52 protein-coding genes (1 of these 52 running past the window's edge) are annotated in these 57,671 nt (G+C 47.8%); 14 read left to right on the forward strand and 38 right to left on the reverse strand.

Going from position 1 to position 57,671, the window contains the following annotated elements; translation table 11 throughout:
- The 6 genes from SB724_RS06735 to fabD form a co-directional block, all read right to left on the reverse strand.
- On the reverse strand, positions 1-8,828 hold an 8,828-nt coding region (locus tag SB724_RS06735; protein ID WP_410570559.1), incomplete at its 3' end, for an SDR family NAD(P)-dependent oxidoreductase.
- A 39-nt stretch (positions 8,829-8,867) separates the two neighbouring features.
- Positions 8,868-9,605, reverse strand: a complete 738-nt coding sequence (locus SB724_RS06740) for an SDR family oxidoreductase (RefSeq protein ID WP_007408405.1) — start codon at positions 9,603-9,605, stop codon at positions 8,868-8,870.
- A gap of 14 nt (positions 9,606-9,619) precedes the next feature.
- A complete protein-coding gene (locus SB724_RS06745; protein ID WP_410570561.1) occupies positions 9,620-10,984 on the reverse strand; it encodes a long-chain fatty acid--CoA ligase in 1,365 nt (454 codons plus the stop codon).
- Positions 10,981-11,253 (reverse strand): acyl carrier protein, encoded by a 273-nt coding sequence (locus tag SB724_RS06750; protein ID WP_003153264.1) that lies wholly within the window; start codon positions 11,251-11,253, stop codon positions 10,981-10,983. Before SB724_RS06750 ends, SB724_RS06745 begins: the two co-directional genes overlap by 4 nt.
- A gap of 24 nt (positions 11,254-11,277) precedes the next feature.
- Positions 11,278-12,258: an LnmK family bifunctional acyltransferase/decarboxylase gene (locus SB724_RS06755; RefSeq protein ID WP_265971354.1), complete on the reverse strand. Its 981-nt coding sequence runs from the start codon at positions 12,256-12,258 to the stop codon at positions 11,278-11,280.
- 40 nt (positions 12,259-12,298) lie between these two features.
- The gene (gene fabD / locus SB724_RS06760; protein WP_410561567.1) at positions 12,299-14,557 is read right to left on the reverse strand and encodes an ACP S-malonyltransferase; all 2,259 of its coding nucleotides are present in this window, start codon (positions 14,555-14,557) and stop codon (positions 12,299-12,301) included.
- 734 nt (positions 14,558-15,291) lie between these two features.
- Here fabD and loaP point away from each other — a divergent pair.
- Both loaP and SB724_RS06770 read left to right on the forward strand, forming a co-directional pair.
- Positions 15,292-15,822 (forward strand): antiterminator LoaP, encoded by a 531-nt coding sequence (gene loaP / locus SB724_RS06765; protein WP_007612427.1) that lies wholly within the window; start codon positions 15,292-15,294, stop codon positions 15,820-15,822.
- Positions 15,823-16,005: 183 nt separating this feature from the next.
- Entirely contained in the window at positions 16,006-16,092 is an 87-nt protein-coding gene (locus tag SB724_RS06770) for a hypothetical protein (protein ID WP_410570937.1), read from the forward strand.
- Positions 16,093-16,167: 75 nt separating this feature from the next.
- On the opposite strand, the gene SB724_RS06775 is transcribed toward SB724_RS06770, so the two are convergent.
- Positions 16,168-17,046 (reverse strand): LysR family transcriptional regulator, encoded by an 879-nt coding sequence (locus SB724_RS06775; protein WP_410570564.1) that lies wholly within the window; start codon positions 17,044-17,046, stop codon positions 16,168-16,170.
- Positions 17,047-17,184: 138 nt separating this feature from the next.
- Here SB724_RS06775 and SB724_RS06780 point away from each other — a divergent pair, with 138 nt between their 5' ends.
- The 3 genes from SB724_RS06780 to SB724_RS06790 all read left to right on the forward strand — a co-directional run bounded on the left by SB724_RS06780 (position 17,185) and on the right by SB724_RS06790 (position 19,476).
- The gene (locus SB724_RS06780; RefSeq protein ID WP_410570566.1) at positions 17,185-17,514 is read left to right on the forward strand and encodes a GlpM family protein; all 330 of its coding nucleotides are present in this window, start codon (positions 17,185-17,187) and stop codon (positions 17,512-17,514) included.
- A 58-nt stretch (positions 17,515-17,572) separates the two neighbouring features.
- The gene (gene namA / locus SB724_RS06785) at positions 17,573-18,589 is read left to right on the forward strand and encodes an NADPH dehydrogenase NamA (RefSeq protein WP_410570568.1); all 1,017 of its coding nucleotides are present in this window, start codon (positions 17,573-17,575) and stop codon (positions 18,587-18,589) included.
- Positions 18,590-18,702: 113 nt separating this feature from the next.
- The gene (locus tag SB724_RS06790; RefSeq protein WP_038459097.1) at positions 18,703-19,476 is read left to right on the forward strand and encodes an alpha/beta fold hydrolase; all 774 of its coding nucleotides are present in this window, start codon (positions 18,703-18,705) and stop codon (positions 19,474-19,476) included.
- Positions 19,477-19,525: 49 nt separating this feature from the next.
- On the opposite strand, the gene rpmG is transcribed toward SB724_RS06790, so the two are convergent.
- Both rpmG and rnz read right to left on the reverse strand, forming a co-directional pair.
- Positions 19,526-19,675, reverse strand: a complete 150-nt coding sequence (gene rpmG, locus SB724_RS06795) for a 50S ribosomal protein L33 (protein WP_003153246.1) — start codon at positions 19,673-19,675, stop codon at positions 19,526-19,528.
- 78 nt (positions 19,676-19,753) lie between these two features.
- The gene (gene rnz, locus SB724_RS06800; RefSeq protein ID WP_410570570.1) at positions 19,754-20,680 is read right to left on the reverse strand and encodes a ribonuclease Z; all 927 of its coding nucleotides are present in this window, start codon (positions 20,678-20,680) and stop codon (positions 19,754-19,756) included.
- A 208-nt stretch (positions 20,681-20,888) separates the two neighbouring features.
- Here rnz and zwf point away from each other — a divergent pair, with 208 nt between their 5' ends.
- The gene (zwf, locus tag SB724_RS06805; RefSeq protein ID WP_045208191.1) at positions 20,889-22,358 is read left to right on the forward strand and encodes a glucose-6-phosphate dehydrogenase; all 1,470 of its coding nucleotides are present in this window, start codon (positions 20,889-20,891) and stop codon (positions 22,356-22,358) included.
- Positions 22,359-22,449: 91 nt separating this feature from the next.
- Here zwf and gndA read toward each other — a convergent pair whose 3' ends face one another.
- Complete coding sequence (gene gndA / locus SB724_RS06810) at positions 22,450-23,859, reverse strand: NADP-dependent phosphogluconate dehydrogenase (protein WP_410570573.1); 1,410 nt, start codon at positions 23,857-23,859, stop codon at positions 22,450-22,452.
- A 108-nt stretch (positions 23,860-23,967) separates the two neighbouring features.
- Entirely contained in the window at positions 23,968-25,212 is a 1,245-nt protein-coding gene (locus SB724_RS06815; protein ID WP_410570575.1) for a DNA polymerase IV, read from the reverse strand.
- Positions 25,213-25,287: 75 nt separating this feature from the next.
- On the opposite strand from SB724_RS06815, the gene SB724_RS06820 reads away from it, so the two are divergent.
- Positions 25,288-25,569: a hypothetical protein gene (locus SB724_RS06820; RefSeq protein WP_003153239.1), complete on the forward strand. Its 282-nt coding sequence runs from the start codon at positions 25,288-25,290 to the stop codon at positions 25,567-25,569.
- A 32-nt stretch (positions 25,570-25,601) separates the two neighbouring features.
- The gene (locus SB724_RS06825) at positions 25,602-26,438 is read left to right on the forward strand and encodes a membrane protein insertase YidC (RefSeq protein WP_038459107.1); all 837 of its coding nucleotides are present in this window, start codon (positions 25,602-25,604) and stop codon (positions 26,436-26,438) included.
- Positions 26,439-26,552: 114 nt separating this feature from the next.
- Here the strand turns inward: SB724_RS06825 and SB724_RS06830 are convergent, their stop codons facing one another.
- The 3 genes from SB724_RS06830 to mce are packed head-to-tail and all read right to left on the reverse strand — an operon-like array spanning position 26,553 to position 29,623.
- The gene (locus SB724_RS06830; RefSeq protein ID WP_003153237.1) at positions 26,553-27,668 is read right to left on the reverse strand and encodes a tripeptidase T; all 1,116 of its coding nucleotides are present in this window, start codon (positions 27,666-27,668) and stop codon (positions 26,553-26,555) included.
- A 16-nt stretch (positions 27,669-27,684) separates the two neighbouring features.
- Positions 27,685-29,208, reverse strand: a complete 1,524-nt coding sequence (locus SB724_RS06835) for an acyl-CoA carboxylase subunit beta (RefSeq protein ID WP_410570578.1) — start codon at positions 29,206-29,208, stop codon at positions 27,685-27,687.
- Positions 29,195-29,623, reverse strand: coding sequence for a methylmalonyl-CoA epimerase (gene mce / locus SB724_RS06840; RefSeq protein WP_015240172.1), 429 nt, complete (start codon positions 29,621-29,623; stop codon positions 29,195-29,197). Before mce ends, SB724_RS06835 begins: the two co-directional genes overlap by 14 nt.
- Positions 29,624-29,716: 93 nt before the next feature.
- Between mce and prli42 the strand changes: the two genes are divergently transcribed.
- Complete coding sequence (gene prli42, locus SB724_RS06845; RefSeq protein WP_007408390.1) at positions 29,717-29,812, forward strand: stressosome-associated protein Prli42; 96 nt, start codon at positions 29,717-29,719, stop codon at positions 29,810-29,812.
- A 13-nt stretch (positions 29,813-29,825) separates the two neighbouring features.
- Here the strand turns inward: prli42 and SB724_RS06850 are convergent, their stop codons facing one another.
- From SB724_RS06850 to brxB, 6 genes are all read right to left on the reverse strand, one after another.
- Positions 29,826-30,356: a L,D-transpeptidase gene (locus SB724_RS06850; RefSeq protein ID WP_014418329.1), complete on the reverse strand. Its 531-nt coding sequence runs from the start codon at positions 30,354-30,356 to the stop codon at positions 29,826-29,828.
- A 69-nt stretch (positions 30,357-30,425) separates the two neighbouring features.
- Positions 30,426-31,379, reverse strand: a complete 954-nt coding sequence (locus tag SB724_RS06855) for an aromatic acid exporter family protein (RefSeq protein WP_007408388.1) — start codon at positions 31,377-31,379, stop codon at positions 30,426-30,428.
- Between the two features lie 76 nt (positions 31,380-31,455).
- Positions 31,456-32,178 (reverse strand): arginine ABC transporter ATP-binding protein ArtM, encoded by a 723-nt coding sequence (artM, locus tag SB724_RS06860; RefSeq protein ID WP_003153229.1) that lies wholly within the window; start codon positions 32,176-32,178, stop codon positions 31,456-31,458.
- Positions 32,171-32,830, reverse strand: a complete 660-nt coding sequence (gene artQ / locus SB724_RS06865; RefSeq protein WP_265971338.1) for an arginine ABC transporter permease ArtQ — start codon at positions 32,828-32,830, stop codon at positions 32,171-32,173. Before artQ ends, artM begins: the two co-directional genes overlap by 8 nt.
- 61 nt (positions 32,831-32,891) lie before the next feature.
- Positions 32,892-33,659, reverse strand: coding sequence for an arginine ABC transporter substrate-binding protein ArtP (artP, locus tag SB724_RS06870; protein WP_308825926.1), 768 nt, complete (start codon positions 33,657-33,659; stop codon positions 32,892-32,894).
- A 246-nt stretch (positions 33,660-33,905) separates the two neighbouring features.
- Complete coding sequence (gene brxB / locus SB724_RS06875) at positions 33,906-34,343, reverse strand: bacilliredoxin BrxB (protein WP_003153223.1); 438 nt, start codon at positions 34,341-34,343, stop codon at positions 33,906-33,908.
- A 178-nt stretch (positions 34,344-34,521) separates the two neighbouring features.
- On the opposite strand from brxB, the gene SB724_RS06880 reads away from it, so the two are divergent.
- Positions 34,522-35,418 carry a YegS/Rv2252/BmrU family lipid kinase gene (locus SB724_RS06880; RefSeq protein ID WP_410570582.1) on the forward strand — a complete coding sequence of 299 codons (897 nt, stop codon included), beginning with the start codon at positions 34,522-34,524 and terminating at the stop codon, positions 35,416-35,418.
- 45 nt (positions 35,419-35,463) lie between these two features.
- On the opposite strand, the gene SB724_RS06885 is transcribed toward SB724_RS06880, so the two are convergent.
- The 8 genes from SB724_RS06885 to SB724_RS06920 form a co-directional block, all read right to left on the reverse strand.
- Positions 35,464-36,726 (reverse strand): dihydrolipoamide acetyltransferase family protein, encoded by a 1,263-nt coding sequence (locus tag SB724_RS06885; protein ID WP_032874090.1) that lies wholly within the window; start codon positions 36,724-36,726, stop codon positions 35,464-35,466.
- A 21-nt stretch (positions 36,727-36,747) separates the two neighbouring features.
- Entirely contained in the window at positions 36,748-37,731 is a 984-nt protein-coding gene (bfmBAB, locus tag SB724_RS06890) for a 3-methyl-2-oxobutanoate dehydrogenase subunit beta (protein WP_032874088.1), read from the reverse strand.
- Positions 37,732-37,743: 12 nt separating this feature from the next.
- On the reverse strand, positions 37,744-38,736 hold the full coding sequence (locus tag SB724_RS06895) for a thiamine pyrophosphate-dependent dehydrogenase E1 component subunit alpha (protein WP_007408383.1): 993 nt from the start codon (positions 38,734-38,736) through the stop codon (positions 37,744-37,746).
- 22 nt (positions 38,737-38,758) lie between these two features.
- Positions 38,759-40,180 carry a dihydrolipoyl dehydrogenase gene (gene lpdA, locus SB724_RS06900; RefSeq protein ID WP_265971331.1) on the reverse strand — a complete coding sequence of 474 codons (1,422 nt, stop codon included), beginning with the start codon at positions 40,178-40,180 and terminating at the stop codon, positions 38,759-38,761.
- Complete coding sequence (buk, locus tag SB724_RS06905) at positions 40,170-41,285, reverse strand: butyrate kinase (RefSeq protein ID WP_265971329.1); 1,116 nt, start codon at positions 41,283-41,285, stop codon at positions 40,170-40,172. Before buk ends, lpdA begins: the two co-directional genes overlap by 11 nt.
- A 17-nt stretch (positions 41,286-41,302) precedes the next feature.
- Positions 41,303-42,397 carry a branched-chain amino acid dehydrogenase gene (gene bcd / locus SB724_RS06910; protein WP_003153209.1) on the reverse strand — a complete coding sequence of 365 codons (1,095 nt, stop codon included), beginning with the start codon at positions 42,395-42,397 and terminating at the stop codon, positions 41,303-41,305.
- A gap of 13 nt (positions 42,398-42,410) precedes the next feature.
- Complete coding sequence (gene yqiS, locus SB724_RS06915) at positions 42,411-43,304, reverse strand: phosphate butyryltransferase (RefSeq protein ID WP_265971326.1); 894 nt, start codon at positions 43,302-43,304, stop codon at positions 42,411-42,413.
- 122 nt (positions 43,305-43,426) lie between these two features.
- Positions 43,427-45,496, reverse strand: a complete 2,070-nt coding sequence (locus SB724_RS06920) for a sigma 54-interacting transcriptional regulator (protein WP_410570587.1) — start codon at positions 45,494-45,496, stop codon at positions 43,427-43,429.
- Positions 45,497-45,649: 153 nt separating this feature from the next.
- Between SB724_RS06920 and SB724_RS06925 the strand changes: the two genes are divergently transcribed.
- Positions 45,650-45,892: a DUF2627 domain-containing protein gene (locus tag SB724_RS06925; protein ID WP_007408378.1), complete on the forward strand. Its 243-nt coding sequence runs from the start codon at positions 45,650-45,652 to the stop codon at positions 45,890-45,892.
- 29 nt (positions 45,893-45,921) lie between these two features.
- On the opposite strand, the gene prpB is transcribed toward SB724_RS06925, so the two are convergent.
- From prpB to ytaF, 10 genes are all read right to left on the reverse strand, one after another.
- The gene (gene prpB / locus SB724_RS06930) at positions 45,922-46,827 is read right to left on the reverse strand and encodes a methylisocitrate lyase (RefSeq protein WP_410570589.1); all 906 of its coding nucleotides are present in this window, start codon (positions 46,825-46,827) and stop codon (positions 45,922-45,924) included.
- 18 nt (positions 46,828-46,845) lie between these two features.
- On the reverse strand, positions 46,846-48,273 hold the full coding sequence (locus SB724_RS06935; protein ID WP_038459132.1) for a bifunctional 2-methylcitrate dehydratase/aconitate hydratase: 1,428 nt from the start codon (positions 48,271-48,273) through the stop codon (positions 46,846-46,848).
- Positions 48,274-48,298: 25 nt separating this feature from the next.
- A complete protein-coding gene (gene mmgD / locus SB724_RS06940) occupies positions 48,299-49,396 on the reverse strand; it encodes a citrate synthase (RefSeq protein WP_410570592.1) in 1,098 nt (365 codons plus the stop codon).
- A 23-nt stretch (positions 49,397-49,419) separates the two neighbouring features.
- The gene (locus tag SB724_RS06945) at positions 49,420-50,553 is read right to left on the reverse strand and encodes an acyl-CoA dehydrogenase (protein ID WP_410570594.1); all 1,134 of its coding nucleotides are present in this window, start codon (positions 50,551-50,553) and stop codon (positions 49,420-49,422) included.
- 29 nt (positions 50,554-50,582) lie between these two features.
- Positions 50,583-51,434 (reverse strand): 3-hydroxybutyryl-CoA dehydrogenase, encoded by an 852-nt coding sequence (locus SB724_RS06950; RefSeq protein ID WP_410570596.1) that lies wholly within the window; start codon positions 51,432-51,434, stop codon positions 50,583-50,585.
- A gap of 19 nt (positions 51,435-51,453) precedes the next feature.
- A complete protein-coding gene (locus SB724_RS06955) occupies positions 51,454-52,635 on the reverse strand; it encodes an acetyl-CoA C-acetyltransferase (protein WP_410570598.1) in 1,182 nt (393 codons plus the stop codon).
- A gap of 140 nt (positions 52,636-52,775) precedes the next feature.
- The gene (locus SB724_RS06960; protein WP_410570600.1) at positions 52,776-53,513 is read right to left on the reverse strand and encodes a glycerophosphodiester phosphodiesterase; all 738 of its coding nucleotides are present in this window, start codon (positions 53,511-53,513) and stop codon (positions 52,776-52,778) included.
- Positions 53,514-53,600: 87 nt separating this feature from the next.
- On the reverse strand, positions 53,601-54,227 hold the full coding sequence (locus tag SB724_RS06965) for an N-acetylmuramoyl-L-alanine amidase family protein (protein ID WP_007612483.1): 627 nt from the start codon (positions 54,225-54,227) through the stop codon (positions 53,601-53,603).
- Between the two features lie 18 nt (positions 54,228-54,245).
- Positions 54,246-54,563 carry a hypothetical protein gene (locus SB724_RS06970; RefSeq protein ID WP_014721488.1) on the reverse strand — a complete coding sequence of 106 codons (318 nt, stop codon included), beginning with the start codon at positions 54,561-54,563 and terminating at the stop codon, positions 54,246-54,248.
- 308 nt (positions 54,564-54,871) lie between these two features.
- Entirely contained in the window at positions 54,872-55,495 is a 624-nt protein-coding gene (ytaF, locus tag SB724_RS06975) for a sporulation membrane protein YtaF (protein ID WP_410570603.1), read from the reverse strand.
- 146 nt (positions 55,496-55,641) lie between these two features.
- Between ytaF and SB724_RS06980 the strand changes: the two genes are divergently transcribed.
- The 3 genes from SB724_RS06980 to SB724_RS06990 all read left to right on the forward strand — a co-directional run.
- A complete protein-coding gene (locus tag SB724_RS06980; RefSeq protein ID WP_319466067.1) occupies positions 55,642-56,274 on the forward strand; it encodes a helix-turn-helix domain-containing protein in 633 nt (210 codons plus the stop codon).
- Between the two features lie 296 nt (positions 56,275-56,570).
- Positions 56,571-56,708: a hypothetical protein gene (locus tag SB724_RS06985; RefSeq protein ID WP_014470646.1), complete on the forward strand. Its 138-nt coding sequence runs from the start codon at positions 56,571-56,573 to the stop codon at positions 56,706-56,708.
- A 93-nt stretch (positions 56,709-56,801) separates the two neighbouring features.
- Positions 56,802-57,671 carry the 5' portion of an NADH-dependent flavin oxidoreductase gene (locus SB724_RS06990; RefSeq protein ID WP_032863662.1) on the forward strand. Its footprint extends 249 nt past the window's final position, so 870 of the gene's 1,119 nt are visible here — the first part of the coding sequence; its start codon is at positions 56,802-56,804; its stop codon lies off the right edge, out of view.

Genomic DNA, 57,671 nt, shown 5'->3' on the forward strand with positions numbered 1-57,671 from the left:
GCAGAAAACACCTGCATATCCTGGAGGGCAAACGGCAGAAACGGCCGGCCGGACGCGGAACCGTCTGAGAGCACGAGGCCGATAGAAGCCTGAAGAGCGGCGTCCAGCATGCTTGGATGCAGGATGAACGGCTCCTTTTCCTCGCGGGCGGACGGCGGAAGAGTGAGCTTTGCGAGCACTTCTCCGCTTCCGGCATAGACGGCGTCAAGCGCCTGATGAGACGGTCCGTAGGTGATGCCGAGGCTGTCGAATGCTTCATAGCACTCAGCCTTTGACAAGTGACGACCGCCGCAGCGCGCCTGAACCGCTTCCACATCGAGTACAGGAGCACGCTCCGTCTCTTCGAGCACGGCCTTTCCCTGGAAAAAGACAAGCGGCTCTTCTCCTTCGGCATACGCTTCAAAAGCGATGTCTCCGTTTTCTTCCGGCTGAAGCTTTACATGAAGCGTCACTCCTTCAGAAAGCGCCGTCACCGGCCGGAGCCAAACGATCTGTTTGAGCCGGAGACCCGCTTTCCCGCCCGGCAAGTCTTCAGCGGCAAGTGTAACGGCGGCCCGGGCCATTTCTAAAGCAGCCGCGCCCGGAAGCACCGGTTTTCCATTGACGATATGATCCGCAAAAAACGGTTCATGCCCTGAAAAAACAGAAGTAAAGCGCTGGGCGGTAAAAGTCGATGTATTCGCGTGGAGCAGCGGGTGAAGTCTGGCTGCTTTCTCACTTTCCGCTGAGCCTGTTTTGTCAAGTGACACATCAGCTTTTGTGACCCAATATCGGTCTTTGGCAAAAGGGTAGGCCGGGAGACTGATGCGGCCCGGGTTGCGCTGATAAAGAGCTGACCAATCGACGTCAAGTCCTTTAACCCAAAGGTCAAGCAGCTTTCCGTATTTCCCTTTTTTCAGCCAGGCATTTATAGTAAGCGCCATATCTTCATCAGAAGTGAGCGAAGCCGCCAATGAATGATGTTTGGCTGTCCTGCCCCGCCAGATATGAGCATGGTCGATATTATGATCGTTTGAGAAACTCATAAGCTTCATTTTCAGTTCTTCTATCGACTCGGCCGTAAATGCAAGCCGCTCAGCCATCGGTTCTCTTCCCGTCTGAAGCGTGTAGGCGATCTTGGCCAAATCCCCGTCAGAACGTTTTTTTCTTATGACATCATCCAGAAGCTGGCGGGCGCGCTCTGACAATTGCTGCTCATTTCGCGCTGATAAAATAATAACAGCCGGTTTTTGCGGAGAAACGAGCACGTTTTCCATTGGTTTCAGGCTCTCAGACGGCACATATTCCTGAATGATGACATGTGCGTTTGAACCTCCTGCTCCAAACGAAGAAATGCCGGCAATTCTCGGATATTCCTTCATTTCACCCGTGATATTCAAGACAGGTCGTTTCCATTCCGTTTCTTTTTGCTGTACGAAAAACGGAGTGTGCTCAAACTCAATATTCGGATTCAATTCCGCCGCATGCAATGAAGGGGCAATCCTCTTATGTTTCAATTGCAGAAGCAGTTTGGTGATTCCCGCAATCCCGGCAGCGCTTTCTAAATGTCCGATATTTGATTTAATGGAACCGATGGAACAAAACTGCCTGTCTTCTGTTGTCAGGCGAAAAGCTTTCGTTAAACCGTCGATTTCAATCGGATCACCGAGCGCAGTGCCCGTTCCGTGGGCTTCCAAGTAACTGACCGTTCTCGGGTGAATGTCTGTCCGTTTCAACGTCTCTGCGATCAGATCAAACTGCGCTTTCGGATTCGGCACCATATAAGCGTTTGTCCTGCCTGCTGCGTTCAGCATGCTTCCTTTAATAACGCCGTAAATATGATCGCCGTCTTTCTCCGCTTGAGCAAGCGGCTTTAACACAATCGCCCCTACTCCTTCACCGTCAACAAAACCGTCCGCACTGTCTCCGAAAGATTTGCATTTATCACCGGGAGACAGCATTGAAAAAGCGGACAGCCGCTCATAGTGGGCCGGATCAACGATAAGATTGACTCCGCCGGCAATCGCTGTTTCACTCATTCCGCTCCGCAGGCTTTCTGCGGCGAGATGGACAGCTGTTAAAGAAGAAGAGCATGCTGTATCCACAGCCATACTCGGCCCTTGGAAATTGAACAAAAACGATACTCTGTTTGCGATAGACCAGTCGCTGGGAACTGTCGGGTAATTGCTGTTCATCACACCGACAAAGACTCCGATTTTCCGGCTGTCACAAAGCGTGGCCGGGGTGTACCCCGCATCTTCAATGCTTGAATAAGCAGTCTGCAGAAACAACCTTTCCTGCGGATCCATCCTTTCAGCTTCCGCGGGAGATATACGGAAAAACAGCGGATCAAATTTATCAATGTCATCGAGAAAACCGCCCCATTTTGAATAAATGGACCCCCATTTTCCGCGTTCCTCGTTATAAAACGTTTTCCAGTCCCAGCGATCTTTCGGCACTTCAGTAATAGAATGCCTGCCGGCTTTTACATTTTCCCACAGCTCATCAACGTGATCGGCGCCCGGATATCGGCCTGACAGACCGATGACAGCGATATCCTGGATAGAGGGATCTCCGTTCGTCCTGCTGCCTTCCTCGTTTTGAGGAATCTTGTTTTGTTTTACATTCAGGTTATCTGTGTGATCAGACAGCTGCTCCTCACGCACGCCCATCGCTTTCATAAATGCTCCCCGCTGAGAAAGAAGCAGGTAATCCGCGATTTCTTCTATCGTCTGATATTCAAAAAAGAGGGTGCTGGTCATTTGGTCAAACACGTTACGAAAAGCATTTGTGAGCCTGACGACCAGAATAGAATCCAAACCGTATGCGGTTAAGGAAACCGACGGATCCATTCTCCCGCTCGGAATCTTCAGCGTTTTTCCTATTAATTCCGTCAGATATGTGATGCCCCGTTCTCTTACGTTTGGAATCGGCGCGGCGCTTTCTGCGGGAGCCTGCACCCGTCCGGCGTTTTCGGGATGAGCCCGTCCATTCCCGAATTGCCGCTCGAGCGCTTCTTTACGGGAAGACAGAAAGTAATCAGCAAGCTCATCAATGGTTTGATATTCAAAAAACAAAGTGCTGCTGACAGAACCGAAGACGTCTTTTAACGCGTTGGTCAGTCTGACGACCAGTATGGAATCCAATCCGTATGCGGTTAAAGGTTCATGGGATAAAAGACGATGCGCCGGCACTTTAAGCGCTTCACCGATTACCTTCTTCATCAGTTCAACGCTTTTTTCTCTCAGGCTGAAATGCAAAGTATCATCCGAAAGACCATCTGCGTCATACGGACGGCGCTCCGGCTTCTCTTCTGACGCCTGCGGGAGGGCAAGCCTGACCGTTCCGTCACTTTCAGCCGCTATAATCTGCTGGCCTAAGTCGTGTGCGGCTTCAGCCGGAAACAGAGGATGGACGAAGCCTTCAAGCGAAAGCGCTTCCGCCCAGCCGGACGGCTCAACCCCCGGACAGCCCGGAATCCGTAAATCATGATCCTCATACAGCCACCAGCCTTCAAGAAGGCCGAACGTCACATGGTTGAATATGGTGCGGCTGTTGATCTCATTTATAAACAGCTGGCCGTTTTTTTGCAGCATTGCTTTCGCATGGCGCAGCGCAGAGCGGATATTTTTTGTCGCATGAAGCACATTGGTCGCAATCACTGCGTCATACGTGCCGATGTCCGGCGCTTCTGTTGATACCGGCTGCTCAGCGTTGAATATTTTATAAGTGACATAAGGATATTCCGGACCGAATATGTCTTCCGCATGTAAAAGAAATGCTTTAGAAATATCCGTGAAACAATATTCGGCAATATGCGCTTCATACGGTTTCAATTTTCTCATGACCGCGGCGCTCGTTCCGCCCGTTCCGGCTCCGATTTCTAAAATGCGGATTTTCACCTGCGGGTCTTTTTCCAGACGTTCCTTCAAAACTTCAATCAATGTGTCAGCAAGCTTGTCATTGAAAAAATCAGAAATGATATTATTGCGGTAAATGCCTTCCACAAGACGGAAGGAGGAGTCAGGGAACATCACTTCCGTTGCCGGAAGCTTACCGGTTAAAATGTCTGGAAGCACACGCAATGTCTCTTCTGCCAATCTGACATGCGCCCTCATGTCTTTCTGGCGCAGCCAAGTCTCTTTTTTCCGCTCCCATTCCTCCCACACCTGCCCTAGATCCGTTTTTTCCGGAGCAAGCGCTAATTCAGTCAGGAGGACAAAGCTCTCTTTCAGCCATCTGCTGTATTGTTCCGTTATGCCGGCAGCCGATTGAAATAACGGCAAAGCCTGATCAAGCCCGGCTCCCATCTCATAAAGGGTTGATACAAGCATTTTTTCAATAAGGGATTCCATCTCTCTCATGCAGCTCATGACACTTGATGCTTTTAACCGCTCAGCTTCGTCATTGTGCGTGATGTTAACCGCTAATTGTCCGAGTGCGGAAGGAATCTTTTCCGGATAAACCGTTACTTGTTCTTTCAGATCGTCTTTCATAAAAACCGGATCTGTCGTTTTGATCAGCGCCAGCTGGTCATGAGGTCCGGAAAGCAGGGTTTCCAGCGTTTTCATCGCTTCGGGCGCCTCAATAGAAGCGATTCCGTCCCGCTCCATCCGTTTCCGGTATTGTTCTGAGGCCACGACGCCGACACTTCCCCAAAAGCCCCAATTGACAACTTTTACAGCATACGGCGCTTTCTGTGAGATCCGCTTAGCAAAAGCGTCTTTAAACGTGCACCCGGCGGCATAATTGCTCTGTCCCGGCGCTTTTTGAAACGACATCATCGAAGAGAAAAACAGCAAGAAATCCAGTGGTTCCCCTTCAGCTACCCGGGCAATCTGCAAGCTGACATCAGTTTTTGCAGAAAGTGAAGCGCGGAATTGATCCTCTTCCATATTGGCAAAACTTCGGTCTGATAACACGATGGCGGAATGAATGATTCCGCGGACCTTTCCATTTTCCTTCACAATGGTGTCATACGCCCGTTTGAGAGAGTCATAATCCGCAGCATCCGCGCTGAAATATTGCGGTGCTGGACCTAAAGCTGCGAGTCTTTTCAGCTTTCTTTCAATCTGTATATCTTTTTTCCTTCTCCCGATCCAGACAATTTTCGCCTGATAGGTCTGAATCATATATTCAGTCCATACTTCTCCTATTCCGCCTGCCCCGCCGATAATCACATAAACCCCGCCGTGCCGGTATAATGAAGGCTCATCTGTATGAGGCCGGCAGACGGCCAATTGCTGGCGGTGCCACTGACCTGCACGAAAGACCCACGGATTTCCCTCGGAGTCCGCCGGTAAAGAGAAGACATCGGGAAGATGCCGGTATCCCCTTTGAGATTCCAAATCAAGAAGCCGGATGCTCCAATTGCTGTATTCTTTTGCGAGCGACCCCGCTAATCCGTGTATGCTTGCATGACTCGGATTGACCTCATCATGTTCATGAATCGGCTGTGCTTGAAACGTGCAGATTGTCAATGATAGTTGTTCCGTGTCAAAATTCAGAAGCAGAAGCGCTTTTATCAGCCGGAAAAGCTGCATGACCCCGTGCTCCTGTCCGTCGGCCGTATCCGCATCATAAACGGATGGAACGGGATGATCCGGCGCCGCCCATATCATGTGTTGAAAAGAGCCTTGCGTTTTCAGTGTTTCAGCCATTTGTTCCGCGCTGTCCAAAGAAGTGATGTCCGGAAAACGGACATCGGAATACATCTCTTTCAAAGCCTGCTGAAAATCCGGCCCGGCCCCGATGACGATTATTTTTTCTTCACGCATGAAAGGCATGCCGGTTTCCGGAATGGTGACGGTGTTCCAAACCGGTGTCATAAGCAATTCCGTTTCACGGCTTTTCTTCGGCGTGACGCCGGCTTTTTGGTTAAACCCGGCGCTTTCCTGCACCTCTTTTATGATAAAATCTTTCACTGCCGCCAACAGCACGCCGCGCTCATCACAAATATGCAGATCAAATTGGTGAACGGAGGCCGCTTTTACCTCCGCATGCACAAATACGGTTTTCGCTAACGGTTCAAGCAGCAGTATTTCTCCGAAGGAAAACGGTACGATAAGCGCAGGCTCTTTTTGAAATTGCAGCACATGCGCCATTGCGGTTTGAACAGCGCCATCCATTAAGGACGGATGTAGGATGTACTGTTTAAAATCGGCTTCCAAGTGTGACGGGAGCGTTAATTTGGCCAGTGCTTTCCTTTCTGTATAAGAGAATTCGCGGATGACCTGAAAACTGTGCTTTTGCACGATTCCCGCCTCAGAGAACGAGTGATAGATGTCTTTCGGCTCCGTTCTCTGCGCAAATGGCGCCGGGAGCTGAAAAGCCGGGGCCTCAAAAGACGCTCCTTTTTCTTTACAAATCACTTCTCCTTGCGAAAAGAGGATGCCGTCCGCTCCTTTTTCTTTAATGACATAGCTTATACGCTCTTTTTCCGCTTCAAACTCTATCATGACGGATCTTGGGTCTGTACCTGTCACAATCGGCTCCATGTACCACACACTTTGAAGAGAGACGGCCGGGCGTTCTCCCCACAATCCCGCGCCGTATGCCGCCATTTCCAGATGACAGACTCCGGGAAGCACATATTTTTCGTTCACTAAATGATCTTTAAAGAAATATTCATCCTTGGAAAATATCTTTTGAAACGTTCCTTTCCGGGCGGATGAAACATTCTCATCAAGCAGAGGATGCAGCGCTTCACGCCTTTTGGTATTTTGGGGCTTTTTTGTATACCGCTTTTTTTGATCAGTCAGCCAGGACGTTTCCTTTAAAAACGGATACGTAGGAAGCGGAACTTTCTGATACGGCGTTTCCGGCTTTTTGCAACCTTGAAGGCCTTTCACCCACAGCGCGGCAAATTTCTCAGGATCTGAAACGGACTGACCTGAAACGTCCGGCCGCCCGGGTGACGCTTTTCCGAAGTACATATGCCTGCCGTCGCTGTGACCGCTTACAAATTCGTCCAATCGCTGTTTCAGCTCAGAAAGGGATGATGCAATGACAGCAAGCCGGAAGGAGAAAGGCTCTCTGCCTGACAATAAGGTGGCAGCGATATTTTCCAGACTGTATCCGCCGGCAGAAGGCGAGTTTTCCAATCGGGCAAGAAAGAAGCTCAATTTCCCGGCATATTCTTTCAGCTGCTGTTCGGAATGTGCGCTTAATACGACGGCATGAGGTTTTTGCTCAGTATTCCCGTCCGCTTGCCGTTTTGGCTGATAAGCACCTACGATCAGATGGGCATTAGAGCCTCCTGCGCCGAATGAACTGATTGCGGCGATTCTCGGTTTATCTCCTTCAGCCGGCCACGGCCGATTGTTTCGGACGACATAAAATGGCGAATCAGAAAAAGAAATCTTGCGGTTCAGTTCCTCGGAGTGCAGACTGGCGGGAAGCGTTTCATGTTTCATGCTTAAAAGCACCTTGATTAAACCGGCGATCCCTGCAGCCGCTTCCAAATGTCCGATATTGGATTTCACCGAGCCGATTCCGCAGTCATTTTTCTCATCGGTCTGTTTATCAAATGCCATAGAAAGGCCGCGTATCTCAATCGGATCGCCGAGCGCCGTGCCGGTTCCGTGAGCTTCAATGTAGCTGATATCCGCCGGACTTACCGCGGCTCTGTTTAGAGCGGATAAAATCAGGTCCCGGTGCGCTTCCGGATTCGGCACCGTATACCCGGTCGTTTTGCCGCCGTGATTAGTGGCGGACCCCTTAATGACACCGTAGATGTGGTCTTTGTCCGCAATCGCTTTTTTCAATGGTTTTAACAAAACGGCTCCCGCGCCTTCGCCGGGCACGTAACCGTCTCCGCCTTCACCGAAACTGCGGCATTTTCCTTCAGAAGACAGAAAATGCGATTGGCTTAAAAACATGTATTTTTGCGGATGTAAGCTGAGGTTGACGCCTCCGGCAAGCGCCATTTCACAGTCGCCCGACATAATGGCCTGACAAGCCTGATGGACGGCGACAAGCGATGAAGAACACGCCGTATCAACAGCAATGCTCGGGCCATGGAGATCAAGGAAATAAGAAACCCGGTTCGGAATGCCCCAATATAAGGAGCCGGGGCCTTTGTACTGATCTTTGAGGAAACCTTCTTCGTGTGCAATTAATGAATATTCATTCCAGGTCACTCCGGCGAATACACCAATTTGATCCGTCGGCCTCGCCGCCGGGTTCCCGTAACCGGCATCCTCCATCGCTTCCCAGCAGCACGTGACATACAATTTTTGCTGAGGGTCCATTAAATCAGCTTCCCACGGGGAAACAGAAAAAAACAGCGGGTCAAATTGATCCGGATGATCAATAAAACCTCCCCATTTACTGTATGACGCGTATTCTGCCGTTTTCTCTTCCGAGTAATAAGAGCTGTCCCATCTATCCTCTGGGATTTCGGAGACACAATCTTTATTTTCTATTAAATTGTTCCAAAAATCATGCTGGTTTTCCGCTTTCGGAAACATCCCGCTCATTCCGATAATCGCAATATCAGAGCTCTCATCCGTTGCCGGTTCAGGCACCTTTTCAGCCGCCTGTACAGGAAGCAATTCTTCTTCCTGCCGGCTTCCCGTATCAGGCTCCGTTTCTGTGAATTCAAGAACGCTTTCGGGATTTCGTTTCTGCGCACTTAAAAACTCACTCAATTTCTCAATGTTCGGATATTCAAAAAGCAGCGTTTCAGAAAGACCGGTAAATTCTTTATGCAATATGGTCATGATTTCTTCACTGATGAGAGACGTCACGCCAAGAGTAAAAAAAGCGGTTTTATCTTCCGCTTCGGTCACCTCGGCACCCAGCTTTTGCGCTATTACCGTTCTTAAAAATTCGTTAATACATTTCATGAGGATACCATCCCTTGTACAAAAGAATTTTTCTGTGCTTTAACAAGTTAATCCGCCGTCTATGGCCATTGTCTGTCCGGTCATAAAGGACGATTCAGGAGAAAGCAGGAAACGAACGAGTCCGGTCATATCGTCTGTTTCGCCTAAACGTCCCATCGGCGTCCTTCTGATAATCTGCGATTTTTGTTTTTCCGGCATATTTTTCGTCATATCGGTGTCCACAAAACCGGGCGCAAGTGAATTGACACGGATTCCTTTAGACCCGAGCTCCCTGGCCAGGCTTCGCGTCAAGCCGTCAAGAGCCGCTTTGGATGCGCTGTAGACTGAAGTGCCTTTAAATCCTCTTGAGCCGATAATGGAGCTTATGTTAACGATTGATCCGGAATTTTGTTTCAGCATGACACGGGAAACGTTTCGGGTCAGCTTGATGACTGAACCGATATTCAGATTGAGGATGCGGTCAATGTCTTCATCATTGGTCAGGGGCAGCAGCTGATCAAGGTTCAAACCGGCGTTATTGACCAAGCCGTCTATTCTGGAAAACTTGCGGTATACTTGAAGAACAAACTGTTTCATGGCGGCATCATCCGCCGCATCCGCCGCTTCCCAATAAAAGCGGCCGCGGTACTTTTCACTCTCTCTCAATGTGTTAATAAAATCAGATTCACTGCGGCTGAAAGCGGCTACTTTGTAATCCTCATCCAAAAGCGTCTGTACAATCGCTTTTCCCAGCCCCCGGCTTCCTCCGCTGACGACCGCTACTTTTCCGTTATTCATATTTGCCTCCTGTTTTACACGTTTCTTATTTTTTTAAATCGATCATTAGACAGTTTTCGATCTGTAACAGAGATGATCTGCGGTATCTGATATGGCTGCAGCTTCTGTTTGCAATGAGCTACGGCCCGCTTTCTGAAAGATTTGATATCTTCCTCTTTTTCAAGCACGGCCTCTGCCGCAACAATCTCGCCTGTAATCGGATTTTTTCTGCCTGTTATGAGAACATCCCGGACATTCGGTATCTCCAGAAAGACGCTTTCCACCTCTGCCGGAAACACTTTCTCTCCGCCCACATTAATGATTTCACTCTTTCTTCCGAGAATTCTTATATATTCGCCGTCTGTTTCCACCTGGTCACCGGTGTCATACCAGCCGTCTTCATCGAAAGGTGACGGTGCGTTTAAATAGCCGAGCATCGCCGACTCAGAACGGATCCAAAGCGTGCCTCCGGTAATTTTGGTCTCAGTTCCGGCGCCGCCCACTTTCATCCAAGTGGATTGGCTGTCTTTTGATTTCGTTGAGAAAATCCCCAGTTCAGTTAATCCGTATGTTTGTTTCAGCCGTACATCCGGAAACATCCGGTGGATGCCGCGCAGCGTTGATTGCGGCATCGGCTCTGTGCCGTAAGTGATCAGCCGGAGTGAAGAGAGGTTATAGCCGGCATCCGCCTTGGACATCAGCAGCATGTTTAAAAAGGTCGGGGTGGCGGGGAGCACTTGGACAGCATGTTTGTCGACCGCCTGATAAACGGACTCCGGCGTTCTGCTGTCTGATGTCACGATCGTTCCCCCGTTAAACAGAATCGCAAACAGCGTATTAATGCCGCCGATATGATCTAATTTCAGAAAAATGAGCGTACGCAGCGGTTTTCTCTTCGCCGTTTTATATTTTTCAAGCAGCCGGCCGGCGCTTAACACGGATGCTTTGCTTTTGCCGGAGGTTCCCGATGTGAAAATAATAATGCCTGATTCCCCTCTCTCACGCAGGTCATCAAGCAGAGGGTGAGAGGCGCTTTCAGAACCTTCACGAAGCGTCCAGCTGTCATTTTCATTTATTTCAATGATTTGATTCACTTTCGCGTCTTCAAACATATCGAGATGCTTTTCCCTTGATTCATTGCTGAGAGGGACAACGATATTTCGGTTTAACAAAAGCGCCATCAGCAAAAAAATGGCGTTCGGGGAATAATCCCCGATAAGCGCCACACATTCTCCTTCACGTATTCCGTTTTGTTTAAGTTCTTTCTGAAAAAAGCTGATTCGTGCCAGCAAATCATCATACGTAAAAGTCTGCCCTTTAAAGATGAGAAACTCACTGTCTTGCGTTTCCCTAAGCTTATCAGTCACCCAGCTGATATCTCCCCTGCTTTCTGTTTTCATGATTGAGCACTGTCCATATATTTTTGATAAATATCACAAATGCTGCCGACGGTTGTAATGCTGGAAATCGTTTCTCCTTGGGAAAAAGGATCTACTCCGGTTTCCATCTCCATCTGTGCGACTAATTGAGCGATATCCAGTGATGAGAAGCCCAGATCCTCTATGACTCTCACATCATCTCCCGCTTCGACGGCCCGATATGACTGCTGTTCTTGAATGTCCTGAATGATTTGAGCGATGATCTGCTTCATTTCCTTGGTTTGTTCCATTTGCTTTCAGCTCCATTCTTCATTTTATAAACTTCTGATGACCCGTTTATAATCCGGAATATGATCTTGTGAAGAGGTCGGCACCGCCAGCAGCTTATCCACCTTGGAAATGGCCAGCAATGTATGATTTCTTTTCATATAGACTTCAATCTGATAGCTGATTTTCGCCACTGAGATCATACCGAGGGACTCACCGTGAAAGTCGGGATCGCATTCTTCAATGTGTCCCGTCATATAAATATCAAGCTCTTCATCTGCAAAACAATTTCCGTAATAATACGTCTCTCTTTCGAGCAAAAATAAATGCCGCGCGATTGAAACCGGAAAACCCGGCTTCGACCGGCGCGTCATCCATTCAAATTCCGCCGCATCCATTATCTTGCTGAATTTCGCAAACACCATGGCATGCCCCGGCGCAGCATCCTGATCAACAGGAACCCGATATGAAACGGGGTCTGCTGTTTTGAGGTTGCCCGGCTTCATACCGAAGGCGTCCGTTCTGATTTTCTTTGACCGCATCAGCGCGTAAGGCGGCTTGGCTAGCTTAGAAAGTTCCGTAATGCACTCAGCCTTAGGCGCTGAGACTTTGCGGGTCGAACCTTCTGTTTGTGTGACGTCGACGACAATTAAACTATTGGCTTTCATAGAAGGAAACCGCCCCCGGTCCCACTCGCTTTTATCAGAGCTGACCGCTCCTTTCGGCCCGAACAAATAATCAGATTCTAATATGGTTTCTCCAAACCGGGAGATATCGACTCCGACGGAAACCTCGTCCCATAATCGGTACTGATCAAGAGGCTGATCTGAAGGAACTTTAAGATGTGTCATAAAATAAGCCGGATACAAAATCAGCCCTTGGTGATCGGCCATCTGATCAGGCCGGAATCCCGTTCCGTCCGTTAAATGGTGACTGTGTGCGTTGCCGAATAACAGCAGCAGCGCGTACTCATTCAAATTCCCTAACCCGACATGGCTCATCGTTAATTCATGATTTTCAATCAGCATGGTCTGTCCTCCGCAGAAAAAATGTAATGGCTGGTCATACTCAGCCTGTAATCGATACCAGCCTTTGCGCAAGAAGGCCGGCTGTTTCTTCCATGAGCTGTTTGCCGATCAGATCGACATGCCTGTTTCTCCAATTTTCAAGCGGGGTTCCTTTCACCCACTGATTAAACGCGCCGAGCGCAGGGCCGCAATGGATTTGGTAATCTATTTTACTTTCGCTTTTCCCTTCCAGAGCGAGCCTTGTCGTATGAGAAAAATACCATTTAAATACCATCGCCATTTTGTGTTTCGGATTCTGTTCGGCTTTGGCGATCTGTTCAGGAGATTTATCACGTTTCAGCTGCTCATACACTTCTTCAAAACCGCGCTGGAAATACTTTTCTTCAATTAATGTTTTCGTTTTTTCATCTATTTCATCTAAAGAATTGTATTGTCTGTACAAGTCAAAGAGTTTATTGGCTCTTGCCGGGAAAAACAGTCCTTTTTTCAGCACCTGCACCCTTGCTCCCGCTTCAAACATATCCCCCGCGGGAGCGTATGACGTATCCTGCACGTTCGCTTCCTGAAGCAGATCTTTCACTGAATCACTTGTCCCGGCTTCGACCGTGCATTGATTAATAGAACCGGTTCCGATAAATTCGGCGCCGAGCAGAAACGCCGCAGCAGCCGCTTCCGGAGTGCCGATGCCGCCCGCTGCGCCGATTCTTACTTTTTTCGCATAACCGTGCTTCTCCATCATGCGGTCTCTGAGTCTGATCATGGCAGGCATTAATGTATACGGAATCCCTTGGTCGGTATGCCCTCCTGAATCCGCTTCAACGCAAATGTCATCAGCCATCGGAATTTCTTTTGCAAGCGCCGCTTCCCCGGCTGTCAGCCGATTGTCAGACACAAGTCTTTCCAGCACATGAGCCGGAGCCGGATTCAGAAAGGCCTCAGCGACTTCAGGCCGGGATACTTTCGCGATGATTCTGTTTTGAACTGACACCGATCCGTCATGATTCCTGCTTAATCCCTTTGCCCTGTATATAACGAGAGCGGGGGTTATGCCCATAAATGCCGATGCTTCAATAAGATGAATGCCGTTTTTCAAATATAAATCTATCATTCTGACTTCCTTGTCAGGTGACATCATATGATGAAGAAGATTCATTCCGAATGTTTCCCCTTGCCGCAGTGCAGACCGGATGGTTCCGATGGCCTGTCCGATCCGTTCGATACTCAATCCGCCCGTTCCGAAAAAGCCCAGCATTCCCGCTTTTGCCGCTTTAATGACCATCTGTTCCGAAGCAATTCCCCTGTACATGGAGCCCGTCATGTAAGCATATTGGATGTTATAATCTTTTTTAAAATCTTCGTTCCCTAATCTCATTCCCGCCGTTTTTTGCGAATCAGCTGCCGATACTTTGACATGAGCAGTATCAGACTCTTCTTTCGGCATAGGTAATGGGACGGCATCTTTTTTAATCTGCCGCGTCAGTTTTGTCAGCACTTCCCCGGGCCCGACTTCTGCAATTTCATTATTTTCAATTCCCATCAGACGGCGTATCGTGTCCGTCCACTTTACCTGATTGGTCATTTGCAAAGTCAGATTCGTTTTAATTTCATCATTCTTATAAGGTGCGGCATGAAGATTTGAGATCACCGGAAAACGAAGAGGCAAAAACGCCGTTTCTTCTAAATAATCTGCAAACTCTTTTTCAGCATCTTTCATATAGCGGGAATGGAAGGCGCCGCTTACATTTAAAGGAAGGTACATTCTCACGCCGGCTTTTTCAAAGACGGGGCCCGCTTTTTCAATGTCTTGTTTCGTTCCGGCGATCACAATTTGCGAAGGTGAATTGTGGTTAGCGATATCAATGCCGGTCAGATGATAATCGGATAGAACCTCTTTTACTTGTTCAGCCGTAAACCCCAAAACCGCTGCCATGCCTCCGGGAGCTGCCTTGCTCATGAGCTCCCCTCTTTTTTTTACAAGTTGCAAACCGGTCTCAAAATCAAAGCAGCCGGCCGCAAATAACGCATTATATTCTCCTAAACTGTGCCCTGCGGCGTAATCAGGCTCTCTCCCCGACTCTTTCATTTTCTTTAAATAACTGAGTGCACTCACCGTATATAACGCCGGCTGGGTAAATTGCGTTTTCCCCAGCTGGTGATTCGGATCCTCCAGACACAATTCTTCTATAGAGTAGCCTAATATGTCATCAGCCTGACGTGTCAGATCTTGAAATTCATCAAACAGTCCGGCTCCCATCCCTTTAAATTGAGAACCCTGCCCCGGGAACACAAACGTAAGCATCTTATCCTCATCCTTTCCGCATCGCCAATTTTGTACATCACATGTGGTTCTCCATACAAAAACGTCTCTTATTTCATATATTGACTGGTGTAAACACCGGCATAAAAATAAAAACACAAACGCGTTTGCGATTCAGCACAGGTTTAAAAATCGCAAACGCATTGTGTTTTCCTTTTCTAACATAATTTATATTAAAACATATTACTTGTTTACTGAATGTTTCTCATGACAAGCTGCAGTGCCAATATGCCCGAAAACAGCCATGACGGCACACTTCTCCCTTATCATGTATATGTAGATATATACACTGCAATCATTTTTATAATCCCTATTTCCTCTTCAACGTGCCGAAACAGCGATTGAAATTTAATAGGTGCTTTACATCAATTTAATAAATTTAACAAATAGTTGCTATTTAAAGAGAATAATATCAATTTATAGATAATAATGTCAAGGCTTTATTTCGTTATTTTCTGACATTTATTCCACAGTTTTATATTCGGTGGACAGTCGGCATAATTGTTTCGGGATAAATGTCAGATAATTCCCTGAACCCTTTTCATGTCAAAGAAAATTTCATCGCTTCTCTGTCAATTGGGTCTATACTTATTTTTCATTTTCATATATTATGTAAAAAAAAGATGAATTAGAAAAATTTTTAATCACTTTAAATACTATCCATTAAATACTTTCTTTGTATAATAATTTCTTATTATTCTAAGGAGGATCCAGTCATGAAATGGTACGCACTTTTTGTAGAGTCGGGAAAAGAAGAAGCAGTGCAAAAATTTCTGCGTCTGCAGTTTGATGAGCAGGCTCTCTACTCAATCATACCCAAGAAAAAAGTCACAGAACGAAAAGCCGGAATCAAATACGAGGCACTCAAAAAGATGTTTCCGGGATATGTTCTGTTTAAAACGAAGATGACAGAGCGGACATTTCATAAAATCAAAGAACTCCCCATTTCATGCAGAATCGTGAATAACGGCGCATATTATTCCAAAGAGCGTAAAACCTATTTCACGACAATTAAGGATGAAGAAATCCTCCCTATTATCAGGCTGATCGGAGAAGGAGACATTGTAGATTATTCAAAAGTCTATATTGAAAATTCAAAAGTAACCGTTGCCTCAGGGCCTCTTAAAGGAATGGAAGGGATTATTAAAAAGATCGATAAAAGAAAAAGACGCGCCAAAATCTGCCTGTCTTTTATGGGACTGGACAAAATGGTCAACGTCGGAATTGAAGTGCTCTCCAAACCCTAGCATTTCAAAAAAAGCATCAACAGCATGTGCCGTTGATGCCCTTTTTTATATAAACAGACGAAAGCCCGACATCAAAATAACCCCCCTCACCACCGTCACGGTCAGACTTTTTGTTTTCAAGGCATAGTTGACCTGAAGCCGGGCTGCGCCCATGAGGCAAAATCACATTTAGGGAAAGAATACATTTTAATCAAGAGCGGTGAATTGACGGTTGAGCTTCATGACGAAAAGCATGTGCTGAATTCGGGCGATGCCGCACAGTTATTTTAATTCCTCGGATGAATCGGTGACATATTTTATGCTGGTCTATTATCCTGAACCGGCTTAAACGCACATCAGGCTTCTTCAGACAGAAGCCTGATGGACCGCAACCCATTCTTGTATGCATTGAATCAGTTTCTGGACAGAAGGTGTCTGCGTCTCCTTTGCATGATCTGTCAAAATGCCGAGCTGCCTGGAGACATACCGGTCGAACCGTTTGATGAGCACATCACAATCATTCACCAAAAGCTGCGGCAAGATGCTGATCCCCAGATTGTTCCGCACCATTGCAATAATCGCTTCATCCCCTCTGATTTGATAAGCGACCCGCGGCGTAATCTTTTCTTCCTTCAGCACTTTCAGCACATCAAAATGTGTCTCCGGATAAGGCACGATACATTTGACGGACTCCATGACATGTAACGGAACCGTTTCACATTGCGCCAATTCATGCTGCGGGCTCATCACCGCTACAATCGGATCCTCGGCCAACGGGTAAAAATGCCACTTCTCGCTGTGGGATGTCCCGATCGCCGCATCAATCCGGTCATCTTTCAGCCATTCTTCCAGTTCAGTAGAATTTCCTTCAAACAAATGCACCTTAATAGAAGGATACAGCTCATTAAATTCCCTCAAAATTTTCGGCAGCCATTTTACCGCCACGCTCGTAACAGTGCCGAGCCGGACTTCCCCTCTTTCTAACCCATTAATATTATCAACGGTTTCAGACAGTTTTTCATAGTTTTTTTGAATTTCCTTCATAATATGTAACACTTTCAAGCCATTTGCGGTGGGCCTCACTCCATGCCGCTGTCTGATCAAAAGCGGAAAACCGTACTCTTCCTCTAATTTACTGATCATTTGGCTGATGTTCGGCTGTGTGTAATTCAATATGGCAGCGGCTTGGGTCAGACTGCCGCTTTCAACCGTTTTAATAAAGGCTAAATGCTTCTTTAAATCCAACCGGCTTCATCTCCCAGATATCATTCTTTATTATCCAATGCATTAGTTATATTTAGTTTACTTATACATCAATCAAAAATAAAATGGCAATGTCTCCATCATTATACTTGATAACAAACAGAAGGTGAGCGTTTCAGCATGAGTTTTCTCATTCAATTTTTTATCGGCGGCACCATTATGGTGGCCGCCGCGTATTTAAGCAAGTCGAAATACTTATTTTTATCAGGCGTTATCACATTGCTGCCGATCATGACGCTACTGAATATTCACTTGCAGCTGAAAAATATGAGCCCTGACGATTTCAGAGCCGCTCAAAAAAACGGAATATTCGGTGCCTTCGGCGCAGTGATCTTCATCAGCAGTATTTTCATCCTGACAAACTGGTTCAAAGGTGGCCACGCTGTGTATAAAAAAATGCCCTTCCAGAACAATAATAACAATGCGCCCAGTCGTGAGCAGTTTATATGACTGAATGATCATGAATTGTTATAATCAATGTCTAAAAACATTCCGGGAGGCGAAATAAATGGCCAGAAAATTATTCACACCATGGACCGTTAAAGATGTAACGATCAAAAACCGTATTGTTATGGCACCGATGTGCATGTATTCCTCACATGAGAAGGACGGAAAACTGCAGCCTTTTCATATGGCGCACTATATATCGCGTGCAATCGGCCAGGTCGGCCTGATTATCGTTGAAGCGACAGCCGTTAATCCGCAGGGGCGCATTTCCGATCAGGATTTAGGCATTTGGAGCGATGATCATATCGAAGGTTTTGCCAAACTGACGGAACAAGTGAAAGCGCAAGGATCTAAAATCGGCATTCAGCTTGCGCACGCCGGACGTAAAGCTGAGCTTGAGGGAGACATTTACGCTCCGTCAGCTATTCCGTTCGACGAGCAGTCCAAAACACCGGCTGAAATGACGACAGAACAAATTAAAGAAACCATTCAGGAATTCAAACAAGCAGCGGCGCGAGCGAAAGAAGCCGGCTTTGACATTATTGAACTTCATGCCGCACACGGCTACTTAATGCACGAATTTTTGTCCCCTCTGTCCAATCACCGTACAGACGAATACGGAGACTCACATGAAAATCGCTACCGCTTCTTAGGCGAGACCATTGAAGCCGTCAAGGAAGTCTGGGACGGCCCGTTATTTGTCCGTATTTCTGCATCGGATTATACAGACAAAGGGCTGGACATTGCGGATCATATCGGTTTTGCGAAGTGGATGAAAGAACAGGGAGTCGACCTCATTGATTGCAGCTCAGGCGCACTCGTTCAAGCTGATATTAACGTCTTCCCAGGCTACCAAGTGAGCTTCGCGGAGAAAATCCGTGAACAGGCCGAAATCGCAACAGGCGCCGTCGGTTTGATAACGACGGGAACAATGGCGGAAGAAATTCTGCAAAACAAACGCGCTGACCTTATTTTTGTCGCAAGAGAACTTCTGCGCGATCCGCATTTTGCAAGGAGTGCAGCGAAGCAGCTGAATACTGAAATACCGTCACCGGTTCAATACGACAGAGCATGGTGATGAAGTGACAGCCGGAGTTTTTCGATCCGGCTGTCTCTTTTTTTATTTTTTGAGAAACGATTGCCGAAGCTTCTCCGTCTTCCCTATAGAACCAATTAGAGGGGATGACTCCAATGAAAGCAGCATGGATGGAAAGGACATATCTGATTGACGGGTGTCCGTTTTATACGAAACACCGTAAAGGCGCCGGCGAAGTGACGATCGTCTTTGAAGCCGGCTACGGCACTTCTTCTGAAACATGGACATCATTACTCGCTGACATAGATGAAGAATTTGGGGTTTTCACATATGACAGAGCCGGAATCGGCAAAAGCGGACAAAGCCGAAACAAGAGAACGGCGGACCACATGGTACAGGAATTAAACACTCTTCTTCTGAAGGCCGGCGTCAAGCCTCCTTATCTTGTCGTCTCGCATTCATACGGCGCGATTATCAGCAGACTTTGGGCGAGCCGGAACCGCCGGGATATTCTCGGGATGGTGATGCTTGATCCGGTTTCTGAGGATCAGGAGACGAAAGTGCTTCCGCTTCTTCCCGAAGAAATGAAAGCCGCCTATTTGAAACAGTTCATATTGGAAGGATCACACGCGGAATTTTTGACGAGCCTTCGTCAGATCAAGCATCAGCAGATTCATTTCGGCGATATGCCGCTGTTGATTTTATCATCGGGAGAGCGGGATGAGCGCTTAAAGCACGCTCATGAACAATGGGTGAAACTGCACAGAAGCATGCTTGATGTCTCTTATCAAAGCGGATGGATTCAGGCCAAAAACAGTTCTCATGCCATTCACCACGATGAACCGCACATCGTCCACCTTGCCATTTATGATGTTTGGTGCGCGGTGCGCCAGCAAATGAATGCTCCTGCCTATCAGGCGGTAAACTGATAAAACAAAAGCCATTGTGCAACGGCACAATGGCTTTTGTTATCGTGATCTATTTTGTCTCACGATGCAACGTATACTTTTTCAACCGGGGGGAATACTTTTTCATTTCTAACCGGTCAGGATTCGTCCGTTTGTTCTTCGTCGTAATATAATTTCTGTCCCCTGTCTCTGTACAGGCCAATGTAACATTTACACGCATCATTTTCACCCCTTATATAAATCGTAATTATTACGTTTTATTATATCTCACCAAAAAAAAATGTCAAGCGTCCATTTTTTAAGACCGCTCCACAGTGACCTCCATGAAGTCAAATGCGATCTTACTGTTTTCAAACACCGCTTTCGCCTCATGTTCGAGACGCTCTATCGGTGATTCCCCCTGATACCTTGCGCTGATATGAGTTAAGATCAGCTGTTTGGCGCCTGCTTTTTTTGCCGTTTGCGCAGCCTGTTCTGTCGTCGCGTGATAATAATTATGTGCGAGCTTTGCATCTTCCTTGGCAAACGTCGCTTCATGAACAAGCACATCCGCATTGCGCGCCAGCTCCGTTACCCGCTCTGATGCCCTCGTATCCCCGGAAAAAGCGACGACTCTCCCTTTTTTCGGGGGTTCCAAAAAATCCCGACCGTTAATGATTCTGCCATCATCAAGTGTGACCGTTTCGCCTTTTTTGATTTTCTGATAGACGGGTCCGGGCGGGATATTCCTTTCTTTTAATCTGCCGGCCTGCAATGCGCCGGGAATATCCTTTTCCTGAACCCGGTAGCCGAACGCTTCCACGCCGTGAATGACGGATGCTGCGGTAACAATGAATTGCTCATCTTCAAAAACCGTCCCCTCTTCGATTTCATGTACGGTAAGAGGATACGTCAGATGAGTCGCCGTCACGTTCAGGCTTGTTTCGATAAAGGCTTTAATGCCTTTTGGCCCGTAAATCGTCAGCTCTTCTTCACCGCCCTGAAATGAACGGCTCCCCAACAGACCCGGAAGACCGTAAACATGGTCGCCGTGAAGGTGGGTGATGAAAATCTTCTCAATTTTCCTCGGTTTGATTGTTGTATGTAATATCTGATGCTGAGTGGCTTCTCCGCAATCAAACAGCCATACGGAACGCCTTTCTTCAAGAAGCTTCAGCGCGACGGACGTTACGTTTCTCGTCTTTGCCGGCATGCCGGCCCCCGTCCCTAAAAATAATAATTCCACAATGCTTCCTCCTAGATCTTTGTACTACTAAGGATACAGGATCAGGCTGAAAATGTGAATTCACCCGGGCCTTCTCCGGCCTGATTAATTTTTTTCCGCAAACCGCAAAAAACAGGCTGAAATGTTTGCTTTCAACGAATTTTAGATTTAAAATGAAGGAAATATGCGGGGTTTTAAACCATGCTTCAGATAAAGTGAGGTACTCTAAGTGAAAACAAACGACAAACCAAAAGCAGTAATTGTAATATTTGGTGCCACAGGGGATTTGGCAAAACGAAAACTTTACCCATCCATTCACCGTTTATATAAAAATGGTCAAATTGGTGAAGAGTTTGCAGTTGTAGGTGTTGGAAGAAGACCTTGGTCAAACGAGGACCTCCGGGAAACCGTTAAAACGTCTGTTTCTTCTGCCGGGCAAAAAGACATAGACGATTTCACATCTCATTTTTATTACCATCCGTTTGATGTAACGAATCCGGGTTCCTATCAGGAGCTGAATGTCCTGCTTGATCAGCTTGAACATACATATGAAATCCCGAACAACAGAATGTTTTACTTGGCGATGGCCCCTGAGTTTTTCGGCACTATCGCAAAATCACTTAAAAACGAAGGTGTCACAGCGACAAATGGCTGGTCCCGTCTCGTCATTGAAAAACCGTTCGGCCATGATCTGCCGAGTGCGAAAGAGCTTAACAAAGAAATACGCGAAGCTTTCACGGAAGATCAAATTTACCGGATCGACCATTACTTAGGCAAACAAATGGTTCAAAATATCGAAGTCATCCGGTTTGCGAATGCACTGTTTGAGCCGCTGTGGAATAACCGCTACATCTCAAACATCCAGATTACGTCAAGTGAGGATCTCGGCGTTGAGGATCGCGCGAGATATTACGAGAAATCAGGCGCACTCCGTGATATGGTTCAAAACCATATTTTACAAATGGTCGCTCTCTTGGCGATGGAACCGCCGATTAAACTGAACACGGAAGAAATCCGCAGCGAAAAAGTGAAGGTGCTGAGGGCTCTCCGTCCTGTCGCTCCAAACGAAGTGAGCGACTACTTCGTCCGCGGACAATACCAAGCGGGAACGATTGACGGAAACGCTGTACCAAGCTATACAGATGAGCAAAATGTAGCACCGGATTCCAATACGGAAACATTCGTGTCCGGAAAGCTGTTAATCGATAACTTCCGCTGGGCCGGCGTTCCGTTTTATATCCGCACAGGGAAACGGATGAAAGAAAAATCAACGAAAATCGTCGTTCAATTTAAAGACATTCCGATGAACCTTTATTACGGCAATGAAACGAATGTAAATCCGAACCTGCTTGTCATCCATATTCAGCCGGATGAAGGCATCACTTTATATCTGAACGCTAAAAAATTAGGCGGAGCCGCTCATGCTCAGCCGATTAAGCTGGATTACTGCAGCAACTGCAGTGATGAAATGAACACACCGGAAGCCTATGAAAAATTAATCCATGACTGTCTGCTCGGTGATGCGACAAACTTTGCCCATTGGGACGAAGTGGCGCTTTCATGGAATTTCGTCGATGCGATTTCCGAAACGTGGGCAGCCGACAAAACCCTTTCTCCGAATTATGAAGCCGGGTCAATGGGACCGAAAGCTTCGGACGATCTTCTTGAAAAAGACGGTCTCCACTGGTGGAATATATAAGAAAACATCAAAAAACCGCGGCGCCGTTCATGGACGGCCCGCGGTTTTTAATATCAGAAAAGCCCCCGCAATAACTGCGGGGGCTTCTTCATTACTTCATCCATTCAGTATGGAAAATGCCTTCTTTATCTGTGCGTTCATACGTATGCGCGCCGAAGTAATCACGCTGCGCTTGAATCAAGTTTGCAGGAAGCACTGCCGTACGGTAGCTGTCGTAATACGCAAGTGCGCTTGAGAACGAAGGTACCGGCACGCCTTGGGCTACGGCAAGTGAAATCACTTGGCGAAGGGCGCCTTGGTAGCTTTCTGCAATGTTTTTGAAGTAGCTGTCTAACAGCAGGTTGTCAAGCTCCGGTTCACGGTCATATGCGTCTTTGATCTTTTGCAGGAACGCCGCGCGGATGATACAGCCGCCGCGGAAGATCATCGCGATTTCACCGTATTTCAGATCCCAGTTATATTCTTCAGACGCGGCTTTCATTTGGGCGAAGCCTTGTGCGTAAGAACAGATTTTACTCATGAAGAGCGCTTTTCTGACCGCTTCAATCAGCTCTTCTTTATTTTCAGTGACCGGCTTAACGTCTGGCCCGGACAGAAGGCTGCTTGCTTTCACACGCTCTTCTTTCATTGCGGAAATGAAACGCGCAAAAACAGATTCAGTGATAATCGGAAGCGGCACGCCTAAGTCAAGAGCACTTTGGCTTGTCCATTTACCCGTTCCTTTTTGGCCTGCTTTATCAAGGATGACGTCAACAAGCGGTTTGCCCGTTTCTTCATCTTTTTTAGTGAAAATGTCAGCCGTGATTTCGATCAGATAGCTGTCAAGCTCTCCTTTGTTCCACTCAGCGAATACTTCGTGAAGCTCTTCGGCAGACAATCCGAGCACCTGTTTCAAAATGAAATATGACTCAGAGATCAGCTGCATGTCACCGTATTCGATACCGTTGTGCACCATTTTTACATAGTGCCCCGCTCCGTCCGGGCCGATGTATGTCGTACAAGCTTCTCCGTCCACTTTAGCAGAAATGGCTTCTAGAATCGGTTTCACGAGTTTGTGCGCTTCCTTTTGGCCGCCCGGCATAATAGAAGGCCCTTTCAGCGCTCCCTCTTCACCGCCTGATACACCCGTTCCGATAAAGTGAATGCCGCTTTCGGCAAGCTCTTTGTTCCGGCGCTGCGTATCTTTATAGTATGTATTTCCGCCGTCAATCAAAATATCGTCTTTTTCCAGATGAGGAAGAAGAGATTGAATCGTCGCATCCGTTGCAGTTCCCGCTTTAACCATTAATAAAATTTTACGGGGTGTTTCAAGAGACTGGACAAACTCCTCAATGCTGTATGTACCGACAACATTTTTGCCTTTTGCCTCTTCTAAAAACTCTTCCGTTTTGCTGCTTGATCTGTTGTATACAGACACAGAAAATCCCCGGCTTTCGATGTTAAGAGCCAGATTTTTACCCATTACCGCAAGACCGATAACTCCGATTTGTTGTTTTGACATATTCTAACGTCCCTTCTTCAAACGTTTAACCATTTTAAAATTTAAATTAAAATAAAATGATATTTATACTAAAGAAATTATCATACATAATCCCTTTTTTCAAGTTATTCACCTTTTCTTTTCATCCTGGAAAAAGTCTCTGTTAAAGCTCGTTCCCCTTGTTTTGCTTTCTTCTTTTTTTATAACGGCGCCTTTTCTGATCAGGTTTTGGCCGTACTTTTCATTCAGCTCGTTCATCATCTGAAAAATCGGCTCATCCTTTGCGTCCTCCTTGAATGAAAACAGATCAAGCTGTTTATACGCCTGCTGTTTTTCAACCAGTTCCGTCCCGGTGATGCCGAGAAGCCTTACCGGGTTTTGGTTCCAGTGCTTGTCAAACAGTTCCATCGCCGCTTCCATGATGTCTTTTTTCTGATCAGCCGGATTGCTGAGGATCATGCTTCTTGTGACTGTTTTCCAATCCGCATACCGAATCATGATGAACAGCCGGCAGGCCATGACCTCCTTACGCTGGAGCCGTTCGCTCACAGACAGCGCGAGCCGGTCAAACACGCCCGTTAATTCATCCCAGTCAGCCGAATCATGCGACAGGGTGGATGAGTTGCCGACGCTTTTAAATTCATAAATCCGCTCGGGATTGACTTCTGCAGGATGGATGCCGTTCGCTTTATCCTTCAGCCTCGGGCCGTTTATGCCGAGAAGCGTTTTCAGCGCATGTTCATCTCCTTTTGCCAAATCACCGATCGTTTTGATGCCGAGCGTTTTTATTTTTTCCGCAGTTTTCGTTCCTATACCGTGCATCTCTTCAATCGGAAGAGGCCATAAGACATCCGGCAGCTCTCTTTTTCTTAAAATGGTGATGCCGAGCGGTTTTTTCATGTCAGACGCCATTTTGGCGAGAAATTTATTCGGGGCGATGCCGATGCTTGACGGAAGCAAAAGCTCTTTTTGCAGTCTCGCCTGAATGTCTTCGGCTGTCTCATACGCCCTGTGTCTGTGCGGTGTGTCCGTAATATCCATGTATCCTTCATCAATAGAAACAGGCTCGACTAAATCCGTATACTCCCTCAGAATGCTGAACATTTCTTTTGATGAACTCCGGTAGCGGTCAAAATTCGGAGGCACGACGATGAGTTCCGGACAGAGGCGTTTTGCCCGCCACACCGGCATGGTGGTCTTTACGCCCCGCGCTCTCGCTTCGTAGCTGCAGGTGACGATGATTCCTTTCCGTTCCTTCACGTTTCCGGCAACGGCGATAGGTTTTCCTCTTAAAGACGGATCATACGCCATTTCTACGGAGGCATAAAAACTGTTCATATCGATATGAAATATAATTCTCCCTTTTCCGGCCACTCCCGGCGCCTCCTTTCCTTTCATAGACAACCTTATATATATGTAGTAAAATAAGAGCTGAATGGATGTGATAAAATGATTCTTGAGTCAATGAATGACTTTTTATTTTTAGTCGATTTTTTCACAATTATTCTTCCCGCTCTGACCGCGATCGGCATCGCTTTTCTTTTGCGTGAGCGCCGCGCAGGCGAGCATTGGAGAACGAAACGAATAGATGAACATCAAGCAGTCGTTCAGCTGAACCGAACAGACTTTCTTATTATTATATATCATCGCATTACAACTTGGATACGTAAAGTCATCCGCATGAATTCACCGGCGAATGATGATGAAGATGTCAGCTTCCTCCTTTTATAACGGCAAGTGAAGATAAAAAGGAGGAGACATAATTGTCTAAAACATATCAAAAATGGATCGCATTCGGATTGTTTTTTATCGTACTGTGCACAGGCCGCTCGGCTTTTGCGGCGACATCTCAGACTCAGACGGGAGGCCTCGGGAATATCGGTTTTTTCCACGATTACCTGATCGAGCCGTTTTCGGCACTTTTAAAAGGTGTGGCGGGCCTGTTCCACGGTGAGTACGGACTGTCGATTATTCTGGTGACGATTATCGTCCGGATCGTTGTATTGCCTTTGTTTGTGAACCAATTTAAGAAACAGCGGGTGTTTCAGGAAAAAATGGCTGTGATCAAACCGCAGGTCGACAGCATTCAGGCTAAAATAAAACAAACGAAAGATGCGGAAAAACAAAAAGAACTGCAAATGGAAATGATGAAGCTTTACCGTGAGCACAATCTGAATCCGATGGCAATGGGATGTCTTCCGATGCTGGTGCAATTCCCGATTTTGATCGGTTTTTATTACGCCATCCGCTCAACGCCGGAAATCGCTTCACACTCATTTCTGTGGTTCAGCTTAGGGCATTCTGATATTCTTGTATCACTGTGCGCGGGGGCCATGTATTTCTTACAGGCTTATATTTCCCAAAAATTAAACGAGAAATATTCACCGGCTGCTCAAAATCCGGCCGCGATGCAGTCAGCAAAAATCATGGTCTTTATTTTCCCTGTCATGATGACCATTTTTTCACTTAACGTACCGGCTGCGCTGCCGCTTTACTGGTTTACAAGCGGACTGTTTTTGACAGTGCAGAATGTACTTTTACAGCAGACGCATCATAAAAAGAAACAAGCTGCGGCTCAGGCGGAGCCCGCCAAATCATAATACTGAAACCCTGCCGGAACCTATCCGGCAGGGTTTTTTTCTTGTATCTGCAAAGGTTTAAGCCAATTATCATGAAGAATGAAAAAAGCACCCATTCAACTGGGTGCTTCGTTTTTAGTTGGCCGCTGTTTCGATAATGGCAACGACCATTTCCGCCGTTTTGACGAGCTCTTCAATCGGCATTTTTTCATTTTTCGTATGGATTTGTTCATAGCCTACTGACAGGTTGACTGTCGGAATGCCGTGGCCGGCAATGACGTTTGCGTCACTTCCGCCGCCGCTTGTCTGAAGTTCGCTCGGCCGGCCGATTTTTGCCGCCGCTTTTTTCGCGACTTCCACAACCTGATCGCCGTCCTGATATTTGAAACCCGGATACATGACCGCGATGTCCACTTCCGCGCGGCCTCCCATCTCAGCTGCAGCAGATTCGAAAGCTTCTTTCATTTTCTGCACTTGCGCTTCCATTTTTTCAGGCACTAATGAACGCGCTTCAGCCAGAATATCAACCTGGTCGCAGACGATATTGGTTTGCGTGCCGCCTTCGAAACGTCCGATATTAGCCGTTGTTTCTTTATCAATACGGCCAAGCGGCATTTTTGAGATAGCTTTTGACGCGATTGTAATCGCGGAGATGCCTTTTTCCGGTTCTACCCCCGCATGAGCCGTTTTCCCGAAAATGGTTGCTCTCACTTTCGCTTGTGTCGGCGCGGCTACAATAATGTTGCCGACTTTTCCGTCTGAATCAAGCGCAAAACCGTATTTCGCGGTAATGTCTGAACGATCCATTGCTTTTGCCCCGACTAATCCCGATTCTTCTCCGGCCGTGATAATGAATTCAATGGTGCCGTGCTCGATGTTTTGTTCTTTCAGCACTTTAATGGCTTCAAACATTGCGGCAAGACCCGTCTTATCATCAGCGCCGAGAATCGTCGTGCCGTCGGATTTTACATAGCCGTCTTCCACAATCGGCTTAACGCCTTTGCCCGGGACAACCGTGTCCATGTGCGATGTGAAATAAATCGTATCCGCATCTTTTGTGCCCTTTAACGTACAGATTAAGTTGCCGGCTCCATGCCCCGTCACTTCTTTTGTATCATCTTCTTTTACGCTCAATCCTAAATCAGTGAATTTTTGTTTGAGCACCTTGCTGATTTCCGCTTCATGTTTTGTCTCTGAATCAATTTGAACGAGTTCAAGAAATTCTTCAAGCAGACGTTTTTCGTTTACCATTTTCAGTTCCCTCCGTTTAAAGCGGTATATTACCGTGCTTTTTTTTTGGTCTTTCCTCTTCCTTATGCGCAAGCATGTCAAATGCCAGAATCAATTTTTTCCTCGAGTCTTCCGGCCGGATGATATCATCCACCATTCCGCAGGCCGCCGCTTTATACGGACCGGCGTTTTCCTTCTCGTATATGGCTTTTTTTTCGCGCTTCGTTTTCTCCGGGTCGTCAGAAGCCTGTATGTCTCTGCTGTATAAAATCGACGCCGCGCCTTCCGCTCCCATCACGGCGATTTCCGCATTGGGCCAGGCGAATACAAGATCTGCCCCGAGCCCTTTCGAATTCATGGCGACATAGGCGCCTCCGTAAGCTTTTCTGATGATGAGCGTCACTTTCGGCACCGTCGCTTCGGCAAAAGCATACAGCAATTTTGCTCCGTGACGGATGATTCCCGCATGCTCCTGCTGAAGGCCCGGGAGAAATCCCGGAACATCAGCGATCGTCAATAGCGGAATATGAAACGCGTCGCAAAAACGGATGAATCTCGACGCTTTGTCGGCGGCATCAATCGTGAGGCTCCCCGCCAAGTGTTTCGGCTGGTTTGCGACAACACCGACTGTACGCCGTCCGAGTTTCAGAAAACCGACAGCAATGTTTTTGGCAAAATACGGCTGAATGTCAAAAAACGTTCCGTCATCCGCCAGCTCTTTTATTACCTGTAACACATCGTAAGGTTTCGAACTGTCCGCGGGAACGAGGGTATTTAATAACGGTCTGGCGTCTTCCTTTTTAACGGGCAATGCCGTCTGTCCGCCGTGCGGGAGATAAGAAAGCAGGGTTTTCACAGCGGAAAGAGCCTCTTTTTCCGTTCGTGCGGAATAGTGGGCATTTCCGCTTATCACATTATGTATTCCCGCACCGCCTAAACTTTCCGCGTCAATCTGTTCACCCGTAACCTGTTCAATGACTTTCGGGCCTGTAATAAACATGTGCGACGTATGTTCCGCCATAATCACAAAATCCGTCAATGCGGGTGAATAAACAGCACCGCCGGCACACGGTCCAAGGATGACAGAAATTTGCGGAATCACTCCCGAGTAAAGGACGTTGCGCCTAAAGATATGACCGTATCCATTTAATGATACCACACCCTCTTGAATTCTCGCACCACCTGAGTCGTTCAGCCCGATGATCGGAGTTTTATTTTTCGCCGCCAGATCCATTACCGCCGCGATTTTTTCCGCATGTGTCTCGCCGAGCGTCCCGCCGAGTACGGTAAAGTCATGGGCAAACAAATACACGGGCCGTCCGTCAATTGTGCCGTATCCGGTAACGACGCCGTCTCCCGGAGCATTCCGGCACCCGGGCATGCGGCTTTTGGCAAACGGCTGCAGCTCTGAAAAACTGTCTTCGTCCAATAAATAATCAATTCTTTCTCTTGCCGTCAGCTTGCCTTTTTTGTGCTGTTTTTCATTTTTTTCCGCTCCGCCGCCGTTTGTTAAAAAGGAACGTCTTTCGTTTAAGTGTCTGATATGATCACTCATGCTCATCTTGAGTTTCTCCTTTTTCAATTGTTTCACAAAGCTCAATCAGGACCCCGTTCGCCTCTTTTGGAGAGAGAAATGCGATCTTCTTCCCGCCCGCTCCGTTTTGCGGTTCATGATGGATCAAAGTCATGCGGCATGCTTCAAGCTCCTTGATCGTTTCCTTCATATCGGCGCAGCGGAATGCCAAATGATGCAGCCCTTCGCCTCTTTTCTGTAAAAAAGAGCTGACGGGAGACGCGTCCGACAGCGGCTCAATCAGCTCAAGCTTTGTGCCTCCCGCCTCTAAAAAAGCAACTCTCACATTTTGGCCGCTTACCAGCTCGTCTCCCATATACGTAAGCCCGAGCATCCGTTCGTAAAATCCTCTCGCAGCTTCAATAGAGCTGACGGCAATGCCGACATGATCAAGTTTTTTCATATCGCGGCCACCTGCTTTCCGCCATAGGATATGGCTTGTTCATACAAGCAAAACACGTTAAAATGATAGACAGTAATCTTAAGGAGTGAAACAATGTCTCAAAAATTTATGAAAAGCGCCGTCATCGTCATTTTAGGCGTATTTATACTTTCAACCCTCCTCTCAGGCATTATGATGTATTTGCGGTAAAAAAGCAGGCGCCTCATTGCAAGGGGGTTTCCTGCTTTTTTATGAGGGCTTTCCGCTCTATTGCAATGTCCTCGAATGAGCGGTTTTCTTTTGTAATCAATACTTTCGTTCCGGGAGGGATAATCCGGAAAATACGGATGACATCCCGGTTTTTCATACGGATGCAGCCGTTTGATACAAACCCCCCGATCAGCTCTTCTCTGTTTGTTCCGTGAATGCCGTATATCCTGCCGTCGGTTCCTTTCGCGTCAAAACCGATCCAGCGGACGCCGAGCGGGTTTTCCGGCGCGCCTCCTTTTACATTTTTCTTCCGGTAATACGGATTGACGGCTTTGACCGTTACCGTAAATTCTCCTTCAGGCGTCAAATCATCCGTTTTTCCCGTCGCCACCTGATAAATGCCTTCTATTCGGTTATCCTTCACAACAGCAAGCGCATTTGTGGCTTTATTGACGATAATATAAGGGTCACCCGGCAAAGGGTTTGCGCCAAGCGGCCAAAGCGGAGACAGCAGCAGGGCGGCTGACAATAAAAAAAATCGCATGGGCTCCCCTCCTTTTTTCATTAGAATGACCAATGAAAGGAGGACTCATGCGATTGATCCATATGTTTTTTACAGCTTGATGCCTTTGAAATAACTTTTAATCACGAGATATTGTTCCATCTCACCGAGGAGGTGGAACAAAGCCGCCCGCGCTTCAAACTCCTCGCGCGTTGCCGGGAGCGGCATTTCTTCAAATTCCGTTCTCATTTCTGCAAGTCTTTTTAAAAATTTATGAGCGGTATTGCCGGGATGAATGGCTTCCCTTAATTCATGGATGAAATGGGCGATTATTTTGCCCTGCTCCACCGTTATTGAAATAGAGGTAATCTTCGGCAGCAGCCGTTCAATGATTTCAAATTGTTTCTGTCTCATCTTAAAATAATGATAGTAAAGATTTTCATGGCGCAAAATATGATTCTGCACGTCCCGATAGGCGAGGTTTTTCGCCTCTTGAATCATCTGATGCGTCTCCGGTATTTCCTTCCCCGACCAATCTTGCTCCCCAGTTAACAAATACCGTTCGATTTCGGCGAAGATGACGGAAAAGTTGTCCTCAATTTTTTTCCGGTACGCCGCGAGTTTTCTGTCGAGGCTCGGCATATACAGATTCATTAACAGCGCGACGCCTATACCTACAGTGATCAGCTGGAACTCATTCCAGATAAACGCCATCGTAATGCCGCCGGACATATATAAATGAAGAATGATTACTGAGCTGGTGACAATCCCTTCGTTTATTTTTAAAACGACTGTAGTCGGAATGAACAGCACCAGCAATATTCCGATCGCAAACGGATAATAGCCAATCAGCCCGAAAAAGACATATGAGAAGACGATCGCCAATAAACAGGCGGCAAATCGGGCCCACGAGGCCTGAAGCGACCGCTTTTGCGTAATCTGGATGCACAATATGGTGATGATTCCTGCGGATGCGAAGTTTTGCAGATGCAACAGCTGGGCTAAATAAATGGCCAGCGCCGTTCCAAGTGCGGTCTTTAGTGTGCGGTAACCGATTTTAAACATTGCTTGCTCCATTCTGTTTGTTTCTTTCTCAAAAAAAAGAAGAAGAGCACCCTTCTTCTTTTCTTCCAGTTATATTTTATAATATTTTTTCTAAAAAGTCCTGTGCTCTTTTTGACTTCGGAGAAAGAAAAAATTCTTCCGGCTGCCCGTCTTCCACGATCGTCCCTTCATCCATAAATAATACGCGGTCTGCCACTTCTTTGGCAAACCCCATTTCGTGCGTTACGATCACCATCGTCATGCCCGTCTGCGCGAGCTCTTTCATTACCTCAAGAACTTCTTTGACCATTTCCGGGTCAAGAGCCGAGGTCGGTTCATCAAACAGCATGATGTCAGGATTCATGGCAAGCGCCCGCGCGATGGCGACCCGCTGCTTCTGTCCGCCTGACAAACGATTCGGATAGTCGTTCCGTTTGTCAAGCAGTCCGACTTTCTCAAGGAGAGCGCACGCCTTTTCCTCCGCCTCCTTTTTAGACTCTTTCTTCACGCTGACCGGCGCGTATGTGATATTTTCAAGCACCGTTTTATGAGGAAACAAATGAAAATGCTGAAATACCATGCCGATATTTTCCCGCACTTTCAGTTTATTCGTTTTAGCTGCGGTAATTTCGTTTTCTTTAATGGCAATCGTTCCGCCGCTCGGGGTTTCCAGCAGATTTAAGCAGCGCAGAAACGTTGATTTGCCGGAACCGGAAGGGCCGATGACAGCGACGACTTCCCCTTCTTCGATCTGTGTTGAAATGTTTTTCAGTACTTCGTGTTTCCCGAATGATTTTGACAGGTTGTCGACCTTAATCATTGGCTTTCAGCTTCCTTTCTACGCCTTTTCCGATGAATGCTAAGATCAAAACGAGCACGTAATAGATTAAGCCCGCCACAATAAGAGGTTCTAAATAGTTGTATGTTGCGGCGCCGGACTGGTAGGCCCGTCTCATAATGTCGCCAAGACCGATAACTGTGACGATCGCCGATTCTTTCGTTAAGGTGATTAATTCGTTAATAATAGCCGGAGAAATGTTTTTAAACGCCTGCGGCAGCAGCAGATCTTTCATCATTTTTCCGTATGGCACGCCGAGAGCGACGGCAGCCTCTTTTTGTCCTTTGTCAATTGCGTTGATTCCCGCTCTGATAATTTCAGAGACGTAAGCGGCTGAATTGAGCGATAATGCGGTGACCGCCGCCCAAAATTGATCGATCTGAAAGCCGAGGAGCTGCGGCATACCGAAATAGATGATCATCAGCTGCAGCACGAGCGGCGTGCCGCGGAATATCGAAGTATAAAAATCCGCAATCCATTTCAGCGGACTGATCGTGCTGATTTTAAATAAGCTGAGCACGATGCCTAATACAAGACCGATGGCCGCTGAAACGAGCACAATTTTTAATGTGACCGCAAGGCCTTCCAATATAAAAGGAATTTGGGGGATTGTCGCTGAGAAATCCAAATTCATACGTGTGATCTCCTTTGTCTTTATTCAAGATAAAAAGCTCAACGAAAAGTTGAGCTTTCTTTTATTTCTCGTTGGTGAACCATTTTTTCTTCAGTTTTTCGATTTCTCCGTTTTTCTCCATTTCTTTCAGCGCTTTGTTGAACTTCGCTGTCAGATCACTGTCTTTGCGGAACGCAATCGCGGAGCCCGATTCGTCTGATTTCGCATCTGCTGACGCAAAGCCCTGCAGATCTTGATTTGAACTGAAATAGCCTTGTGCTACGATGTCTTCGATAATCGCGGCATCAAAACGCCCGGATTTGATCTCTTCGGTTAAGTCTGAGATCCGGTTGCGGTCTTCGAGCTGAAAACCGTATTTCGAAGCGAGCTTCTTGCCTTTTTCCTCTTGAATGGAGCCGAGCTGAACACCGACGGTTTTGCCTTTCAGATCATTCAGGGATTTAATGCTGCTTCCCTTTTTCGTAACGATCATATTGTTAGCAGTATAATAAATATCAGAAAAATCAACTTGCTTTTTCCGTTCCGGCGTAGGTGTCATTCCAGATAAAATCATATCTACCTGCTTGGACTTCAAGGCTGTAATCAGGCTGTTGAAGTCCATGTCTCGCACCTCAACGTCATAGCCGGTCTTTTTGCCCAGAGCTTTCGCCAGATCAACGTCAAACCCGGTGATCTGATCGCCGTCTTTATATTCAAATGGTTTATAGTCAGCCGATGTACCCATAATCAGCTTGTTCTTTCCGCCCTCTGAGCCTGAATTGCCTGATCCGCAGGCGGACAGCGCAAAGGTGATACATGCGGCAGCTAATACCAACAGCCATTTCTTCATGATTCATTTCCCCCATATCTACTGATCTCTTAAATTTGAATATTTATTCGTTAACTTGTATTTTAAACACTTTTTAATTGTGATGCAATACTATTTTCGAAAAATATATTTTCCTTTCTGTGTTTATTATAGTCATTGTTTTTCAGATTAGTGACAGCTGAACGCCGATGTATAAATATTTATATTTATACAGATTCCATATAAAAAACCCCGGAGCAAGCGCTTGCTCCGGGGTTTTTCTTTCACTTATACTTCTTCACAATATTCTTCAAATGCTTCCTGCAGTTTTGTGACGACGGCCATCGGCTCATGGCCTTCAATTTCATGGCGTTCCACCATTTTCATGATTTTCCCGTCTTTTAAAATGGCAAATGACGGAGAGGACGGCGGATAGCCTTCAAAGTATTCTCTCGCTTTGGCTGTCGCTTCTTTATCCTGTCCGGCAAATACCGTCACAAGCTGATCCGGGCGTTTATCGTAATGTACGGAATGGTACGCGGCAGGCCGTGCAATACCGCCTGCGCATCCGCACACAGAGTTGACCATGACGAGTGTCGTTCCTTTTTTCGAAAGCGCTTCGTCCACTTCCTCAGCGGTTTTCAGCTCTGTATACCCGGCGGCCGTGATTTCCTGGCGGGCTTGACGCACGACATCATTCATAAATAAATTAAAATCCATATTCAACTGGGACCTCTCCTTTTTGATCATCTCTTCTTATGATAGCAAGGAACCTCCCTATCGGCAAATGACACCGCTCATATCCAATTGTTTTTTGTCCCTTTTATGTTCCCGATGTAAGTTTATGACCCTTTAAAAACGGGAAACTTGGTAAGGAGATTGTCTGAAATAAAGGAGCAGTCATATGAGCCAACGGAAAGCAGTTTTAATTTATAACGGAAACGCCGGTCAAAAGCAGATTGATAAAACGCTCGGCACGGTCATCCCCATTTTGGCCCAGTCAGCTGACGAACTTCTGATTAAACCGACCAAACATCAGGATGACGCCCGTCAGTATTGTGAAAATCTCGACAGTTCAGTTGACCATTTATATATTTTAGGCGGAGACGGCACTGTGCATCAATGCATCAACAGCATCAGCAAGCGTGATCACAGACCCGCTGTCGGCATTTTGCCAGGAGGAACGTGCAACGATTTCTCCCGGGCGCTCGGCATCCCGCAAAACCTCCAAAAGGCCGCTGAAGCGCTCGCGGCCGGACATAAACGGATGATTGACGTCTGTAAAACGGATGACGGCTATTTTCTGAACTTCTGGGGCATCGGACTGATCACCGAAGCATCAAGCCATATCAATGAAACTGAAAAAGCATGGCTTGGTAAAATCAGCTACTTCACGAGCGCCTTGCGGACGATGACAAGCGCGAACCCGTTTCCTGTCAAATTGACGATTGACGGCGAGGTGAAAGAAGACGAAGCCGTAATGGTGCTTGTCATGAACGGGCATTATATCGGGACAAACAGAGTTCCCCTGCCTGATGCCAGCCTCCAGGACGGCTTAGCCGATGTGTTAATCTGCCGCAACACAAGCCTTGCCGCGCTGCGGGAGCTGATGACGATGGAGCAGGGTTCATTTGATGATTTCAAAGGGGAGCTGTCCTATATTCAGGCCTCCAGAATTGAAATCGAAACCGGACGTGAAATGGGCGCGGATACAGATGGCGAGGTATACGGAACAACACCTTGTACGATCGAAGTGAAAAAACATCATCTCACTATGCTTGTTCCCGAGGATTCACAATAAAAATAAAAAAAGCTCCTTTTGCCGCCCGGACAAAAGGAGTTTTTTTTAATAGACGGAAGTATGTTCATCAATGTTTTCTAAGATCTCTTTGACGCGTCCGAGGAATCGGCCGCACACGAGCCCGTCGAGCACCCTGTGATCTAAAGACAGGCAAAGATTAACCATATCACGAACGGCGATCATCCCGTTATTCATAACAACCGGACGTTTGACGATAGATTCTACCTGAAGAATCGCCGCCTGCGGATGGTTGATAATGCCCATAGATTGAACTGAGCCGAAAGATCCCGTGTTATTGACGGTAAATGTGCCGCCCTGCATATCTTCCGCAGTAAGTTTTCCGTTTCTCACTTTTTTCGCAAGATCCGTTATTTCTCTGGCTATGCCTTTAATCGTTTTTTCATCAGCATGCTTAATAACCGGAACAAACAGCGAATCTTCCGTGGCAACGGCAATGGAGATGTTGATGTCTTTCTTTTGGACGATTTTGTCTCCCGCCCACATGCTGTTCATCTGCGGGAACTCCTTGAGAGCCTGAGCCGCCGCTTTTACAAAGAAAGCGAAAAATGTTAAATTGAAGCCTTCTTTTTGTTTAAATGAGTCTTTAATGCTGTTTCTGTACGCCGTCATGTTCGTGACGTCGACTTCCATCATCGTCCAGGCATGCGGAATTTCTGTTTTGCTTTTATGCATATTGGCGGCGATGGCTTTTCTGACGCCTGTAACCGGAATTTCAATATCACCGGCTGACAGAGCTGGTGCCGGCGCTTGTTTTTGCTGTTGTTTCGGCGCTTGTTGCGTTGTTTGAACGGCAGCCGGCGCCGGTGCTTCCGACTTCTGCTGCATTCCCGAATCAATGATTTTTTGAATGTCTTTTCGCGTAATTCTTCCGCCTGCACCCGTTCCTTCAACTTCTTCAAGCTGAATGCCGTGTTCTCCCGCTAATCTGAGCACGGCCGGCGAATAACGCGCTTTATTTGACTGATCTTTACCTTGACGGTTTGCATCAGTGTCTGAAGGAGTATTCTGCTCTTCTTCCCGCTTCGGCGCCTCTTCGGTTTCCGTTTCTTCTGTTTCAATTTTGCAGATGATCTCGCCGACTGCAAGAGTCTGGCCTTCTTCTCCTACAAGTTCTGTAATCGTACCGGTAAAAGAAGACGGCACCTCCGCATTCACTTTATCCGTCATGACCTCCGCAATGGGGTCATATTTATTCACTTGATCACCGGGGGATACCAGCCACTTGCTGATCGTCCCTTCCGTCACGCTCTCTCCGAGCTGAGGCATAGCCATTTGTTCAATCGCCATGTCAAAAACCTCCTTACGTCTTTAAAACTCCGCTAATTCTCTCATCGCGGCTTCTGCTTTGTCAGGATTCATCATGAAGTATTTTTCCATTGCCGGCGCATAAGGCATTGCCGGAACATCAGGACCTGCAAGCCGCTTGATCGGCGCGTCTAAATCAAATAAGCAGTTTTCAGAAATAATGGCGGCGACCTCGCTCATAATGCCGCCTTCTTTCGTATCTTCTGTGATCAGCAATACTTTTCCTGTTTTAGACGCGGCTTCAATGATGGCTTCTTTATCTAACGGATAAACCGTACGCAAGTCTAATACGTGTGCGGAAATTCCGTCTTTTTCAAGACGCTCGGCAGCCTGCAGAGCAAAATGGACGCATAATCCGTACGTAATAACAGTAATGTCGCTGCCTTCGCGTTTTACATCCGCCTTTCCGATCGGAAGGACGTAATCATCCGCAGGGACTTCGCCTTTAATCAGACGGTACGCCCTCTTATGTTCGAAAAACAGCACCGGATCTTCGTCACGGACTGCAGCTTTCAACAGCCCTTTTGCGTCATAAGGAGTTGAAGGCATGACAATTTTAAGGCCCGGCTGGTTGGCAAAAATGGCCTCCACAGATTGGGAATGATACAACGCGCCGTGCACGCCGCCGCCGTAAGGCGCTCTGATGACCATCGGACAGCTCCAATCATTGTTTGAACGGTAGCGTATTTTTGCCGCTTCTGAAATGATTTGGTTGACCGCAGGCAGAATGAAATCGGCAAACTGCATCTCGGCAATCGGACGCATGCCGTACATCGCGGCGCCGATCCCGACACCGGCAATCGCTGATTCAGCAAGCGGCGTATCCATCACCCGCTCTTCTCCGAACTGTTCATAGAGACCCGCCGTGGCTTTAAACACGCCGCCTTTTCTCCCGACGTCTTCCCCAAGAACAAACACGCGCGGATCTCTTTCCATTTCTTCTTTCATTGCTGCATTAATACTGTCAATATAAGACATTACAGACATAAGTATTCCTCCCTACTTCGCATAAACGTGATCAAGCGTTGATTCAGGAGATGCGTATGGCGCTTTCTCCGCTTCGTCTGTCGCTTCGTTTACGATAGCCATGATGTCATCCAGCATGGTCTTTTCTTCTTCTTCACCTAGAAGCCCGGCTTCTTGCAAGTATGCTTTGTATAAAAGAAGCGGATCTTGTTTCTTCGCTTCTTCTACTTCTTCGCGTTCTCTGTAGCTGCTGTCGTCGTCATCACTGGAATGCGGCGTCAAACGGTAGGAAACCGTTTCTATTAATGTAGGGCCTTCGCCTTTAGATGCCCGTTCGCGCGCTTCTTTTACGGCCCGGTAAACTTCCAGCAGGTCGTTTCCGTCAACAGTGACTCCCGGCATGCCGTAGCCTGCCGCCCGGTCGGATATTTTCTCGCACGCCACCTGTCTGTCATACGGGACAGAAATGGCATACTTATTGTTTTCACACATGAAAATGACAGGCAGTTTATACACGGCGGCAAAGTTTGCCCCTTCGTGAAAATCCCCCTGGTTGGAAGATCCTTCTCCAAAGGTAACGAAAGAGACGATATCCTTTTTATCCATGCGTCCCGCAAGCGCGATTCCGACTGCGTGAGGAACCTGCGTCGTAACAGGGGATGAGCCCGTTACGATTCTGTTTTCCTTTTGCCCGAAGTGGCCCGGCATCTGCCTTCCGCCTGAGTTCGGGTCAGCTGCTTTCGCAAAACCCGACATCATCAAATCCTTTGCAGTCATACCGAATGCAAGCACAACCCCTATATCTCTGTAGTACGGAAGCACATAGTCGGTATCACGGTTTAAGGCATAGGCCGCGCCTACTTGCGCCGCTTCCTGTCCTTGACATGAAACAACGAACGGAATTTTGCCCGAGCGGTTTAAGAGCCACATTCTTTCGTCGATTTTTCTGGCTAACAGCATGGTTCTATACATTTCAACGGCTTCTTCGTCAGAGAGCCCTAATGCTTGATGGCGGTTTGTAGTCATTCAAACCCCTCCTTCTTTCCTTTTAAAAATGAATCGCGTTTCCGTCTGCGGCTAACGCAGCTTCTCCAATCGCCTCTGAAAGGGACGGATGCGGATGTATGGACTGACCGATTTCCCAAGGCGTCGCGTCGAGCACCTTGGCAAGCCCCGCTTCAGAGATCATATCGGTGACGTGCGGGCCGATCATATGAACACCGAGAATATCATCTGTATTCCGATCGGCGACGATTTTGACAAAGCCGTCGCTTTCTCCGTATACAAGAGCCTTTCCGATCGCCATGAACGGAAACTTCCCGATCTTCAGGTCATGCCCTTTTCGAAGAGCTTCCTCTTCTGTCAGACCGACGCTCGCCGCTTCCGGATTTGAATAAATACATTTCGGCACAAGAGCGGCATCAAGCGGAGCCGGATTAAGACCCGCCATATGCTCAACGGCAATGATGCCCTCACGGGAGGCCACATGCGCAAGCTGCAGCCCGCCGACAACATCACCGATCGCATAAATGTGCGATTCCTTCGTCTGCCCGGCTTCGTTCACGGTGATAGAACCGTTTTCCGCTTCAATATCCGTGTTTTCAAGCCCGATCCCTTCAATGTTCGGCTGGCGGCCGATGGAAACAAGCATTTGTTCCGCGTGATACGTTTCTTTTTTTCCATTCTTTTCAGCGGCAATTGAAACGCCGTCCGCTTTTTCCAATGTATCCGGAAGCACTTTCGCACCCGTCACGACCTTAATTCCTTTTTTCGTTAACAGTTTTTCCATCTCGCTTGAAATATCACGGTCTTCCGTCGGCAAAATGCGGTCCGCATATTCAATCACAGTGATATTGACGCCGAAATCGTTCAGCATGGATGCCCATTCAATTCCGATGACACCGCCGCCGACGATCATCATGGATTGGGGCAGACGTTCAAGCTCTAACGCTTCATCTGATGTCAGAATATATGTACCGTCTGCTTCTAAACCCGGCAGCATTTTCGGCCTTGAACCGGTTGCGATAATCAATTGTTTCGGTATCAGCATGTCGTTTTCTTCACCATTTGCGTATTCGACGGAAACCGTACCGGGAAGAGGTGAGAAGATGGAAGGGCCGAGCATACGTCCGTACCCGTTGAATACATCAATCTTCCCCTTTTTCATCAAGTGGGCGACACCGCCGGCCAGCCGGTCAACGATTCCCTGCTTTCGTTTTTGCACGCTGTCAAAGCGGAGGGAGACACCTTCCGTTTCAATGCCGAATGCTGCCGCTTCCTTTGCGGTTCGGTACACTTCCGCGCTTCTTAACAGCGCTTTACTCGGGATACATCCTTTATGCAGGCATGTTCCGCCGAGCTTTTCTTTTTCTACAACGGCCGTTTTTAAGCCGAGCTGGGCCGCTCTGATGGCGGCTACATAACCGCCCGTGCCGCCGCCCAGAATGACCACATCATACTCAGTCGCCATTTGTTTTCACTCCTTCGCCGATCTGATATTGCTTTGACTGCTCCTCACCGGCTAAAACCCGAAGCGCGCCTTGCGCGAGAGATTGCAGTTCATTTTCTCCCGGGTACACCAGTACATCCGAAATCCAATCTATGTACGATCTGATGGCGGATACGAAACTTTTCCCGTACGCCAATCCGCCCGTCAGGACGATAATGTCTACTTTTCCTTTTAAAACGGCGCTTGCCGCCCCGATTTCTTTTGCTACTTGATAAGCCATGGCGTCATAAATGAGACGCGCGTTTTCATCTCCGGCCTGAATGCGTTTTTCCACCTTCACCGCGTCCGTTGTCCCCAGGTAGCCGGAGAGTCCGCCCGTGCCGACAAGTTTTTTCATCATATCGGCTTTTGAATATTTGCCGGAAAAACACATCTCCACCAAATCACCCGCCGGAACGGTTCCCGCGCGCTCCGGGCTGAAGGGTCCTTCTCCGTGAAGCCCGTTGTTGACATCCGTCACCCGTCCGCAATCATGGACACCGACTGTGGTGCCGCCGCCCATATGAGTGACGATCATCTTCATCTGTTCATACCGTTTGCCGAGGGACGCCGCCGCCTGACGGGCAACAGCTTTTTGGTTCAAAGCATGGAAAATGCTTTTCCGCTTGATTTCAGGCATTCCTGATACTTTGGCGAGCGGAGTCATCTCATCCACCACGACTGGATCGACGATATACGCGGGGATATTTAATCCGTCAGCTATTTCCCTGGCAATAATTCCGCCCAGATTAGAAGCATGCTGGCCGTTGTAGCCGTTTTTCAAATCAATGATCATGGCGTCATTCACTTCATATGTGCCGCCCTCAATCGGTCTGAGCAGGCCGCCCCTGGCACAAACGGCATCGAACTTTGAAATGTTGATGCCCTGTTCGTGCAAAGACTCAAGAATGCTTATTTTTCGAAATTCGTATTGGTCGATGATGGTGTTAAATGTTTTCAGCTCTTCTTCGGGATGCCGCAGCGTCTTTTCAAAGATACAGCGTTCATTGTGAAAGACACCGATTTTCGTTGATGTTGAGCCTGGATTCAGAATGAGAATGCGTTTTTCCTTTTCGAACATTTTCATACCTCCAGATCAAATTCCTATCGTCTGCTTAATATACTTTGGCCGTTTTGCAGAAACTGGCTTCTTGAACGGCGCATGCGCTCAATTCGTTCCTCGGCCAGACGGTCAGCCGCTAAGTATGTCGGAATGCCGTCACGCGCGGAAATATCGAGCACCCGCTCAATGTTTGCATAGATGCCTTCAACCTTTTTCAAAGCCCGCTCAGCATTGTAGCCGTAAAGCTCATCGGCCACATTGATGACGCCGCCTGCATTGATGACATAATCCGGAGCGTACACGATTCCCATTTCATGAATGGTATCGCCGTGACGTGTTTCTTTCAGCTGGTTATTGGCCGCTCCCGCAATGACTTTCGCCTTCAGCTGTTTAATCGTGTCATCGTTAATGACGGCGCCGAGAGCACATGGGGCATAAATATCGCACGCCTGTGAGTAAATGTCGCCGGGATCAACTGCGCGGGCGCCGAAGTCCTCAACGGCACGTTTAACAGATTCTTTATTGATATCCGTTACGATTAAAGAAGCGCCTTCTTCGTGAAGGTGGCGGCATAGATTGTAAGCCACATTTCCCACGCCTTGCACGGCAATTGTTTTACCTTCCAGTGAATCAGTGCCAAACGCCGCTTTCGCTGCGGCTTTCATCCCTTTGTAGACGCCGTATGCCGTAACCGGGGACGGATTTCCTGATGAACCGAATGCCGGAGAAATTCCGGTTACATAGTCTGTTTCATCATGAATGATGTCCATATCTTCAACGGTTGTGCCGACGTCTTCCGCCGTAATATACCTTCCGTTTAAGCCTTGGATGTAGCGCCCGAACGCGCGGAACATTTCTTCATTTTTATCTTTGCGCGGGTCTCCGATAATAACGGTTTTCCCGCCGCCTAAGTTTAAACCGGCAGCCGCATTTTTATAAGTCATGCCTTTTGCGAGTCTTAGTGCATCTTCAATCGCCGCTTCTTCACTGTCATATGTCCACATTCTTGTTCCGCCGAGTGCTGGGCCGAGCGTCGTATCATGAATCGCGATGATCGCTTTTAATCCGGATTGTTCATCTTGGCAGAATACCAATTGTTCGTAATCATAAGTCTCCATATATTTAAAAATTTCCATAGGTTCGTTCCTCCTACTGTTCTTGTGATGCGCAAATCGCAAGCGCAATTGAATACAGTTTATTTTCTGCGGTATCCGCTCTGCTCGTTAATGTGATCGGCGCTTTTGCACCGGCGATGACGGCAGCAACATTTGCTTTCGCAAAATAAATCATTGACTTATAAAGCATATTTCCGGCCTCGATTGAAGGAACCAAGAGAATATCCGCCTGGCCCGCTACGCTTCCGGAAATCCCTTTTTGCAGCGCAGCCGCTTGGGATACGGCATTATCCAAAGCAAGCGGTCCGTCCGCAATGCAGCCGGTAATCTGTCCTCTGTTGCACATCTGGACGATCGCAGCCGCGTTCAGGGTCGCCTCCATTTTCGGATTAACCGTTTCAATAGCGGCAAGGACTGCGGCTTTCGGCATAGGGTTTCCTACTGAATGTGCGACATGAACCGCATTTTGCAGAATATGCCCGAGCTCTTCAAGAGACGGGGCAATGTTCAGCGCTGAATCAGTCACATACATCAGCCGGTCATAGTCCGGCACCTCAAAAACGGCTACATGTGACAACACCCTTTTTGAACGAAGCCCTTCATGGCGGTTTAAAACCGATTTCAGAAGAGTTGAGCTCGGGAGATTCCCTTTCATCAAAACGTCCGCCTCTTGTTCACGCACTGCGCGCACTGCTTTTGCCGCAGATTCTTCGGGTGAATCGGCGTGGATGATTTCAGCATTGAACTTCGGCTCATTTGCCAGTAGCTCTTTCAGCTTTCCGCTGTCACCCGTCAGTAAAACTCGGGCCGACAAGTGTTCTGCCGCCATTTTGACGGCCTGGATCACTTCTTTATCTGCTGCGTGGGCCACTGCAATGGTTTTTGCGTTTTTTGCCGCGGCTTTTTCAACTAGGTCTCTCAGCTTCATTTTGTACCACCTTCCTTGTGCGAATCCGCTTTTAACAATGCAAGTTCCGTGCCAAATATGCGGGAGGGTTTATTCCGGCTTTTTTCAAGAAAACATGCAGCTGTTTGCGCTTTCTCTGCAATTTATTGCATGCCGTCATTTGCAAGGCCGTACTTGTCCATTTTGTAGTACAGATTCCGAATGCTGACACCAAGCGCTTTTGCCGTTTTGGTTCGGTTGAATTTATGCTTTTCAAGCGTTTTTTGAATGACGTGCGCTTCAAATTTTTCAACAGCCTGAGACAGCTTTTCCCCTTCCACATCAGGAAAATCACTTTGGGTGCCGTTTTTTTCATTCAGCTCTGATTCAAAAACAGGCAGATGCTGCTGTTCGATCCGTTCCATGTGCGGCTCTAAAAATATCATTGCCCGTCCGAGAACATTTTCAAGCTCCCGGACGTTTCCCGGCCAGCTGTAGGCTGATAAAGCTCGCAGCGCGTTCGGCGTGAGCCCCTTTACATTGCGGCCGTAATCCTGATTGATTTTTTCAATGAGCCGAATGCTCAGCGCTTCAATATCTTCTTTGCGCTGCCGAAGCGGCGGGATTGAGATCGGATAGCGGTTAATCCGGTAATACAGGTCTTCACGGAACGCGCCTTCCGCCATGGCCTTTTCGATGTTGACGTTTGTCGCTGCGATAATTCTGACATTGACAGAAATCGCTTTAGCGCCGCCGACTCTGATAATTTCTTTTTCTTGCAGAACTCTGAGCAGCTTTGCCTGGGTGCTTTGGGTCAGCTCTCCGATTTCATCTAAGAAAATGCTGCCGTTATTCGCTTCTTCAAAAAGTCCTTTTTTGCCCCCGCGCCTCGCGCCCGTAAACGCGCCTTCCTCATAGCCGAAAAGCTCGGATTCTAGCAGGGATTCAGACAGGGCCGCACAATTGACCCGAATGAACTTATTGTATTTTCGGTCGCTTTCATTATGGATGGCGTGGGCGAAAAGTTCTTTTCCTGTGCCGGATTCTCCCCGCAGCAGAATCGTCGCCGGCGTTTTCGCCCCGAGCTTCGCCTGTTCAAGGGCGACCAGCATTTGTTCACTCGTGCCGATAATGTCATCAAACGTGTATTTCGCTTCAAGCGTGCGGATGATCTGGCGCGCCCGATTCAGCTCAGCAGTCAGCGTTTTAATTTCTGACACATCGTGAATGACGCCGACGCTGCCTTTTAAAATACCGTCCACAATAACGGGGGCAACATTTACGATGACATCCTTTTTATTGGGGCCGACCTTCATTCTCACACCCCGCACGGGCCGCCTTGTCCCCAACACTTTCAGGTGCATACTCTCCCCTTCTGAGATATCGGTGGAAGCGGGTTTTCCGATGACTTCGCTTTCTGACAGCCCGGTCATTTTTGTATACGCTTTGTTGATTAACATTCCGATGCCGTTTTCATCAACGACGGAAATGGCCTCGTCTGAGGATTGAATAATCGCTTCAAGCATGGTGCGGATTTGTTTTAAGTTCGTGACCTCTTCCGCCAGTTCAACTGCATCGGTGATGTCTTTAAACACGCATAACGCGCCGAGAAGTTTTCCGCCTTCATCAATGATCGGCAGTCTTGTCGTGACAATCTGCAAGTGCTTTCCGAGAAGCTGCTTCTGGTTATATTCCGGCTCTCTCGTTTCCAGAATCCGCGGCAGCTTTGTGTTCGGCACTACGTCTTTAATTTGGCGGCCGATGACATCCTCCCGTTTTTGGCCGACCATTTTTTCTGCCATCTGATTAAATAAAATGATCGTTTCGTTGACGTCTATAAAAATCATGCCGTCGTGCGTTGAATTAAAAATCCGGTCATGCTTATACGTCTGCGACTTGAGCATTTGGATAAGCTGCTGTTTTTCCTCCATCAGCTGAAACACCATGTACGCCAATTTTCCCGGCATGACGATGGTTTGTTCTTTTTTCTCATGGAGCAGCTCATCCATGACCGCTTTATCGCCTGTTGTATGGATGATAATATCTATATCTTCGGTTATGTAAGATTTCCAATCTGATGAGGTTGCAATTCCATATTTCCGGGCTTCTTGCAGCCCTTGCGCCTCCGGATCTTGATCAACCACCGCAATAATCCGGATCAGCTTTGTTTTCATCAAAATCTGTAGGAGCGCCGTGCCTCCTTTACCAGCACCTATAATCAGCACCTTCTGCATCCCGATACCCCTTTATATGAAAAAATTTGCACACCTGTATTTCCCGTTGCAATAATTTGCACAACCCCTATGTTACCACGTTTTGATCTCTTGACAAAATATTTTTTCGATTGGACAATAAAGGAAAACATATCGTAAAGGGGTTTTCTGAATATGAGCCGGCTTGTTGCGCTTTTGATTCTGGTCCTCCCCGGCGCTGTCGCGGCGCTCGGCATTAAGCTGATGAGAGATGCATTATTCGGGCATGCGTTTTCCCCGTTTCCGTCCCTTTTTCTTCAGGGGGCGGCCGGATTGGCGTTTTTTTTGTTCGGCCTTTATGTTCTGGCCGGGTTTATTCTGTACAGAGATCGGAAACGCAATCAAGTCAGCCCGCGGTTCAGGAAAAAAAAGCTGTAAAAAAAGCCCTTGCAAAAAAAAGGGCTTTTTCAGTCGTCCGGCAGTATTGTTTTGGCAATGGATTGATCCAGTTCTTCATAGTCATCGTAAGCGATCGTTTCATATAATTCTTTTCTCGTCTGCATATCTGAAAGCCCCTCTTTTTGCGAGCCTTCTTCTTTCAGAAGGCGGAAAATACGCTCAAAAGACTTGGCCGCCGTTCTGAGTGACGTGACCGGGTAAATGACCATCTGACAGCCCATATCGGAAAATTCATCAGCACTGTAATACGGCGTTTTTCCGAATTCAGTCATGTTTGCGAGAATCGGCACACTGATTTGTTTGGAAAACGCTCTGAATTCACTTTCGGATTGGAGCGCTTCCGGAAAAACAGCGTCAGCACCCGCTTTTATATAAGCGGACGCCCTTGTTAATGCCCCCTCCAGCCCTTCCTGCTGTCTGGCGTCTGTTCTCGCAACAACAAGAAGGGTCGGCGCGGCCCGCTTGACCGCTTGGATTTTTTGCGCCATTTCTTCAATCGGCACGAGCTGCTTCCCATTCAGATGTCCGCATTTTTTCGGCAGGCGCTGATCCTCCATCTGGACGGCGGCCGCGCGCGCTTCATACATTTCTTTCGCCGTCCGGGCGGCATTCAGCACTCCTCCGAAACCCGTGTCAATATCGACAAGGACGGGCAGATCAGACGAGCGGACCAGATCTTTAACCCGTTCAGCCATTTCCGCCGACGTGATGATCCCTAAATCGGGCAGCCCTCTGCTCGCCGTGTAAGCCGCGCCTGATAAATAAAGAGCCGAAAACCCCGTTTTTTTGGCGATAAGAGCAGCCATCGCATCGTGAGCGCCGGGGATCTGCAATAGATCCGGCGCTGCCATCAGCGTACGGAACCGCTCTGCAAGCTCCTCTTGAGACGACTGCTTGCTGACGATCCACGTCATGTTTGTCACCCTCCTATTTTATACGAGAAATAAGTCCATAAATTCACTAACGCTGAGCTTCTGCATTCGGCCGCTATGTTCGCAGGCCTCTTCGATTTTACGCTGCTGCTTCAATGAAAAATGAGTGCTGATGTTTGCTGAAAACTTGGCAAGAATCTTCGGAACGGCTTCTTTTCTGCGGAACCGGTGCCCGAGCGGGTATTCACATTCAATCCGTCCCGTAGCCGTGCCGTCTGTAAAATGCACCTGTACGGCATTTGATATGGATCGCTTATTCGGGTCTAAGTAATCTTTTGAGTACGCTTTGTGTTCCGTCACCTCCATTTTGCTCCGCAATGTATCAATTCGCGGGTCAGACGCCGTTTCCTCTTCATAATGATCCGCCGTGATATCTCCGAAAAGCAGCCCGATTGCCGTAATGTACTGGAGGCAGTGATCCCGGTCAGCCGGATTGTGAAGCGGCCCTTTTTTATCGATAATCCGGATTGCCGACTCATGCGTCATAATCGTGATCCTGTCAATGTCTTCGATGCGGTCTTTCACCTCCGGATGAAGCCGGACCGCGCATTCCGCCGCTGTCTGGGCATGGAATTCAGCCGGGTAGGATACTTTAAACAGAACATTCTCCATCACATAGGACCCAAGCGGGCGGGCAAGCTTTATTTCCTGCCGGTTAAACAATACGTCTTGAAATCCCCACCCAGATGCGGTCAGAGCCGTCGGGTACCCCATTTCACCTTTGTGCGCCATAAGGGCCAAATATACGCCTCTGCTCGTCGCGTCGCCGGCCGCCCATGATTTGCGTGATCCGGTATTCGGCGCATGACGGTACGTTCTGAGGCTTGAATTATCAATCCAGGCATGAGATACGGCGTTATTGATTTCCTCTTTTGAGCCGCCCAGCATTTGCGCGCAAACAGCCGCAGTCGCCACTTTCACAAACAGCACATGGTCAAGCCCCACTCTGTTTAAGCTGTTTTCCAAAGCGAGAATCCCTTGAATTTCGTGCGCTTTGATCATTGCGCAAAGCACATCGCGCACGATAAGCGGTTCTTTCCCTTCTGAAATCCGCACTCTGGATATATAATCCGCACAAGCCAATATGCCTCCGAGATTGTCAGACGGATGACCCCATTCCGCAGCAAGCCACGTATCATTATAATCGAGCCACCTGTTGATACAGCCGATATTAAAAGCAGCCGTGACCGGATCTAAAACAAAAGGCGTGCCCGGGACTCTGCTGCCGTTGGGCACGGAGGTTCCCGGGACAATCGGGCCGAGCAGCTTTGTACATTCGGGATAGCTGAGCGCCAAAATTCCGCAGCCTATCGTATCAAGAAGCACATGTCCTGCCGTAGCGAAAGCTTCTGAACTGTCAATCTCCTGATGGAGCACGTAGTCAGAAATCTCTTCGATTACAGCGTCCATTCGGCGGGGTTCTGTCATGTTTTCATCTTCCTTTCTCATCTGTTTACAGGCGCGCTCCGGTATAGCGGACACGCGGGCGGAAAAGCCGGTTTCGGCTGTGCTGTTCAATGACGTGGGCGCACAGGCCGACCGTGCGTGCGCTGAAGAATATAGGCGTGTACAGCGGTATTGGGATGCCGAGCATGTAATAGACCGGCGCTGCGTAGTAATCTAAATTCGGATAAAGGCCTTTTTTCTCCCTCATGACGGTTTCGCCGGCTTCACACATATTATAAAGACGGAAATCACCTGAAAGATCAGACAGCTTTTTTAACGCTTCTTTCATCATGAGCGCCCTCGGGTCCATTTTTTTCATGTAGACACGGTGGCCGAAACCCATGATTTTTTCTTTGTTTGCGAGTTTTTGAGTTAATAATTGTGTAAACCCGTCTGTATCCTTCGCTTCCTCAAGCATGTACATAACCGCTTCGTTCGCGCCGCCGTGAAGATTTCCCTTAAGCGAGGCGACGGCTCCGGTCAGAGCGCCGTAAATATCCGATTGCGTCGAAGCGATGACACGGGCCGTAAACGTTGAGTTCGGCAATTCATGCTCACTGTATAAAAGAAGCGACCGGTCGAAGATTTCTTCTTCCAAAGATGACGGCGTTTTTCCGGTAATCATATATAAAAAGTTTGCGCTGTATGATAAGGTTCCGACCGGCGCCAAAGGCTCCAGCCCGTTGATGACTCGATAGCTGTTGACCGTCAGATTCGGCATTTTGCCTATCAGTCCGCGTACGCGGTGCTGATTTACGGAAGATGAACGGTCATCGATGTCCTTGTCAAAGCCTCCAAGCGCGGACAAACCCGTCCTCAGTCCGTCCATCGGGTGAGTATGATCGGGCAGCAGACGGCATATGTGCAAGATTTCCTCGGGAAGGTGTCCGCCGCGCCGAACGTCTTCTTCAAGCGCCGCCTTCTCTTTCGGATCAGGAAGTCTGTCTTCCAATAAGAGATGAACAATGTCCATATAGCCGGCCGTTTTAGAAAGCTCAATCAGATCGTGGCCTTTGATTAAAATACTGCCCTGCTGTGTATCCAGGAAAGAAATCCCCGTTTCCACCGCAATGACGCCATCTAAACCGGGAGAATAAGATTCCATGGTTTCGCTCCTTTGCGCACTTTTTATTGAAGAAGATACTTAGAAATAATCAGCCTTTGAATCTCATTGGTTCCTTCATAAATTTGCGTAACTTTCGCATCCCGAAATAAACGCTCCGCGGGATACTCTTTCATATAGCCGTAGCCGCCGTGAATCTGCACAGCCTCCACCGCCGCTTTCATCGCCGCATCGGACGCGAATTGCTTCGCCATAGATGCTTCTTTTCCGCACGGAAGCCCTCGCTGATACAGATCAGCAGCATGATAGACCAATAATTTGGCAGCTTCCGCATTCGTCGCCATGTCAGATAATTTAAATGAAACAGCCTGATTCGAAGCGATGGGTCTGCCGAACTGGCTGCGGGTTTTGGCGTACTCCACCGAGCAGCCGAGCGCCGCTTCAATAATCCCGAGCGCCTGAGCCGCTATGCCGATCCGTCCGACTTCAAGGTTTTTCATGGCGATTGAAAAGCCTTCGCCCTCTTCGCCGAGCCGGTTTTCAATCGGAATTTCCGCTTGGTCAAACTGCAATTCGACAGTATTGGAACCTAACAATCCGAGCTTTTTTTCTTTTTTTCCGACAGAAAAACCGGGTGTGTTTTTTTCAACGATAAACGCTGAAATTCCCTTTCTCCCTTTACCCGGATCGGTTATGGCGAATGTCAGATACAGATCTGCCGCTCCGCCGTTTGTAATAAAGATTTTTGAACCGTTCAGAATATATGAACCGCCTTTTCGCACGGCTCTTGTTTTCAGGCTTCCCGCATCAGATCCGGATTGAGGTTCAGTAAGCGCAAAAGCCCCAATATATTCGCCCGCTGCCAGCTTCGGAATATACGTTTGTTTTTGGACTTCTGTCCCAAAATGCAAAATCGGGATTGTCCCTACTGATGTGTGGACGGACAAAATGACGCCGACGGCCGCGCTGACTTTTGATATTTCATGAATCGCTAAAATGTAAGATGTTGTATCAGCACCCGCCCCGCCGTAAGCTTCCGGGACGGGAATGCCCATCAATCCCGCTTCGCCCATTTTTTTAATCAGCCGCTCCGGAAATTCATCTGTTGATTCCATGAGCTCAACCACCGGCGCGATTTCCTTGCGGGCAAAATCACGCACCATTTTTCTCATCATGATGTGCTCTTCTGTAAAATGCATGGCTGCCGTCTCCCCTCATGATCTTTACGTCATCTGCCGTACTCATAAAAACCGCGCCCGCTTTTTTTGCCGAGCCAGCCGGCGCTGACATATTTTCTGAGCAGAGGGCATGGGCGGTATTTCGAATCTCCGAGCCCCGCATAGAGAACCTCCATAATGGAAAGGCACGTATCCAGCCCGATGAAGTCAGCTAAAGTTAAAGGACCCATCGGATGCCGCATGCCGAGCTTCATCACCGCATCAATCGCTTCCTTTGAAGCTGCTCCTTCGTAAAGGCAATAAACGGCTTCGTTAATCATCGGCATTAATATGCGATTGGATATAAAGCCCGGGAAGTCATTGACTTCGACAGGGGTTTTATTCATCCGGACGGCAAGCTTCTTTACTGTTTCCGCCGTTTCTTCCGATGTGGCGAGTCCTCTGATGACTTCGACAAGCTCCATGACAGGAACCGGATTCATAAAATGCATGCCGATTACTTTTTCAGGCCTTTTTGTGGCCGCGGCAAGCTCCGTAATGGGAAGAGAAGACGTATTGCTTGCCAATACGGCATGAGGGGGACAGATTTTATCTAGTGTGTCAAACAATTCTGCTTTTGCTTTTTTGTTTTCTGCAATGGCTTCAATTATAAAATCAGCATCTTCCGCTTCTGTGAGTTCTGCCGGGGAAATACGGCTGAAAACGGCATCTGTCTCCTGCTGTGACTTCCGTCCTTTTGCCTGCTCTTTCTCCAGGTTTGTCTTTATGCGGTGAAGACCTTTTGTTACCGTTTCCGGCTCCCAATCGTATAACTTGACGGCAAACCCGGCTTCTGCAGCCGTCTGCGCGATGCCTGCTCCCATCTGACCCGCACCTGCGACCATGATTGTTTTCATCTTCATCCGGCGCTCCCTCCTTTGATCAGTACACCTCAAGCAGGACGGCATCTCCTTGAGCCGCTCCGCTGCATATAGCAGCTACGCCTAACCCCCCTCCGCGACGCTTTAATTCGTATATTAAACTCATGATGATTCTTGCTCCGCTTGCGCCGATCGGGTGGCCGAACGCGATTGCCCCTCCGTTTACATTCACTTTTTCCCAGCTGAACCCGGCTATTTTTTCACTCACCAGCACGACGGACGCAAATGCTTCATTTACTTCAAACAAATCAATATCGTCAACGGACAGTCCGGTTTTTGTCAAAAGCCGGCTGATGGCCTCTCCCGGCGCGCTTGCCAGCTCGGACGCTTCCAGTCCGACGGACGCAAAGCCAAGTATCGCTGCGAGCGGCCTGACATGCTGCTTTGCGGCTTTTTCCTCTGACATCAGCACAAATGCTCCGGCCCCGTCATTTACACCGGGAGCGTTTCCGGCTGTAACCGTTCCGTCGGCTGTAAAAATTGGCTTGAGCGCTGCAAGCTGCTCAAGGCTCGTATCAGGACGCAGCCCCTCATCCGCTTCAACAGTATGCTGTTTGCCTTTTTTGCCGGTCCAGGTGACGGGGACAATTTCTTCACGCAATTTGCCCGCTTCAGCCGCCTCTGCCGCACGTTTCTGGCTCAAAAGAGCGTAATGATCCTGTTCACCCCGGGAAATGCCGTACTTTTTGGCCGCAGTGCTTCCGTGGACAGCCATATGGACCTGGTCGAACGCACAGGTCAGCCCGTCATGAACCATTAAATCCTGAAACACTCCGTCCCCCATCCTCACACCCCAGCGGCCGGCCGGAATGGCGTACGGAATGTTGCTCATGCTTTCCATTCCGCCTGCAATCAGCACGTCCGCATCTTTCGCCCGAATCATTTGATCACAGATGGTAACGGCCCTGAGCCCTGATGCACAGACCTTATTAATGGTTTCAGCCGGAACGGACCACGGAAGCCCGGCATATCTTGCAGCCTGCCGTGCCGGAATCTGCCCGGCACCCGCCTGGACGACCATTCCCATCACCGCTCCTTCCGCTTCGCTTTCACTGATAGCGGCGCGCTTGATTGCTTCTTTTATGGCAATGCCGCCAAGCTCGGCTGCCTTTACCTCTTTTAATGCGCCGCCAAATTTTCCGAACGGCGTTCTTGCCGCACTGACGATAACCGTTTTTCCCACAATTTTGCCTCACTTTCAATAAGATAAAAGATAACGCTTACACAAAACGCCCTGTTACAATATATGAACCGGCTGACCGAGTTATGAGTGCGCCGCCTTTTTCCCGCCCATAAAAAAAGAAGACTGTCTGAACAGTCTTCTCAGCTGCGGCATTCTTCTTTTATAGAAACAGCCAGCTTTGGATAATCGGTAAAAATTGCGTCTGCTCCCGCTTTCATCAGCTGCTTCATATCCTCAGGACGATTGACGGTGAACGGACGGAGCGCCGCTTGGTGTTTTGCAAGATGTTTGATCACTTCAGCGCTCACCGCCGGCGTACCGAGCTTCGGATGATAACCCGAAGCGGGAATGGCTGCAAGATACCGTTCAGGCCGGTACAGTACATCCATTGTCAGCACCGCCCGTTCAATTTCAGGTGCCAGGGCGTGGCAAACCGCGAGACTCTCATGATTAAATGAAGAAAAAATAACGCGCTTTTCCAGTCCGTAATATCTGACTTTTTTAATCACTTCTTCTTCCATTCCTTCGTAACGGAATACACTGTTTTTCAGCTCAATGTTTATCAGAAAATCAGCACGTTCCGCAAAACGCAGCACATCTGACAAAAGCGGAATTCTGACTCCTTTAAAAGAATCTTTCCATTTTCCGGCGGCATCGGCGGTTCTGATTTTGTCATACGCCGTATCTTTCACAAATCCTTTCAAAGACGTCGTGCGGTCGAGGGTTTCATCGTGAATGACCACGATCCGGCCGTCTTTTGTCATCTGTACATCAAGTTCGATTCCGTCAGCCCCGTCCTCAATCGCTTTTTTGAATGCGGGTATCGTATTTTCAGGGCAGTCGCCCGACGCCCCCCGGTGGGCAAAAATATTCGTCATATGTGTCACCTCAGGTGTTTGTCATCGGTTTTCTCTATTATAATCGTTATGCACATAAGGAGGGCGCTATTTACACATATTTTATCATTACCGTCCGCTGTAATAGGTTTCGATTCCGTTTACAACGGCGTCCGCGGCGTGCTCTTGGCCGTTATCACTTTTCAGCTTGTCCGCATCTTGAGGATTTGTGATAAAACCTAATTCAGCCAGCACACTCGGCATCTTTGAATATGTAATGACATAAAAAGGAGCTTCTTTTACGCCTCTGTCCCTCATCCCTAAAGACGTGACAAGCTGCTGCTGGATGTCGGAAGCAAGCCTTTCGCTGTCTGCTCCTTCATATGTCGAATTAAAATACGTTTCCGTGCCCGATGCCGTTGAGACGGCTGAATTCGTATGGAGGCTGACGAATAAATCGGATTGGCTGGCGCTTGCTTTCGCCACCCGCTCGTCCAAACGTAAAAAAGTATCGTCAGTCCTTGAAGCTACAGGTTTTGCGCCTTCTGTCTCCAATTTGGCGATCACCTTGTTTGACACCGCTAAATTGATGTTTTTCTCAAGCAATCCATTTCCGCCGGCCCCGCTGTCTTCTCCGCCATGACCGGCATCGATATAAATGGTTTTCCCTTGCAAAGGTTCAGCTGCATAAGCAGACGGCGCAAGCAGAAGCAGAGCGGCACCGAAGGCAGCAGCGCTTTTTGTCAGTAAACCCACGTTTTTTCCTCCCCGTTTTCACATATCTGTTTCTTTTTTCAGTTCCTCAAGCCGTAATTGTCCGTTGCTCTCTTTTTTATAGGTGATTTGCACCGCCGTATGTTCAGGCAGGGACTGACATTCAAACCGCTTAGCGAACGGCACCTTCACCTCTTGCCTTTCTCCGTCAATTTCGACCGCGATCGTATCGTTTCCGGCCGCTTTTATAAATGTTCCTTCCTGTGTAAATGACGGCGCCGCATCAGCCTCCGCGGTATACTCGCAGCCTGATAACAGCCATGCGGTGAAGATCAGAAGTATGACAGACTTCACACAGATCACCTCACGTTTTCTCATTCGGCTTTATCTTTGAACAGAATGGCCGATTTGTAAAGGGAGCCTTCATGCCTCCAGCTCTTTTCCATATTTGGAATGAAGGCTATCTGACCTGCTGTTTACCTGAACTTAGAAAGAAAACAAGCTGATCAGTCTATGAAAAAGGTTCTGTCTGAAGGCCGAATATGCAGAATTTAACGGAAACGGACGACTTTCTGTTCATTTTGAAAAAATATCAGATCGGCAAAAAAAGAGAGCCGCGTCATGCGCTCTCCCGAATAGAAACATTCATATTTATTTTGAGCTTTTCATAAAATGAACGGGACAACTTAAAAGAGCAGCGTATTGGCGGCAATGATGAGAATAATCACTCCGCTCAGCACCGTGCTGAACTGCCCGACGTGAAAAGAACCGATGCGCAATGATGCGGCTTTTTTTCCAAGCGAGCAGCCGATCCATATCGTCAAAAAGCTTCCGACCGCCGCAGTAACGGAAATGGCAGCGGGAGAAAGCCCGATCAAACCCGCGCTTAATCCGTTGGTCAGCGCATTTGCGGATACGGCCACCCCGAGAACCATGGATTCCAATATACCGATTTCTCCCGAACCGTCGGCATCCGCTGCCTCCGGATTTTGCAGCAGACCGGCAAAACGGCCTTTTTTTCCTGACGCGCCAACACGCGCTGTTTTTCTCGGCACAGCCAGCAGAATGATGCGGATACCGATGACAGATAAAATAAACGCCGCCAGCAATACAGGAAGAAAGCCCGGTAAAACGGCTGAAATCCATTTGCCGAAATAAATTCCGATATAACTGAATACAAAACAGATAAAAGCGATCATCATATTCGACGCATGCGATATTTTGATTTTTCTGATGCCGTATGACATCCCCACTCCTAAATTATCAATGCTCGAGGACACTGCCAAACCTAAAATCAATAACCAAGCCATGTTCGTTTCTCTCCATTCTTTGATGTCTTTTCAACATGTTGTGCCGTTGAATCTACACTATCCTATTCAGCAGCACAGAAAAGGTACCTTTTCTGCAAAAATTATTGATTAATGATCATCATTCCGGCGGAAACGAGGTGACACCCTTGACAGAAAATAAAAATAAGACACTGGGACCCGTTTTAAAATCACTGCTTGATAAGCACTCGCTCTCCATGAGAAAACTCGGCGCCTTAACAAACATTGATACGGCCACCATCTCCCGGATTATAAACGGCAAGCAGAAGGCCAATTTAAAGCATCTTCAGGAATTTTCAAAACATCTCCGCACCCCGCTGGAGGAATTGCTTGAGGCATCAGGCATAGACATCGGCCATGAAAAAGAAGCTGCGCCGCAAGACCCGATGCACGCGATTCAGGATATGCTGAATATGGCCGAGATGTTTGATCAGCCTTTTTCCCGGGAGCAAATTGAGCGCGAACTGACCAGATATGAACAATATGCCAAAACCCAGCAGGGCCATCGCCTGATTTGCGATGAGTTTCAAAAGAAAATGGACAATGAAGAAAGCGTCGGCCCTTTTATTGATCATTTGAAAAACATGCATCATCAGTATATGGATGAATCAACACCGGCTGAAGACCGCGCGATTCTCGGGAGCGCGCTGCTGTATTATATTTTAGCGACCGACGTCATTCCGGATTACATGTTTCCGATCGGCTACCTGGATGACGCCATCGCCGTTCAAATCGCTTTGAACCGGCTGAAAAAAAAGTAAAGGCGCTTAAAAAAGCGCCCTTTTTGTGTTGAAAAATATGAAACACCGCATTACGGTTTTGTCAAAACAGAGACAGCTGTCATATGATACATCAACCTAACAAAAAGGAGGGTGTCTTCTATGGACAGCAACACAGTTGTGGCAGTGTGCGCTCTGTTAAGTGTTGTGATTCAGATCGGAACGATATTCGCCGCAGGAAAGTGGAAAAAAGAATAAATAAAAACAAATTGACGGTTTTTTCGCACAAGCGTATGCTTATAAATAACCTTGTGAAAGATAAGAAAGAAGATATGCATATGAAAAAAATCATTCTCCTCTTCGCCGCCGCTGTCATATTCAGCTCGATCGGCCATCAAATTTCAGGAGGATATAAAGATCCTGAAAAGGAACGGAGAAAACCGTTTCATTCGTTTAAATGGTTCAGCCGGTCATAACCTCAGGAAGAAGAACAAGCAAAATAATTGCACACAATTAAAACATAAGCTAGAATACGGACGAGTTAAACTCCTAAGGAAGAAGGCGAAATGATGAAGCAAACTTATAAACCGCTGTTTGAACCTTTTACGTTCGAAAGCGGCGTCACCATACCAAACCGTATTTCAGTCGCGCCGATGACACACTATTCATCAAATGATGACGGAACGATTTCCGACCGTGAATTAAGCTACATTACTCCCCGTTCAAAAGAAATGGGCATGGTCATTACGGCATGTGCAAACGTAACGCCGGACGGCAAAGCGTTTCCAGGCCAGCCCGGCATCTATGATGATTCTCACATTCCCGGCTTGAAAAAACTCGCTCAGGCGATCCAGTCTCAAGGAGCGAAAGCCGTTGTGCAGATTCACCACGGAGGATTGGAATGCCCTCCTGAACTCGTGCCAAACAACGACGTCGTCAGTCCGAGCGGCTCAGAAGAAGACGGGAGACAAACGTCCCGGGCTCTCACCGAACAAGAAATTGAGCACATCGTGAAAGCATTCGGCGAAGCGACACGCAGAGCGATTGAAGCCGGCTTTGACGGTGTTGAAATTCACGGGGCAAACGGGTACCTGATTCACCAATTTTATTCACCGAAAACAAACCGGCGCACAGACCGCTGGGGCGGAAGCGATGAAAAGCGCCTTGCGTTCCCGCTTGCAGTCGTTGACGCTGTCAAACAGGCAATTGATACACACGCTGAAAATCCATTCGTTCTCGGCTACCGCCTGTCACCGGAAGAGCCGGAAACACCGGGGCTTACAATGAAAGAAACATTCATGCTCGCCGACGCGCTTGCAGAAGAGAACTTGGATTATCTGCATATTTCACTAATGGATGTCAATTCCAAAGCCCGCCGCGGGGCGGATACTTCACGGACGCGGATGGATTTATTAAACGAACGCGTCGGCCATAAAGTG

It is taken from the genome of Bacillus sp. SIMBA_031, from assembly GCF_046535225.1.
Classification (GTDB): Bacteria; Bacillota; Bacilli; order Bacillales; family Bacillaceae; genus Bacillus; species Bacillus velezensis.

What these genes read in the sequence shown, in the direction of transcription:
- SB724_RS06985 (WP_014470646.1), top strand. Translation starts at nt 56,571, where the DNA reads ATGAAAAAAATCATTCTCCTCTTCGCCGCCGCTGTCATATTCAGCTCG.
- loaP (WP_007612427.1), top strand. Translation starts at nt 15,292, where the DNA reads ATGAAATGGTACGCACTTTTTGTAGAGTCGGGAAAAGAAGAAGCAGTG.
- buk (WP_265971329.1), bottom strand. Translation starts at nt 41,285, where the DNA reads ATGAAAATGTTCGAAAAGGAAAAACGCATTCTCATTCTGAATCCAGGC.
- SB724_RS06885 (WP_032874090.1), bottom strand. Translation starts at nt 36,726, where the DNA reads ATGGCGATTGAACAAATGGCTATGCCTCAGCTCGGAGAGAGCGTGACG.
- artP (WP_308825926.1), bottom strand. Translation starts at nt 33,659, where the DNA reads ATGAAGAAATGGCTGTTGGTATTAGCTGCCGCATGTATCACCTTTGCG.
- SB724_RS06830 (WP_003153237.1), bottom strand. Translation starts at nt 27,668, where the DNA reads ATGGTAAACGAAAAACGTCTGCTTGAAGAATTTCTTGAACTCGTTCAA.
- SB724_RS06755 (WP_265971354.1), bottom strand. Translation starts at nt 12,258, where the DNA reads ATGCTGATTGAAAATCATGAATTAACGATGAGCCATGTCGGGTTAGGG.
- prli42 (WP_007408390.1), top strand. Translation starts at nt 29,717, where the DNA reads ATGTCTCAAAAATTTATGAAAAGCGCCGTCATCGTCATTTTAGGCGTA.
- SB724_RS06895 (WP_007408383.1), bottom strand. Translation starts at nt 38,736, where the DNA reads ATGACTACAAACCGCCATCAAGCATTAGGGCTCTCTGACGAAGAAGCC.
- artM (WP_003153229.1), bottom strand. Translation starts at nt 32,178, where the DNA reads ATGATTAAGGTCGACAACCTGTCAAAATCATTCGGGAAACACGAAGTA.
- SB724_RS06880 (WP_410570582.1), top strand. Translation starts at nt 34,522, where the DNA reads ATGAGCCAACGGAAAGCAGTTTTAATTTATAACGGAAACGCCGGTCAA.
- yqiS (WP_265971326.1), bottom strand. Translation starts at nt 43,304, where the DNA reads ATGAAGCTGAGAGACCTAGTTGAAAAAGCCGCGGCAAAAAACGCAAAA.
- SB724_RS06835 (WP_410570578.1), bottom strand. Translation starts at nt 29,208, where the DNA reads ATGAGCATGAGTGATCATATCAGACACTTAAACGAAAGACGTTCCTTT.
- SB724_RS06780 (WP_410570566.1), top strand. Translation starts at nt 17,185, where the DNA reads ATGAGTTTTCTCATTCAATTTTTTATCGGCGGCACCATTATGGTGGCC.
- mmgD (WP_410570592.1), bottom strand. Translation starts at nt 49,396, where the DNA reads ATGGAATCTTATTCTCCCGGTTTAGATGGCGTCATTGCGGTGGAAACG.
- SB724_RS06970 (WP_014721488.1), bottom strand. Translation starts at nt 54,563, where the DNA reads ATGAGAAAACGTGAGGTGATCTGTGTGAAGTCTGTCATACTTCTGATC.
- SB724_RS06750 (WP_003153264.1), bottom strand. Translation starts at nt 11,253, where the DNA reads ATGGAACAAACCAAGGAAATGAAGCAGATCATCGCTCAAATCATTCAG.
- SB724_RS06850 (WP_014418329.1), bottom strand. Translation starts at nt 30,356, where the DNA reads ATGCGATTTTTTTTATTGTCAGCCGCCCTGCTGCTGTCTCCGCTTTGG.
- prpB (WP_410570589.1), bottom strand. Translation starts at nt 46,827, where the DNA reads ATGACGTGGATCGTCAGCAAGCAGTCGTCTCAAGAGGAGCTTGCAGAG.
- SB724_RS06935 (WP_038459132.1), bottom strand. Translation starts at nt 48,273, where the DNA reads ATGACAGAACCCCGCCGAATGGACGCTGTAATCGAAGAGATTTCTGAC.
- bcd (WP_003153209.1), bottom strand. Translation starts at nt 42,397, where the DNA reads ATGGAAATTTTTAAATATATGGAGACTTATGATTACGAACAATTGGTA.
- lpdA (WP_265971331.1), bottom strand. Translation starts at nt 40,180, where the DNA reads ATGGCGACTGAGTATGATGTGGTCATTCTGGGCGGCGGCACGGGCGGT.
- artQ (WP_265971338.1), bottom strand. Translation starts at nt 32,830, where the DNA reads ATGAATTTGGATTTCTCAGCGACAATCCCCCAAATTCCTTTTATATTG.
- SB724_RS06745 (WP_410570561.1), bottom strand. Translation starts at nt 10,984, where the DNA reads ATGAAAACAGAAAGCAGGGGAGATATCAGCTGGGTGACTGATAAGCTT.
- SB724_RS06920 (WP_410570587.1), bottom strand. Translation starts at nt 45,496, where the DNA reads ATGCAGAAGGTGCTGATTATAGGTGCTGGTAAAGGAGGCACGGCGCTC.
- mce (WP_015240172.1), bottom strand. Translation starts at nt 29,623, where the DNA reads ATGAAAAAACTTGATCATGTCGGCATTGCCGTCAGCTCTATTGAAGCT.
- namA (WP_410570568.1), top strand. Translation starts at nt 17,573, where the DNA reads ATGGCCAGAAAATTATTCACACCATGGACCGTTAAAGATGTAACGATC.
- SB724_RS06740 (WP_007408405.1), bottom strand. Translation starts at nt 9,605, where the DNA reads ATGAATAACGGAAAAGTAGCGGTCGTCAGCGGAGGAAGCCGGGGGCTG.
- SB724_RS06855 (WP_007408388.1), bottom strand. Translation starts at nt 31,379, where the DNA reads ATGTTTAAAATCGGTTACCGCACACTAAAGACCGCACTTGGAACGGCG.
- SB724_RS06820 (WP_003153239.1), top strand. Translation starts at nt 25,288, where the DNA reads ATGATTCTTGAGTCAATGAATGACTTTTTATTTTTAGTCGATTTTTTC.
- rpmG (WP_003153246.1), bottom strand. Translation starts at nt 19,675, where the DNA reads ATGCGTGTAAATGTTACATTGGCCTGTACAGAGACAGGGGACAGAAAT.
- bfmBAB (WP_032874088.1), bottom strand. Translation starts at nt 37,731, where the DNA reads ATGTCTGTAATGTCTTATATTGACAGTATTAATGCAGCAATGAAAGAA.
- SB724_RS06960 (WP_410570600.1), bottom strand. Translation starts at nt 53,513, where the DNA reads ATGACGAATATTTTTGCCCACCGGGGGGCGTCGGGCGACTGCCCTGAA.
- fabD (WP_410561567.1), bottom strand. Translation starts at nt 14,557, where the DNA reads ATGCTTACGTTTGTGTTCCCGGGGCAGGGTTCTCAATTTAAAGGGATG.
- SB724_RS06950 (WP_410570596.1), bottom strand. Translation starts at nt 51,434, where the DNA reads ATGAAGATGAAAACAATCATGGTCGCAGGTGCGGGTCAGATGGGAGCA.
- gndA (WP_410570573.1), bottom strand. Translation starts at nt 23,859, where the DNA reads ATGTCAAAACAACAAATCGGAGTTATCGGTCTTGCGGTAATGGGTAAA.
- SB724_RS06790 (WP_038459097.1), top strand. Translation starts at nt 18,703, where the DNA reads ATGAAAGCAGCATGGATGGAAAGGACATATCTGATTGACGGGTGTCCG.
- SB724_RS06945 (WP_410570594.1), bottom strand. Translation starts at nt 50,553, where the DNA reads ATGCATTTTACAGAAGAGCACATCATGATGAGAAAAATGGTGCGTGAT.
- ytaF (WP_410570603.1), bottom strand. Translation starts at nt 55,495, where the DNA reads ATGGCTTGGTTATTGATTTTAGGTTTGGCAGTGTCCTCGAGCATTGAT.
- SB724_RS06925 (WP_007408378.1), top strand. Translation starts at nt 45,650, where the DNA reads ATGAGCCGGCTTGTTGCGCTTTTGATTCTGGTCCTCCCCGGCGCTGTC.